Source organism: Tenacibaculum sp. (assembly GCF_048269885.1).
Taxonomy (GTDB): domain Bacteria; phylum Bacteroidota; class Bacteroidia; order Flavobacteriales; family Flavobacteriaceae; genus Polaribacter.
Genome location: NZ_JBLWTZ010000002.1, coordinates 115343 through 173013 on the forward strand (window position 1 = coordinate 115343; position 57671 = coordinate 173013).

Annotated in this window: 54 protein-coding genes and 2 tRNA genes (2 of these 56 running past the window's edge); 37 read left to right on the forward strand and 19 right to left on the reverse strand. The window is 33.4% G+C overall.

Annotated elements, in window-relative coordinates; genetic code table 11:
• The 13 genes from ACN0WY_RS01835 to ACN0WY_RS01895 all read left to right on the forward strand — a co-directional run.
• A protein-coding gene (locus tag ACN0WY_RS01835; RefSeq protein WP_330487472.1) for a zinc-dependent metalloprotease crosses the window boundary here: on the forward strand, positions 1-721 show its 3' end. 1778 nt of this gene lie to the left of the window's left edge; 721 of the gene's 2499 nt are visible here — the last part of the coding sequence; the start codon falls outside the window, past its left edge; it ends in the stop codon at positions 719-721.
• Positions 722-799: 78 nt separating this feature from the next.
• Positions 800-2722, forward strand: coding sequence for a CocE/NonD family hydrolase (locus tag ACN0WY_RS01840; RefSeq protein ID WP_417799365.1), 1923 nt, complete (start codon positions 800-802; stop codon positions 2720-2722).
• A 272-nt stretch (positions 2723-2994) separates the two neighbouring features.
• On the forward strand, positions 2995-3807 hold the full coding sequence (locus ACN0WY_RS01845; RefSeq protein ID WP_417799366.1) for an META domain-containing protein: 813 nt from the start codon (positions 2995-2997) through the stop codon (positions 3805-3807).
• Between the two features lie 212 nt (positions 3808-4019).
• Positions 4020-4679 carry an SDR family NAD(P)-dependent oxidoreductase gene (locus ACN0WY_RS01850; protein ID WP_417799367.1) on the forward strand — a complete coding sequence of 220 codons (660 nt, stop codon included), beginning with the start codon at positions 4020-4022 and terminating at the stop codon, positions 4677-4679.
• A 53-nt stretch (positions 4680-4732) separates the two neighbouring features.
• Positions 4733-5392 (forward strand): VOC family protein, encoded by a 660-nt coding sequence (locus ACN0WY_RS01855; protein ID WP_417799368.1) that lies wholly within the window; start codon positions 4733-4735, stop codon positions 5390-5392.
• Positions 5393-5658: 266 nt separating this feature from the next.
• A complete protein-coding gene (locus tag ACN0WY_RS01860; RefSeq protein ID WP_417799369.1) occupies positions 5659-7677 on the forward strand; it encodes a hypothetical protein in 2019 nt (672 codons plus the stop codon).
• Positions 7678-7859: 182 nt separating this feature from the next.
• Positions 7860-8882 (forward strand): hypothetical protein, encoded by a 1023-nt coding sequence (locus ACN0WY_RS01865; protein WP_417799370.1) that lies wholly within the window; start codon positions 7860-7862, stop codon positions 8880-8882.
• Positions 8883-9093: 211 nt separating this feature from the next.
• Positions 9094-9339 carry a DUF6364 family protein gene (locus ACN0WY_RS01870; protein ID WP_330487480.1) on the forward strand — a complete coding sequence of 82 codons (246 nt, stop codon included), beginning with the start codon at positions 9094-9096 and terminating at the stop codon, positions 9337-9339.
• On the forward strand, positions 9336-9749 hold the full coding sequence (locus tag ACN0WY_RS01875) for a type II toxin-antitoxin system VapC family toxin (protein ID WP_417799371.1): 414 nt from the start codon (positions 9336-9338) through the stop codon (positions 9747-9749). Before ACN0WY_RS01870 ends, ACN0WY_RS01875 begins: the two co-directional genes overlap by 4 nt.
• 1 nt (position 9750) lies before the next feature.
• Positions 9751-9927 (forward strand): hypothetical protein, encoded by a 177-nt coding sequence (locus ACN0WY_RS01880; protein WP_417799372.1) that lies wholly within the window; start codon positions 9751-9753, stop codon positions 9925-9927.
• A complete protein-coding gene (locus tag ACN0WY_RS01885; protein WP_417799373.1) occupies positions 9902-10258 on the forward strand; it encodes a hypothetical protein in 357 nt (118 codons plus the stop codon). The genes ACN0WY_RS01880 and ACN0WY_RS01885 overlap by 26 nt, the downstream gene beginning before the upstream one ends.
• 186 nt (positions 10259-10444) lie before the next feature.
• Complete coding sequence (locus tag ACN0WY_RS01890) at positions 10445-11542, forward strand: hypothetical protein (RefSeq protein ID WP_417799374.1); 1098 nt, start codon at positions 10445-10447, stop codon at positions 11540-11542.
• Positions 11543-11801: 259 nt separating this feature from the next.
• A complete protein-coding gene (locus ACN0WY_RS01895; RefSeq protein ID WP_417799375.1) occupies positions 11802-12413 on the forward strand; it encodes a leucine-rich repeat domain-containing protein in 612 nt (203 codons plus the stop codon).
• A gap of 45 nt (positions 12414-12458) precedes the next feature.
• On the opposite strand, the gene aat is transcribed toward ACN0WY_RS01895, so the two are convergent.
• On the reverse strand, positions 12459-13088 hold the full coding sequence (gene aat / locus ACN0WY_RS01900; RefSeq protein ID WP_417799376.1) for a leucyl/phenylalanyl-tRNA--protein transferase: 630 nt from the start codon (positions 13086-13088) through the stop codon (positions 12459-12461).
• Between the two features lie 118 nt (positions 13089-13206).
• A complete protein-coding gene (locus ACN0WY_RS01905) occupies positions 13207-14586 on the reverse strand; it encodes a short-chain fatty acid transporter (RefSeq protein WP_417799377.1) in 1380 nt (459 codons plus the stop codon).
• A gap of 179 nt (positions 14587-14765) precedes the next feature.
• Between ACN0WY_RS01905 and ACN0WY_RS01910 the strand changes: the two genes are divergently transcribed.
• The 3 genes from ACN0WY_RS01910 to ACN0WY_RS01920 all read left to right on the forward strand — a co-directional run bounded on the left by ACN0WY_RS01910 (position 14766) and on the right by ACN0WY_RS01920 (position 17299).
• Positions 14766-16322 (forward strand): NAD(P)/FAD-dependent oxidoreductase, encoded by a 1557-nt coding sequence (locus ACN0WY_RS01910; protein WP_417799378.1) that lies wholly within the window; start codon positions 14766-14768, stop codon positions 16320-16322.
• Between the two features lie 80 nt (positions 16323-16402).
• Positions 16403-17038 carry a YqaA family protein gene (locus ACN0WY_RS01915; protein ID WP_330487489.1) on the forward strand — a complete coding sequence of 212 codons (636 nt, stop codon included), beginning with the start codon at positions 16403-16405 and terminating at the stop codon, positions 17036-17038.
• Between the two features lie 12 nt (positions 17039-17050).
• Positions 17051-17299, forward strand: a complete 249-nt coding sequence (locus ACN0WY_RS01920; RefSeq protein ID WP_330487490.1) for a DUF1456 family protein — start codon at positions 17051-17053, stop codon at positions 17297-17299.
• 238 nt (positions 17300-17537) lie between these two features.
• Here the strand turns inward: ACN0WY_RS01920 and ACN0WY_RS01925 are convergent, their stop codons facing one another.
• Both ACN0WY_RS01925 and ACN0WY_RS01930 read right to left on the reverse strand, forming a co-directional pair.
• Positions 17538-17903, reverse strand: coding sequence for a DUF3127 domain-containing protein (locus tag ACN0WY_RS01925; RefSeq protein ID WP_330487491.1), 366 nt, complete (start codon positions 17901-17903; stop codon positions 17538-17540).
• 7 nt (positions 17904-17910) lie between these two features.
• Complete coding sequence (locus tag ACN0WY_RS01930) at positions 17911-18771, reverse strand: flavin reductase family protein (protein ID WP_417799379.1); 861 nt, start codon at positions 18769-18771, stop codon at positions 17911-17913.
• Between the two features lie 65 nt (positions 18772-18836).
• Here ACN0WY_RS01930 and ACN0WY_RS01935 point away from each other — a divergent pair, with 65 nt between their 5' ends.
• On the forward strand, positions 18837-19067 hold the full coding sequence (locus ACN0WY_RS01935; protein ID WP_330487493.1) for a hypothetical protein: 231 nt from the start codon (positions 18837-18839) through the stop codon (positions 19065-19067).
• Positions 19068-19141: 74 nt separating this feature from the next.
• Positions 19142-20290 carry a sensor histidine kinase gene (locus ACN0WY_RS01940; RefSeq protein ID WP_417799380.1) on the forward strand — a complete coding sequence of 383 codons (1149 nt, stop codon included), beginning with the start codon at positions 19142-19144 and terminating at the stop codon, positions 20288-20290.
• On the opposite strand, the gene ACN0WY_RS01945 is transcribed toward ACN0WY_RS01940, so the two are convergent.
• The 3 genes from ACN0WY_RS01945 to greA form a co-directional block, all read right to left on the reverse strand.
• Positions 20287-20472, reverse strand: coding sequence for a hypothetical protein (locus tag ACN0WY_RS01945; RefSeq protein ID WP_125343450.1), 186 nt, complete (start codon positions 20470-20472; stop codon positions 20287-20289). The two genes, ACN0WY_RS01940 and ACN0WY_RS01945, sit on opposite strands and share 4 nt — an antisense overlap.
• Positions 20473-20485: 13 nt before the next feature.
• Positions 20486-20878, reverse strand: a complete 393-nt coding sequence (locus tag ACN0WY_RS01950) for an HIT family protein (protein WP_417799381.1) — start codon at positions 20876-20878, stop codon at positions 20486-20488.
• A gap of 100 nt (positions 20879-20978) precedes the next feature.
• On the reverse strand, positions 20979-21452 hold the full coding sequence (gene greA / locus ACN0WY_RS01955) for a transcription elongation factor GreA (RefSeq protein ID WP_330487496.1): 474 nt from the start codon (positions 21450-21452) through the stop codon (positions 20979-20981).
• 283 nt (positions 21453-21735) lie between these two features.
• Between greA and ACN0WY_RS01960 the strand changes: the two genes are divergently transcribed.
• The 10 genes from ACN0WY_RS01960 to ACN0WY_RS02005 all read left to right on the forward strand — a co-directional run bounded on the left by ACN0WY_RS01960 (position 21736) and on the right by ACN0WY_RS02005 (position 32735).
• The gene (locus tag ACN0WY_RS01960; RefSeq protein ID WP_330487497.1) at positions 21736-22056 is read left to right on the forward strand and encodes a Rieske (2Fe-2S) protein; all 321 of its coding nucleotides are present in this window, start codon (positions 21736-21738) and stop codon (positions 22054-22056) included.
• 66 nt (positions 22057-22122) lie between these two features.
• Positions 22123-23280, forward strand: a complete 1158-nt coding sequence (locus tag ACN0WY_RS01965) for a 5-(carboxyamino)imidazole ribonucleotide synthase (protein ID WP_417799382.1) — start codon at positions 22123-22125, stop codon at positions 23278-23280.
• Between the two features lie 37 nt (positions 23281-23317).
• Entirely contained in the window at positions 23318-23797 is a 480-nt protein-coding gene (purE, locus tag ACN0WY_RS01970) for a 5-(carboxyamino)imidazole ribonucleotide mutase (RefSeq protein ID WP_073181718.1), read from the forward strand.
• A gap of 82 nt (positions 23798-23879) precedes the next feature.
• Positions 23880-25913: a M3 family metallopeptidase gene (locus tag ACN0WY_RS01975; protein ID WP_417799383.1), complete on the forward strand. Its 2034-nt coding sequence runs from the start codon at positions 23880-23882 to the stop codon at positions 25911-25913.
• A gap of 55 nt (positions 25914-25968) precedes the next feature.
• Positions 25969-27186: a carboxypeptidase-like regulatory domain-containing protein gene (locus ACN0WY_RS01980; RefSeq protein WP_417799384.1), complete on the forward strand. Its 1218-nt coding sequence runs from the start codon at positions 25969-25971 to the stop codon at positions 27184-27186.
• A gap of 108 nt (positions 27187-27294) precedes the next feature.
• Positions 27295-27633, forward strand: coding sequence for a hypothetical protein (locus tag ACN0WY_RS01985; RefSeq protein WP_417799385.1), 339 nt, complete (start codon positions 27295-27297; stop codon positions 27631-27633).
• 189 nt (positions 27634-27822) lie between these two features.
• On the forward strand, positions 27823-30183 hold the full coding sequence (locus ACN0WY_RS01990; protein WP_417799386.1) for a TonB-dependent receptor domain-containing protein: 2361 nt from the start codon (positions 27823-27825) through the stop codon (positions 30181-30183).
• Positions 30184-30202: 19 nt separating this feature from the next.
• Positions 30203-31027: a hypothetical protein gene (locus ACN0WY_RS01995; protein WP_417799387.1), complete on the forward strand. Its 825-nt coding sequence runs from the start codon at positions 30203-30205 to the stop codon at positions 31025-31027.
• Positions 31028-31084: 57 nt separating this feature from the next.
• Entirely contained in the window at positions 31085-31558 is a 474-nt protein-coding gene (locus tag ACN0WY_RS02000; protein WP_330487504.1) for a DUF4625 domain-containing protein, read from the forward strand.
• A 421-nt stretch (positions 31559-31979) separates the two neighbouring features.
• Entirely contained in the window at positions 31980-32735 is a 756-nt protein-coding gene (locus ACN0WY_RS02005) for a hypothetical protein (protein WP_417799388.1), read from the forward strand.
• 32 nt (positions 32736-32767) lie between these two features.
• Here ACN0WY_RS02005 and ACN0WY_RS02010 read toward each other — a convergent pair whose 3' ends face one another.
• Both ACN0WY_RS02010 and ACN0WY_RS02015 read right to left on the reverse strand, forming a co-directional pair.
• Positions 32768-33994 (reverse strand): glycosyltransferase, encoded by a 1227-nt coding sequence (locus ACN0WY_RS02010; RefSeq protein ID WP_417799389.1) that lies wholly within the window; start codon positions 33992-33994, stop codon positions 32768-32770.
• 4 nt (positions 33995-33998) lie between these two features.
• Positions 33999-34469, reverse strand: coding sequence for a heme-binding domain-containing protein (locus tag ACN0WY_RS02015; RefSeq protein ID WP_330487507.1), 471 nt, complete (start codon positions 34467-34469; stop codon positions 33999-34001).
• Positions 34470-34566: 97 nt separating this feature from the next.
• Between ACN0WY_RS02015 and lpdA the strand changes: the two genes are divergently transcribed.
• Together lpdA and ACN0WY_RS02025 are read left to right on the forward strand one after the other, a co-directional pair.
• Positions 34567-35967, forward strand: a complete 1401-nt coding sequence (lpdA, locus tag ACN0WY_RS02020) for a dihydrolipoyl dehydrogenase (RefSeq protein ID WP_417799390.1) — start codon at positions 34567-34569, stop codon at positions 35965-35967.
• Between the two features lie 98 nt (positions 35968-36065).
• Positions 36066-36698: a hypothetical protein gene (locus ACN0WY_RS02025; protein WP_417799391.1), complete on the forward strand. Its 633-nt coding sequence runs from the start codon at positions 36066-36068 to the stop codon at positions 36696-36698.
• Between the two features lie 55 nt (positions 36699-36753).
• On the opposite strand, the gene ACN0WY_RS02030 is transcribed toward ACN0WY_RS02025, so the two are convergent.
• The 7 genes from ACN0WY_RS02030 to ACN0WY_RS02060 form a co-directional block, all read right to left on the reverse strand.
• Positions 36754-38871: a peptidylprolyl isomerase gene (locus ACN0WY_RS02030; protein WP_417799392.1), complete on the reverse strand. Its 2118-nt coding sequence runs from the start codon at positions 38869-38871 to the stop codon at positions 36754-36756.
• Positions 38872-38976: 105 nt separating this feature from the next.
• The gene (locus ACN0WY_RS02035) at positions 38977-40269 is read right to left on the reverse strand and encodes a hemolysin family protein (protein ID WP_330487511.1); all 1293 of its coding nucleotides are present in this window, start codon (positions 40267-40269) and stop codon (positions 38977-38979) included.
• On the reverse strand, positions 40269-40466 hold the full coding sequence (locus ACN0WY_RS02040) for a hypothetical protein (protein ID WP_330487512.1): 198 nt from the start codon (positions 40464-40466) through the stop codon (positions 40269-40271). The genes ACN0WY_RS02035 and ACN0WY_RS02040 overlap by 1 nt, the downstream gene beginning before the upstream one ends.
• Positions 40466-41038 (reverse strand): LPS export ABC transporter periplasmic protein LptC, encoded by a 573-nt coding sequence (gene lptC, locus ACN0WY_RS02045; protein WP_330487513.1) that lies wholly within the window; start codon positions 41036-41038, stop codon positions 40466-40468. Before lptC ends, ACN0WY_RS02040 begins: the two co-directional genes overlap by 1 nt.
• Before the next feature lie 9 nt (positions 41039-41047).
• Entirely contained in the window at positions 41048-42358 is a 1311-nt protein-coding gene (locus ACN0WY_RS02050) for a hypothetical protein (RefSeq protein WP_330487514.1), read from the reverse strand.
• A 15-nt stretch (positions 42359-42373) separates the two neighbouring features.
• Positions 42374-43642 carry a hypothetical protein gene (locus tag ACN0WY_RS02055; RefSeq protein WP_417799393.1) on the reverse strand — a complete coding sequence of 423 codons (1269 nt, stop codon included), beginning with the start codon at positions 43640-43642 and terminating at the stop codon, positions 42374-42376.
• On the reverse strand, positions 43635-44366 hold the full coding sequence (locus ACN0WY_RS02060) for a type III pantothenate kinase (RefSeq protein WP_417799394.1): 732 nt from the start codon (positions 44364-44366) through the stop codon (positions 43635-43637). The genes ACN0WY_RS02055 and ACN0WY_RS02060 overlap by 8 nt, the downstream gene beginning before the upstream one ends.
• Positions 44367-44475: 109 nt before the next feature.
• Here ACN0WY_RS02060 and ACN0WY_RS02065 point away from each other — a divergent pair.
• The 6 genes from ACN0WY_RS02065 to ACN0WY_RS02090 all read left to right on the forward strand — a co-directional run bounded on the left by ACN0WY_RS02065 (position 44476) and on the right by ACN0WY_RS02090 (position 55273).
• A tRNA-Phe gene (locus tag ACN0WY_RS02065) sits at positions 44476-44548 on the forward strand.
• 64 nt (positions 44549-44612) lie between these two features.
• Positions 44613-44685, forward strand: a tRNA-Phe gene (locus ACN0WY_RS02070).
• Positions 44686-45290: 605 nt separating this feature from the next.
• Positions 45291-47111 (forward strand): AAA family ATPase, encoded by a 1821-nt coding sequence (locus ACN0WY_RS02075; protein ID WP_417799395.1) that lies wholly within the window; start codon positions 45291-45293, stop codon positions 47109-47111.
• A 4-nt stretch (positions 47112-47115) separates the two neighbouring features.
• Complete coding sequence (locus ACN0WY_RS02080; RefSeq protein WP_417799396.1) at positions 47116-47751, forward strand: 4Fe-4S single cluster domain-containing protein; 636 nt, start codon at positions 47116-47118, stop codon at positions 47749-47751.
• Entirely contained in the window at positions 47748-53942 is a 6195-nt protein-coding gene (locus tag ACN0WY_RS02085; protein ID WP_417799397.1) for a protein kinase domain-containing protein, read from the forward strand. Before ACN0WY_RS02080 ends, ACN0WY_RS02085 begins: the two co-directional genes overlap by 4 nt.
• Positions 53939-55273: a hypothetical protein gene (locus ACN0WY_RS02090; RefSeq protein WP_417799398.1), complete on the forward strand. Its 1335-nt coding sequence runs from the start codon at positions 53939-53941 to the stop codon at positions 55271-55273. Before ACN0WY_RS02085 ends, ACN0WY_RS02090 begins: the two co-directional genes overlap by 4 nt.
• A gap of 108 nt (positions 55274-55381) precedes the next feature.
• On the opposite strand, the gene ACN0WY_RS02095 is transcribed toward ACN0WY_RS02090, so the two are convergent.
• Positions 55382-56359 carry an endonuclease/exonuclease/phosphatase family protein gene (locus tag ACN0WY_RS02095; protein WP_417799399.1) on the reverse strand — a complete coding sequence of 326 codons (978 nt, stop codon included), beginning with the start codon at positions 56357-56359 and terminating at the stop codon, positions 55382-55384.
• 102 nt (positions 56360-56461) lie between these two features.
• Here ACN0WY_RS02095 and ACN0WY_RS02100 point away from each other — a divergent pair, with 102 nt between their 5' ends.
• Positions 56462-56926, forward strand: coding sequence for a Spy/CpxP family protein refolding chaperone (locus ACN0WY_RS02100; RefSeq protein WP_417799400.1), 465 nt, complete (start codon positions 56462-56464; stop codon positions 56924-56926).
• Positions 56927-57004: 78 nt separating this feature from the next.
• On the opposite strand, the gene ACN0WY_RS02105 is transcribed toward ACN0WY_RS02100, so the two are convergent.
• Together ACN0WY_RS02105 and ACN0WY_RS02110 are read right to left on the reverse strand one after the other, a co-directional pair.
• Positions 57005-57520, reverse strand: coding sequence for a gamma carbonic anhydrase family protein (locus ACN0WY_RS02105; RefSeq protein ID WP_330487521.1), 516 nt, complete (start codon positions 57518-57520; stop codon positions 57005-57007).
• A 4-nt stretch (positions 57521-57524) separates the two neighbouring features.
• Positions 57525-57671: the final stretch of a LytTR family DNA-binding domain-containing protein gene (locus tag ACN0WY_RS02110; protein ID WP_330487522.1), read on the reverse strand. The gene runs 588 nt beyond the window's last position; only the last 147 of its 735 coding nucleotides appear in the window; its start codon lies beyond the right edge, outside the window — the gene reads right to left on this strand; it ends in the stop codon at positions 57525-57527.

Sequence of the window (57671 nt, forward strand, 5' to 3'; positions counted from 1 at the left end):
AGATGGTGAAACTTACGAAGAGTTAAAAACTATGTACGGACAAGTAGTTGGGCAATTTAATAGGTATATGGGACATGTGAGTTCTAATATTGGTGGTGTATATGAATACTTTAAAACTGCCGATCAAGACGGTGCTGTATATATTCACGTCCCAAAAGAACACCAAAAAAGAGCGTTACAATTTGTAAATGATGAGTTATTTAAAACTCCAAATTGGTTAATTGACGAAAATATTATTAGTAAAACACAACACTCTGGAATCATTGAGCGCATTAGAGGGCTACAAGTACAAACCTTAAACAGAGTTTTAAAAACAGGAAGGTTAACACGTATGATAGAGAATGAAACTTTAAACGGAACTAAAGCATATTCTCTTATTGAAATGATGAGTGATTTACGTAAAGGTATTTGGAGCGAAGTATACGCTAACAAAACCATTGACCCGTATCGTAGAAACTTGCAACGTGCACATTTAGACAGGTTGGACTTTTTACTAAACAAAGCAAAAGACCAAAAAGCACCAAGAAGCGACAGAGGGTATTTTAAACAAACAGCCGTTACCATCAATCAATCAGACATTAAACCCGTAGTAAGAGGAGAATTAAAGCGTTTACAAAGAGATATAAAAAGAAGTATACTCTCAGCACGTAATACGATAACTCGTTACCACTTACAAGATGCAGCGGATAGAATAGACACTATTCTAAATCCAAACAACTAATTTTTCTTAAATAACAGCAATCTAATGGGTTGCTGTTATTTTTTTATACATTTACCTTCGATCCACTAAAAAACTATAATGAAAAAAAACTTACTTCTATTATTTATACTAGCAATTTCGTTTGCTAGTTGTACTAAGAAAACAACGGCAAAAAAAGCTGAAAAGACAGCAAACACTTACGTTAAAGACCACTACACAAAAAAAGAGGTAAAAATTACAATGAGAGATGGTGTAAAACTACATGCCACCATCTATTCACCAAAAGATACTAGTAAAACCTACCCTATTTTATTACAACGTACTCCGTATAGTTGTCAACCTTATGGAGAAGATAAATTCAGAAAAAAAATTGGCCCTAATCCCGTTTTAATGAAAGAAGGAAACATTATTGTATACCAAGATGTTCGCGGACGTTGGATGAGTGAAGGAGTATACGACAACATGCGTGCTTATATTCCAAATAAAATAGCAAAACAAACTGATGAAACTACCGATACCTATGATACTATCGATTGGCTGGTGAACAACGTAGCAAATAATAATGGTAAAGTAGGTACATGGGGAATTTCATATCCAGGTCACTACGCTACTGTTTCAACCATTGATGCACACCCTGCTTTAAAAGCTGCTTCACCACAAGCATGTATTGGAGATTTCTTTTTTGACGATTTCCACCATAACGGAGCTTTCTTATTGAGCTATTTTAAAGCCATTTCTTTATTTGGAACATACAAAGATCAACCTACCGATTCAGCTTGGTACTCATTTCCTGATATGAAAACTCAAGATCAATATCAGTTTTTCTTAGACAAAGGACCATTAAAAAACTTAAACGAATATTTTCAATACGATAAGTTAGACACCAAAGTTGCCGATAACAAAGAGCGTATTGATGATTTCTTTTGGAAGGAAATTGTAGAACACCCTAACTACGACTCGGTATGGCAAAGCAAAGGAATTATCCAACATTTAGATAAAGTACCATCTACTGTAGCAACGATGATTGTTGGAGGTGAATTTGATGCTGAAGACTTGTATGGCCCATTAGAAACTTACAAAAACATTGAAAAAAATCAACCAAACAACTATAATACCATTGTTTTTGGACCTTGGGATCATGGCGGATGGTCTAGAAATAAAGTAGCTAACAAAGTGGGGAACTACTACTTTGGAGATTCCATCTCTTTAAAATTCCAAAAAGAAGTAGAAACCAAATTTTTCAATCACTTCTTAAAAGGTGATGGTACTAAAAACTCAGGATTACCAGAAGCCTATGTTTTTGATACAGGTAAAAAAACGTGGAAATCTTACGATGCATGGCCACCAAAAAATGCTCAAAAACAAACATTTTTCCTTTCAGAAAACCAAGAATTAACAGCAACTCAAAAAGGAAATAACAAGGTTAGTTTTATTAGTGACCTTAAGCGACCTGTACCCTATTCAGAAGACATAAAAACGGTGTTTACTCCGCGTAAATATATGACAGACGATCAGCGTTTTGCTGCTCGTAGACCTGATGTACTCGTTTATGAAACGGAGGTATTAACCGAAGATTTTACACTTGCTGGTGATATTTTAGCAAAACTACAAGTGGCTACCACAGGGTCTGCAGCCGATTGGATTGTGAAGGTTGTTGATGTGCATCCTGCTGATTTAAAAAACGACAACAAAGAAATGCAAACCCATTTAAAACTCAGCAACTATCATTTAATGGTACGTAGCGAAGTAATGCGTGGACGTTTTAGAAACAGTTTTTCTAACCCAGAACCATTTACACCAAACCAGAAAACAGCCGTAAACATTAAACTACAAGATGTTTTCCATACGTTTAAAAAAGGACACAAAGTTCAAATACAAGTACAAAGCACGTGGTTTCCTTTAATCGATTTGAATCCGCAAACTTATGTAGACAATATTTACAAAGCAGACGAAAAAGATTTTAAAACACAAACACATTCGGTATTTACTGACTCTAGTATTGAGTTTACTGTGCTAAAATAACAACAAACTTTTTCTATTTAAAAACTCACAACACTTAGGTATTGTGAGTTTTTTTTATCAAAAAAACAGCTTATATATTACTAGATTTTCTACGCAACCTTTTCACACTTTGTACATCTATTTTAAAATATACAGACTACAAAGCAAATACCCCACCAAACCAACACATAAACAACTGAATAACAACACAAAAGAACTAAAAGCATCAATATTCACCAAGTACAAATATTAAAATAATACCCTATATTTAACATACTATAAAAAACGTACTCATGAAAAACCTTATACCAATACTACTAAGTGCTTGCTTAGTAATTTCAGCATGCTCAAATAAAAAAGAAAAGAAAACTTCTGAAGAAAAAACCGTTACTACTACCGATTCAATTCCAAAAACTTCTTCTGTTACCACTAAAAACACAATAACAGATGCTTATTTCAAAGCTCATGGAGTTGAACCTTTTTGGAGTTTGACTATTTCTGATAAGATGATTAAGCTACAAACACTTCATAATTCAGATTCTATTTTAACACCACACACAGAACCTATCTATGCGCAAGACAGCAACGTAAAACTATATACTTTACATACCGAATTAGCTGCTGTTAAAATAGAAATTAACCAAATGGAATGTATCAATGCTATGTCGGGTAAATCATTTCCTTATTCGGTAACTGTTGACTACAAAAAAGGAAAGGATACGGAGTTTACCAGCTTAGAAGGATGCGGAGAATACATCACCAATTATCGATTACACGATATTTGGGCATTAGAAGAGTTAAATGGCACAAAAGTTAGTAAAGATGATTTTGGTAAAGAATTGCCGTATATAGAAATAAATGCTACTAAAAACACCTTTATGGGAACTTCAGGATGTAACAGCATCACTGGTAAACTTTTTTCTGAAAGAGAGCGAATTCGATTTACCAACATGGCTTCAACAGAAATGCTATGTACTAAAGGAAATGAAAAAGAACAAGAGTTTACAAAAGCGTTGGCTAGCACCATATCTTACACAATTGCTAATAACCGATTAACACTTTTGAATCCTGATAAAACCTTATTGGTATTTAAAAAAGTTGATTAATAACTATAAAGACTCTCAATAGCGTATTGAGAGTCTTTTATTTTCAACGCTTAATAAAACCAATCATCAAAGTAATTATACAACTCTTTTGCAGATAGTATTCATAATTAAAAACTATGAAAAGCTATAAAATAACTATGCTATTACCTCCTTAATTGGTGTATTTTTCAATAGGTTTGATATGCTAACATTTTATTAATATCTAACCGATTATGAAAACTGGAATAATAACTGGGTGCAGTAGAGGAATTGGATTTGCTATTGCCAATCTGTTAACTGAAAACCCCAACTATAAAATTATTGGAACCTCTACTTCAGGAACTTCTCCAATTACAAAATCAAATTTTGAAATCCATCAACTAAACCTTTCTGAAAGTGATTCCATAGATGATTTTATCAAAAAGATTAAAAACACCAAGATTGACTTTCTTATTAATAATGCGGGAATCTTACTAGAAAACTGGAACGATGCATCCATAAACATCGAACAATTAAAACAAACGTTTAATGTAAATTTATTTGGAACAATTGAATTAACTGAAAAATTAATTCCTAACTTTAAAAAAGATGGACAAATAGTTAACATTACATCTGATTGGGGTTCTTTTAGCGAAAAGAATTTTGATGAATTTCAACCTCATTACAAAATGTCTAAAGCTGCTTTAAATATGTACACTAAGCTAATCGCTAAAAGACTCGAGAAACAACATGTAATTGTTTCAGCTCTTGATCCTGGATGGACTCAAACCGACATGGGAGGAAATGAAGCATCTAGAAAACCTGACGATGTTGCAAAGGATGTTAAAAACTTAATAACTAACAATTCTAAGAGTGGATATTTTTGGCATCAAGGAAACATCAGAGAATGGTAAAACACTATGCTTATACCTAATTAAAGTTAAACTCTAAGCTAAAAACTACCAAGATGACACTAAACGAGATTGAACTAAAAACGATTGATATAAAACCAATCAAGGAATTTTATGCAAATGTCTTGGAGCTTCCAACTACGCAGAGTGACAATAAATCAATTCGTATTAAAACTGGTACTTCCTACTTAAAATTCATAGAAGATTCTAAAAACCCTTCACCTGCCTACCACTTGGCTTTTAACATCCCTGAAAACAAGTTACAAGAAGCTATCAAATGGTCTGCTGACAAGTTCGAATTTGTAAAAAAAGAAAACGAGGTACTGATTACTAACTTCGAAAACTGGAACGCGAATTCAGTATATTTTTATGATGCTGACGGAAACATATTAGAGTTTATTGCTCGACACGATTTGGATAATGCTACTACAACGCAGTTCAATAGCAATCAAATTTTAAATATAAGTGAGTTTGGAATTGTGAAAGACCGTCCTGATATATACGGAAGGTATTTAATTGACACTTACGGACTCCATTTATTTGAAAAAAATCATAACAGTGAAACATTCACAGTTCTTGGTGATGATAATGGACTATTAATCATCGTTAAAACCAACCGAAATTGGTACCCAACAGAAACTCCATCTAAAGCTAGTTGGGCGACTATTAAATTAACCAACTCGGGTACTGATATTACGTTAACAATAACCCCATAAAACGGATTTGAATTTTACTTTAGAACTTCTAAAGTATCATTTATAAAAACATTATTAACTAACCTACTGCTTCTCTCATTTTTTATACTTAAAAAAAGCACTTTTATTCCTTTATATTAGGATGTAAGAACATCAATAGTACATATGTAAACTAGTTATTAGTAACTTGGAGAATGTTTTCGCTATTAAATTCACGTATTAGAAATTCACTGACAATTTAACTGCTAAAAACAAATTCTTTTTCAACATTAAAACTAACTAAAGCTATGTCTAATCAAACCACTATTAAAGGAGATGTATCGTTTAACCAATCTAATAAGGTCACTGCAATTGTAACATTGTGGGAAGCAAACAATAAAAAAGCCATTGGTGAGCATATCATTGCTCCAGAAGCAAAAGGAAGGTTCACCATAAAAGCAACTCCTAAATCAAAAGATACTGTTTTCTATATTACTGCTGAATTACAAAATTCTAAAGTAATGCTACTCTCTGTACTGTCACCTAATTTTGAAGAAGACATTGCAATAAAAGGCATTGTTGTAAATGAGTTAACTACAGTAGCCTCTGCTTTTACCTGTGCTCAGTTTTTTAACGGACTTCAATTAACAGGAAATCTACACGGAATCAAAATTGCCGCTAAAAACACTCCCAACCTTATCAACCCTGTAACAGGAAGCTATGGAGAGGTATTAACGGATCCTTTCAACATCACACAAAACGAAACACTCGCGCGATTAAATACATTAGCCGCATTAATCACAGCCTACGGAACGGTAGAGATTGAAGGATACAGCTGGAAGGAAAACTTCATGAAGTATACAACATCACTAGGAGGTAAAAGACCACAAAATACTGCCGAAGCTATAATTGGTGTCGCCCAATCACCTTGGCTGCATCCTGCGGATTTATTTCATCTTTTTGACAAAGCCTATCCATCACCAGAAGATGGTTTCCCTGCCAAACCTAACAGCAAAGTTCCTACGAGTCGACGCAATGCTCCTTTTGTGCCTTATCTAAGTTTTGCTCCAGAAGATTTCGCTATGATTTTAGCTTTTGGTCAAGGAGGAATCTGCGCTCCTGGAAAACTATCTCTTGACAAAGAAGGAAACCTATGGACAGGGTTAAACTGGATGCCAGGAGCTCAAAATGGCGTGTATCAAGGTATTGGTGGTGGACTTGTAAAGTTGGACTCTACAGGAAAATTAGTATCTCCACCAGTTACGGGTTATACCGGAATGGGTGTTGATGGTGCTGGTTGGGGTACGGCTGTTACCAAAAATGGGACTTGCTGGGTAACGAGTTTTAACGGTTCTATTGGTGTGTATAAACTAGAAGACGGTTCCCCAGTGGTTGAAAAGGTTCCAGAACATATAGCGGAAGCCCTAAATGAAATTGGAGGCTTACAAGGTATTGGAGTAGCTCCGAATGGTGATATTTGGATTGTTGGAACCTCATCCAACACCATGCTTCATTTTCCTGAGGGAGACCTTACCAGAGGTAGAGTTGTTGTAAATGAAAAGCTCAATGAATCTCTTTCTGCTCCGTTTGCTGCTTCGATAGACGCTAACAATCGTGTATGGATTAGTAATACCAACGGCGTATCGCTGGTGCGTTATGCTCCAAATGAAAAAAACAGACCGGTAGAACGTTTTATTCTTGCTGGTGGCGGACGTGGAGTTGCTTTAGATTCAAAAGGAAATTGTTGGGTAGCCTGCAATACGAGTCCAGACTTTCCTCATACCACTACCACAGATGGCGTTTCTATTATTGAAGGATTTGCCCTAGGATATCCACACCTACAACAAACAGTGGGACGTAAGCATAAAACAGGGTCCGTTTTTATGATTCCTGCGGATGCTACACCTATAGATACGATTGATAAAATTACCCATAAATCAAATTTAACACCTTACGGAGATGGTGAACTAAATGCTCCTTGGGGTGTATCTATTGATGGAAATGATGATGTTTGGGTTGCCAATTTTATGGGAAGAGGCGTATCGTTTATGGCAGGTGCATCACCAAACGGACGTACCGAAGATTTTACTACAGGAGAGGTGATTCACACCATCCATTCGGGGAGTATACAAATGTTGACTGATGTAGTAGTTGACCAAGCAGGAAACCTTTGGTGTGCCAACAACTGGAACCTACCTCAAACGGTGATGGAAGCAAAACCCGACCCTGCCTACTCTACTTGGGGTGGCGGCTCTGGAATTGTAGTGGTTTACGGAATAGCCAAACCTGCTCAAACTCCGCTTGCTGGTCCAGTGAGTGGGGTTTAAAAACTATACTACTAAATAAGCGTCTGTTATAAGGACGCTTATTTAATTAACACAGTTGTACTAACTCTTGTACTCTTTTTGTTTTTTTATATTTGGAAGATTAGGAATTAAAATAGTCTAGATATATAATATACGGACATTTTTTGTCCGTATGTTTATGTGTTAGCCACAAGCTGAAAAAAATGACAGCATCAAAATTAAAAGGTAGTTTATTAGAATACACAGTTAGAAGAATTCTTCTAAATTGTGGATTTACGAAAGTAAGACCTGATGGACTTATAATATATGACAGAAGCGGATTAACAATGATAAACGGAAAAGGAGCTGCTCACGATGCTGATGTGTTAATGAATCCACCGATTCAAATGCCTTTTTCTTATCCTTATCGCTTAAATTTTGAATGCAAAGCGTATAATAAAAAAGTGGGTTTAACAATTATTAGAAATGCACTTGGATTAAGATATGATATTAATGAATTTGAAATTGTAACTCGGACACATTTAAGAGAAAGACAAAACAATCGAAGAAGTCCATTAGCAATCGATAATAGGCAAAGGTTTAATTATCAAGTTGGAGTAGCTTCTGTTGAGGACTTTACAAAACCTGCTTTTGAATTTGCAGCAAACAATAAAATTCCATTGATATCATTGCGTTGGTTTTTACCAGCGAATATCTGTGATAGTTTTCATCAAATTACACCAGCATATTTGCAACGATTCACAGAACAACAACTTAATGATATACATCAGTTTTTAAAAGGAAATGATAACGAAAATGCAACAATATTTTTAAGTGAAACAGATTCAATATTTAGAAATATATACAACTCTATCCTTGAATTTGAAAATAGAGTTTTGATTGGATTATTAGAAAGTGGAGATTTACTTTTCTTGATTTCGGACAACAATCATAATGTAGAATACCTTGCTAATAGAAATACCATTATGTCTGCTAGATTCCATTATCGCAGAAGAGCATTAGATAATTGGACTTTAAGTGTAAATCAAGAAGCGAGATTTGAATTTTATTTGCCTGCAAGAATAATTGAAATGTGGAAAGAGCAAAGTTTTGACAGTCAAGCTGCAATAAACCTAAAAGCTGAATTATTTTCAAGAGTTTTTGTATTTGTAAGAAATGGAGAACTGCCTTTTAGAATATTACAAATTGACAGACGTTGGCTGAATGAAATAAATGGAATTGAATAAAAAGCCAGTTGCTAACATTGTGTATAAGTAATAGCGGTTTAAGTGATCAAACGAAAGTATGAACATAAAACAAAGGTTAGTACAAAACTGAAAGGTTTGTGAGTAGAAATCTGCTACTACTCATACACGAAGCCGTTAGCCACAAGCAAAACCGACAAAAACCTTGCGTTTTACGTAAAAATTTTATATTTTTACACGTAAATCAAAAGTAATGGATAAAAAATTGACATTGAGCCTGAACCAGAACATTATAGAAAACGCAAAAATCTATGCTAAATCAAATAATATCAGCTTATCAAAGTTGATTGAATCTTATTTGGCTACTTTGACAGGAAAGTCAAAAAAAACATCTGAAATAACTCCGTTGGTAAAAAGTTTAAGTGGAGTGATTGAAATTCCATCTGATTTCAATGAAAAGGAAGCCTATTCAGAGTATCTAATGGAAAAATATAAATGAAAAAGATTTTGATTGACACAAATATTGTGATTGACCTTTTGGCAAAACGAGAGAATTTTTACGATGAAGCGGCGGAACTTTTTTCACTTTCCGATAAAAAGGAAATTAAATTGACTATTTCGTCACTGACATTTGCAAATACCAATTATATCTTATCTAAGCAAAAATCAGCTAAAGAAGCGAGAGAAATTCTAAGAAAATTTAAAGTATTAGTTGAAATTCTAAACTTAGATGATAAAATAATAGAATTAGCATTGAGCGATGAAGAGTTTTTTGATTTTGAAGACGGACTTCAATATTATTCGGCAATAGAAAATGGAGTCGAAATAATCCTGACAAGAAACAAGAAAGACTTTAAAAATTCAAAAATTCCGGTATTAACGGCAAAAGAATATTTAGCAGCGGAATAAAATGCCAGTGGCTAACAATGGCTATAAACAATTGTGTCGCAAACATAAAACAGGTTCCGTTTTTATGATTCCTGCGGATGCTACACCTATAGACACGATTGATAAAATTACCCACAAATCGAATTTAACACCTTACGGAGATGGTGAACTAAATGCTCCTTGGGGAGTTATCTATTGATAGGAACGATGATGTTTGGGTTGCCAACTTTATGGGAAGAGGCGTATCGTTTATGGCAGGTGCTTCACCAACTGGACGTACCGAAGATTTTACTATAGGAGATTTAATCCACACCATTCATTCGGGGAGTATACAAATGCTGACCGATGTAGTTGTTCACCAAGCAGGAAACCTTTGGTGTGCCAACAACTGGAACCTACCTCAAACGGTGATGGAAGCAAAACCTGACCCTGCCTATTCTACTTGGGGTGGAGGCTCTGGTGTTGTAGTTGTTTACGGAATAGCCAAACCTGCTCAAACTCCGCTTACTGGACCAGTGAGTGCTGTTTAAAATCTATACTACTAAATAAGCGTCTGTTTTAAAGACGCTTATTTAACTACCCTCATTGAATAAAACTCTTAGTACTCTTTTTATTTTTTATATTTGGATAAAAAAAGTGCTATTATACCTCCATATCATTCGTATAAAAACACTAAAAGTACTTATATAAACAAGTTGCCAGTAATCTAAAACGAAATGCCCAAAAGAGACCCAGAGTTAACAGCTCGAAATAAAATAATCAACGGACTTTCCCAAGAAATTAAGGATTTATTACCTGAAGTTCTTAATGCAACTGGATTTGATAGCGTTTTTTCTTTGAATGGTAAAATTGGAGGTAAATTCGCTCAATTTATTGACATACAAAATGAAGTTATAACTTCACCCGACCATTTTATTAGTCTTTGGCTTCAAGGATATAAAGAAGATTTACAGAGTCGAGGTTCCTATGCTCAAAATTCAAATCTTTACGAAACTTATAAATTACTGCAAAAACATAGTGTTTTTAAAGACTATCTCTTTCTTTTTTTAAAGAGAGTCTATTTAAGAAATTTTGATGCTTTATCAAAGAAAAGACCAACCATCGAAAATGCAGAAATTTATATTGGACAAAATAATGCTAACTACGGAATTTTAGTTACACCTCGATTTGTGAGTGGAGATTTTTGGGAAAATGATAAAAGCGAAATAAGACATTTCAAAAAGCAGTATTGGTCTATTGGACATATTCTAAAAACAGGATTTATTATACCAAACAAAAACGACCGAATAACTTTTAGAGATATTCCTGATTACCTAAATTTCTTCGTCAATGTAATTGTCAGAAATTCGGGCTCAAAATATGAAATGGAAATTGCCGAATTATACAGGAAACATGTTTTAACACATAGCAAACCTGAGAATATTCCACTACTTATTCCTGAGTATAGATATGAGGGAATTGATGTAATCCATAAATATCGGCTTGACTTCACCATTATAGAACCAAACGATTTAAACAAGATTGGTTTTGAATTATCACCTTGGTCAACTCACGGATATTTAAAAGGAACAAAGAAAATGACTCAAAAAGCGATTAATGAAAAGGCTAGCGGGAATTTTGAGAATGAAATGAGAAAACATAAGTCTTATTTCAAAAAACACGGTATTTTCACTTTGATATATACTGACGAAGATTTAAAAGATACTTCTAAAATTTTTGAGGATATGAAATTATACTTAGAACCTAAAACATCAAGTAATCAGCTTAAGATTCACATTTTCGATGACTTTTTCACTAATGATGTTACAAAATAAAAGACTACTGGCAACACGGTGTATAAGTAATAACGATTTAAGTGATAACACGAAATTATGAACATAAAGCAAAGGTCAGTGCTAAACCGAAAGTTTCGTGAGTAGTAATCCGCTACTACTCATACACGAGACCGTTCACAACCACCTCAAAAATTCCTCTCTAGGAATTTCTCTTGCTCCTAAGCTTGTTAAGTTATCCGCCAACCACATAACTATCCATATACTAAACTGTTACTAATAGTTTAAAAATTAAACTGAAATGAAAACTGAACATGAAACGCTTCTATCTTACGAACTTGGAAACGATGAAAATTTTAAGGGGAAATCTACCAGTTTACCTAGCGACTTTCATAAATACATCAATATTACTTGCCTAGATATTAGCTATAACAAAATACACTCTCTACCTAATAACATAGGGAACTTATCAAAATTAGAAGAAATTTATATCAACAATAATAAGATAGTGGAAATTCCTAATTCTATTGGGTTACTAAGAAAGCTAGAGTACCTCACGATTAATGATAATCCTATAAAATCAATTCCAAAAGAACTAGAAAAATGTTTGAATTTAGTTGAATTCGCTGCAAATAACTGTGAAATAAACCTGATTCCTGACGAATTAGGTAATTTACCTAAATTACAAGTTCTTTTATTGAATGAAAATAATATTACATCATTACCTAAATCAATTTATTCTTTAAAAAACCTATATAGATTAGAATTGAGAAACAATAAGTTAAAAGAATTACCGAGTGGTATTTCAAAGCTTACAAGCTTAAAACAGTTAGATATATCTGGAAACTTAATTAGACCTACAGAATTAGAAAAATTGAGAAAATTTCTTCCCAATTGTCTAATTAAGGATTAAAACAATTTATTTACAAAAACAACGTAACGATTTCTTAGAGTTAACTTATTCCTTCAACCACCTCAAAAACTCCTCTCTAGGAATTTCTCTCGCTCCTAAGCTTGCTAGATGGTCGTTATATACTTGACAATCGATGAGTTTGTAGCCTCCCTTTTTAGCTAAATGGATAAACGCAACTTTGCTCATATTACTTACTTTGCTAAACATACTTTCGCCACAAAACACCCCGTTTCCTAAATCTACTCCGTACAAACCTGCAACTAATTTATCGTCCATCCATACCTCAATAGATTTTGCATAGCCTTTGTCGTGTAAGTTTATATATGCATCTTCCATTTCATCGGTAATCCAAGTACCTAATTGATCAAAACGATTGATGTGTCGACAATTAAAAATCACCTCGTCAAAAGCTTTGTTTTCTGTTATCGTGAAACCACCTTTTCGCAATACCTGTTTCATCGATTTGGAAATCTTCACTTCCTCAGGAAATAACACCATACGCTCCCATGGAGAATACCAAACAATCGGTTCCCCTTCATTAAACCATGGAAAAATTCCATGTTGGTAGGCATACACCAATCGTTCAGCCGATAAATCACCACCCAAAGCCAGTAAACCATCATCAGTAGCCAACTCATACGGAGGAAACTCTATTTTTTCAGAAAGCCAAATCATTCGTTACATTCTTTTTTGCAAAAATACTACATCCATGAATTCAACATCAACGTTTTATTAATAAAAACGTGGTATAATCGCCATCAGCGAAGCTCGCTGACGTTTCCTCAATAAATTCCTAAAACAAGGTAAGTCCTAACAAATAAATTACGCTACCTACCACCATTGCAATTAACGTGTAGGGTAAAATTTCTTTTGCTTTTAGTTTTGTAATTCCTAATAAGGGTAATGCCCAAAAAGGTTGTAACATGTTGGTTATTTGGTCTCCGTATGCTAATGCCATAATTGCCTTAGGCAACGGAACCCCTAATTTTAATGCACTTTCTACCACAATAGGACCTTGTACAACCCACTGCCCTCCTCCACTCGGCACAAAAATATTGACCAAACCAGCACTAAAAAAAGTAAATATGGGTAAGGTAGTTGCGGTTGCTATCGACACAAAGAAGTCAGAAATTAAAGTAACCATCCCCGTACTTTTCATCACCCCCATAATACCAAAATACAACGGAAACTGAATTAAAATTCCAGAAACATCACTAATTGATTCTCCCACAGCATTGGTAAACTTTTTAAAACTTCCGTGTAGTATAATTCCCAACCCTAACATAAAAAAGTTAATCAAGTTAGGCGTAATTTTTAACTGCTGAATGTCTGCCCAATAACGATAACCAAACGCTACTAAAATCAACACACCAAAAGCAATGGCTAACCATTGAGAACTATCTAGTTTTTCTGCTTGGGTACTAACCTTTTCATCGGTATGCATTTTATATTCTGGTAAATTAATTGCTGTAGGAGCTGCTTTCTTTCCTAAAAAATAAAAGGTTGCCGATACCGCCGCTACTACCACGAAAAAAATCAGCAAATTCCACCAACTAAAAATCGTTTGAGAATAATCAATCACATCAGGTATTTGAGCTAAAACCTCTTCCGAAGAAACCGATTGCATCATGCTTTTAATATGTCCGCTTTCGTTAATTTTTATGGGTGCTGACCCAGAAATTCCACCATGCCAAACCATCAATCCCATATAACCAGCCGCTCCAATAATTGGATAGTTTAATTTGATATTATGTTGTTGCGCATGTTCTGCCACTTTACGTGCCAACAAAGCACCAAAAATGAGTCCTAACCCCCAATTAAAGAAAGCCACCAACATAGTAGTACAACTTACAATAGCTGCACTGTTTGCTGTGTTGGTACAGAATTTTGTTGCTTTTAAAATTAAATTACTCACAGGCTTACTCAACACCAATACATGCCCTAACACCAAAATCAACATCATTTGGTAAGCAAAAACGAGTAATCCGTTAGACCAAATTCCGTTTTCCCAAAATTGTAACACCTCTAAAGAATAGGTAACTACAGAGCTTTCTGCTGGTTTTGTAAAAAGCAGTGCTAATAAAAGAGTTACTAGTGTTAATAATATGGCGATAGTAAAAGGTGAGGGTACATATTTTTTAAAAACATTTTCTATAACCTGCGTAATTTTCATAGTGTAGGGTTTGATTTGCTAAAATAATTAAATAGCAATAGACTTTAGACTTTAGACTTTAGACTTTAGACTTTAGACTTTAGACTTTAGACTTTAGACAAAAGTAGAAAATACTAAATTCAACCAACGGATTACTTAAATTGATATGAGCAGATTGTTTTTTTAACTAGTTTTGCAGTATGGTAAAAGAACTTCAATTACGTGTTAATCTAGTAGAAGAACGCAAAGACAATATATTACAGCTAAAAGCTGCTAAGAAGCTAGGTATTCCTATTGCTGATATTACGAGCGTAAAGGTGTTACGTAAATCGATTGATGCACGTAAAAAAGAAGTTGTTTTTAACTATAAGGTAGCGGTATACGTTAACGAACCGCAACCTGATACTCCTGATTATATTTTTGAATATCAAGACGTATCGAATGCGAAAGAGATTCATATTGTAGGTTTTGGTCCTGCGGGAATGTATGCAGCGCTTCGTTGTATTGAGTTAGGATACAAACCTATTGTGTTAGAACGTGGTAAAAATGTACAAGACCGTCGTAGAGATTTACGTGCTATTAACCAATTTCATGAGGTAAATCCAGATTCTAACTATTGTTTTGGTGAAGGTGGTGCAGGAACCTATTCGGATGGAAAGTTATACACCCGTAGTTTAAAGCGTGGTGATGTTCGTAAAATATTTGAAAACTTAGTATATCACGGTGCTACCGATCAAATTTTAGTCGATGCACATCCGCACATAGGAACGAACAAACTTCCGAAGATTATTCAAAATATTCGCGAAACGATTTTAAAACACGGTGGAGAAGTACATTTTGAAACCCGTGTGACCGATTTTATCGTTAAAAACAATAAACTACAAGCTATACAACTCCAAAACGGGACTGAAATGGCTGTAAATGCTGTTGTTTTGGCTACTGGACATTCTGCAAGAGATATATACGAACTATTGCATAAAAAAGACATTTTGCTAAAAGCGAAGTCGTTTGCGATGGGAGTTCGTGTAGAACATCCGCAAGAAATCATTGATCAAATTCAGTATAGTTGTTCAGGTCAACGTGATGAGTTATTGCCTGCTGCTGCGTATAGTTTAGTACATCAAGTTGGAAACAGAGGAGTGTATTCATTCTGTATGTGTCCTGGTGGATTCATTGTTCCTGCGGCAACTGCCAATGGTGAAGTAGTGGTAAACGGAATGTCGCCTTCGCGTCGTAATAACAAGTTTGCAAATTCGGGAATCGTAGTTGAAATTAATGTAGATAAAGATTTACCGAAGTATGAAAAATACGGAGTTTTAAAAGGCTTACAATATCAAAAAGATTTAGAAAAGTTAGCCTTTAACGCAGGCGGAAAAAGTCAAGTTGCCCCAGCACAACGTTTAACTGATTTTGTGGAAGGTAGATTATCTTCTTCTTTAAATGATTGTTCGTATCAACCCGGATTGAACTCTTCTCCGCTACACTCATTACTTCCTAAATTGATTGGAAGCAGATTACGTAAGGGTTTTGCGGCTTTCGGACAAAAAATGCACGGCTATTATACTGCGGAAGCAAACATTGTTGGAGTGGAGTCTAGAACCTCATCACCCGTAAATATTCCCAGAAAAGAAAACCTTGAACATCCGCAAATTGAAGGACTCTTTCCTTGTGGTGAAGGGGGTGGTTATGCGGGTGGTATTATTTCGGCCGCAATGGACGGTGAACGTTGTGCTGAGGCTGCCATTGCAAACCTGTAATAATTAACAAATATTTGTTGGTGTAATTTCCAATTACCTCGTACTTTTGCTATTCCTAAAAATTAGAGGCTTTTTTAGCGATGAGTAAAAAGAATAAAAAAAATAACAAAAAGAAAATAGATAAGCCGCATTATAAACGTTTGCACAACTATTATAATCGCACTGGTTTTTACATGTTCATTTGGATTAGCTTGAAGAAAGCTTTTTGGCCAATTGTTGGAGCTGTTGTAGGGATATTATTATTTAACAAGTATGTTTATAATATTAACGATGGTTTACAACATATGACCGAAACTTTTTCTAGAACAGGAGTTTTAGTTACTTTTTTTATTTCGGAAACAATTTTAGGATTAATTCCGCCAGAGATTTTCATCGCATGGTCTAAGAAAACAGCCGACCCTATTGTAAATATTTCTTTGTTAGCTACCTTATCTTATGTAGGAGGTTTGTGTGCTTATTTTATAGGTAGAGCTTCTTTAAAGATAGATTCTGTAAAAAATTACTTAGAAGTTAAAATGGCTAAAAACCTTAAAAACACTAGTAAATGGGGTGGATTTTTAATTTTAGTAGGTGCACTATTACCACTACCTTTTGCCATTAGCTGTTTAACTGCTGGTATGATTAAATACCCTTTTAAGAATGTAGTTTTTGTAGGCTTATTTCGTTTTGCTCGTTTTGCTATTTATGCATGGGCTATTTTTTCGGTAGTAAATTAACTTAAAACAATTATGGGACTAACTAATAATGACATTTTTAAAAAGCTACGAGTAGCACATAAATTAAGAGATACTGATATTATTGACATCTGCGCTTTGGTAGATTTTAAAGTTTCTAAATCGGAAATCAACGCAATCTTTAGAAAAGAAGACCATCCTAAGTATGTGGAGTGCGGCGATCAGTTTTTACGTAACTTTTTAAACGGATTAGTTATTCATTTAAGAGGTCCGATGCCAGAGAAAAAGCCAAACAAAAAGTAACCACACCACTAACACTTATATAAGTAAAAAACCTTCTGATTTAAATCAGAAGGTTTTTATTTTCCCCTTAAATTTCTCAATCAATAATTATTTATTGAATGATTATGATACAAATATATAACCGTCTTTTGATACATTAAAAGGGATATCCGTAAGGATATATGTAGTTTTCCGCAAAACAAAAAAAAGAGCGCTAAATTAGCGCTCTTTTTGTATTCATAGTCTTCTAAATATTCTTTTAGAAAGGTAAATCATCTGGTTCGTTTGCAGATAAATCTGGAGCTGGCTCAAATTGGTCAGCTGGTGGAATGTTTTGAGAAGCAGCTTGTGCTAAGTTTTCAATTCTCCATCCTTGAACAGAGTTGAAGTATTTTGCTTCTCCTTGTGGATTGATCCACTCTCTACCTCTTAAATTAATAGAAACTTTTACGTCTTGCCCTACTTGATAAGTATTTAATAAATCACATTTATCTTGAATAAATTCAATCATTATCATTTGTGGGTACTGCTCATCAGTAGTTACGACCATTTCACGCTTTCTAAATCCGTTAGATCCGAATGTTTGCGTTTCGTTAATTAATTTGATTTTCCCTATTACTTCCATTTCTAATCTATTTAATTAAAAGTACCTTCCAAGCACTTTCTACATCATTATTTTGTAAATACTCTTGTGCAAAAGTATGTTTTTTTTCAGTTGAAACCCCCACAAATTGTAAATGTTCTTTCGCAAAGTTATTAACAGCTTCCTCCGTAGGTAGCTGTTCTACATTACCTAACATCCCTAAATTATTTCCTGTTAACACGCTACTATTTCTTATTTCTGTAGGTATTTGGTCTACTCCAATTCCTAAGGTAGTTAATGGTTTGGGTATTTCAAAAAAGCCATCTCTAGCCCTACTGTAATAATTTCCTCCTGCTCTGGCTACTAAATCTATTTTATGTTGATCTATGCTACCATCTTCTGCTAACACATCTTCATTTACATGTAGTTTTACTACCTCACACACAATTAAGTTTCCTGCTCCACCTTCTTCACCCGTATAAATGATGTCTTTTACTTTACATTCAAATTGTACAGGAGACTCCGCTACTCTAAACGGTTTTACCTCATCTGATGGTAACATTGTAAAACCAGCTTTTACAAACTCATTTACTCCTTTAGGGTACATGGTACTACTCAACGACATTTGTTGAACAATATCGTAATTTACAATATTAATAACCACTTCTTTGGTTGCTTCAGCATTGTCTAATGTATGTTTGGTTTTATTTCCTCGTACACTACGTGCTGGAGAAAAAATCATAATTGGTGGGTTTGCCCCAAATACATTAAAAAAACTAAATGGTGATAAATTTGGGTTTCCATCTGCATCTATAGTACTTGCAAAAGCAATAGGTCTTGGAGCTACAGCTCCTAATAAATATCCATGCAGTTTAGAAGTTGGTATATCTTTAGGATTTATTGATAACATTCTGTATAATTTTAGTGTAAATATACTACAGTTTTACTTAATTCTATTTTTACTATTTTTACTTTATGAAAAACAGATATGATCAACTTAATATTGAATATGTAGAAACAAAAAGTGTTTCTCCTTTTATTAAATATACATGTATTCTTTTTATTCTGATTTTTGCTTTTATTCCTTTAGCAGAATTAATTGATGTATTAGATTATAATTACGCAGCACCAAATAAAGTAAACACCTGTATCATTGGATGTTCATATGAACCTTTACAGTTTAAACCTCTTCCGCAACCAAATTAACTATATAGTTTTATTTTAATTGAACTAAAATTTCAATTATCAAGTTATTCTAGAGAATAGTTTATATTTGATAAATGGCTTTTTTTACAAATACTTATTGGATTAAGCGAATAGCGATTAGTATTTCTTTACTTATCGTTTTATTTATTTTATGGAATACCTATGTGTTTTTTCAAAAATTTAAAAAGGATGAACGCGCTAAAATGGAGATTTATGCTACTGCAATTAAGGAAGTAGCTTCAAACCCTGACTCTAATGGTAATTTTAATTTAGTAAACAAAGTTTACGAAACCATAGAGAATATTCCGTCTATTTTAGTTGGTAAAGATGGACAGATAAAGCAGTTCCACAACTTAGATTCTATAAAATCTACAGACCCAAAGTATCTTCAACAGCAATTGAACATTATGAAACACCAAAATGAACCAATTGCGATAGAATACCTAGGTATTAAAGAACATATCTACTATAGAAATTCTGATCTTTTATACAAACTCAAATACTACCCGCTTGCCTTAGTACTAATGTTAGGTTTGTTTCTCACCATTATTTACATGGTATACAAATCTAACAAAGTAGCCGAACAAAATAAGCTGTGGACAGGTATGGCCAAAGAAACTGCGCATCAAATAGGAACCCCACTTTCTTCCTTATTGGGTTGGATTGCTATTTTACGTACTGAAAATGTTAGCAGTGATTATGTTGATGAAATTGAAAAAGATGTGCGACGCTTAAACACCATCGCAAATCGTTTTTCTAAAATTGGATCTCTTCCTGAGTTAAAACCTTTCAACATTGTATCGATTACTAAAGCTGCTTATGACTACTTAGAAAATAGAAGTTCTAAACAAATTTCTTTTTCTTTTACTACCGAAGCAGAAGAAATTCGTGCCAACCTAAATACCGAGTTATATGGTTGGGTAATAGAAAACTTAATTAAAAATGCTATTGATGCTATGCAAGGAAAAGGAAGTTTATCTGTTAGCATTAGTAAAAACGCTAAAAATGTAAAAATTCTAATTACTGATACTGGTAAAGGAATTCCTAAAACACAGTTTTCACAAATATTCAACCCAGGGTTTACCACAAAAAAACGTGGTTGGGGTCTGGGTTTATCACTCTCTAAACGTATTATTGAAGATTACCACAACGGAAGAATACACGTATTAAAATCTGAACTAGGCAAAGGAACTACTTTTGAAATCTTATTGAATAAGGTTTAACTATCTGCCTTTACTTTACTCATTAAAAAACCGTAAAACAATCCTCCAGCTCCCCATATAAGCGCCCCTACAAGCATTCTTTTTAAAGTTATTTCTTCTCCTTCAATCCAAGGGAAAATAATCATCATCATTATAAACATAATTACTCCCCAAACTATCCCCTCTTTTATCCACTTTTTCATAGCTTTTTTTTATTTACTCAAAATTCTTAGCAATACCTTCAGCAAGTGCTACAAACTCTTCATTTGTTAATTTTTCTTTCTTTACAAATCGGATGTCCTCCATGGTTTGTAATGGAATTAAATGCACATGCACATGAGGTACTTCTAGGCCAATTACACTCATTCCCACACGTTCACATGGAATAGTTTTCTCAATCGCTTTGGCTACTCTGTAAGAAAAAGACATTAATCCATCGTACTCTTCTTTCGATAAGTCAAATAATTTATTTTCCTCTCGTTTAGGAATTACCAACGTATGTCCTTTTGCATTTGGATTGATATCTAAAAAAGCAAAATAGTTATCGTCTTCTGCTATTTTGTATGATGGAATTTCTCCGTTTATAATCTTTGTAAAAATACTTGCCATTTTTTTAAATTTAATTTTACAGTAAAAATAAAAAAGAAATCGGGTTCTAGCGAAGCTAAAACCCGAATAAATCTTTACTCTTTTGTATTTGTTTTTTCTCTTATCGAGAAATCTCCATTACTTCAAACTTCATAATTCCGTTAGGTACTTGTATTTCGGCAACATCCCCTACTTTTTTACCTAACAATCCTTTACCAATTGGTGAATTAACAGATAACTTTCCATTTCTAACATCACTTTCGCTATCTGCTACCAGCGTATACGTAAACTCCATTCCGTTAACTGAATTTTTAATCTTCACTATTGAGTGGATTAAAATTTTAGACATGTCTAACTGACTTTCATCAATAATACGAGCGTTTGCTACTACGTTTTTTAATTTTGCAATTTTTGTTTCTAACAACGATTGCTCTTCTTTTGCAGCGTGGTATTCTGCATTCTCACTCAAATCTCCTTTATCACGAGCATCTGCAATTTCTTGAGAAACACGTGGTCTTTCTACTTGCTCTAAATGCGCTAATTCTTCTTTAAGTTTCTTTAATCCTTCTTCCGTATAATATGATACATTACTCATCTCTTCTCTCTTTTTAAAATCAACAAACTTTTATACGCTTTGCTTAACGTTTATATAAAGCGTATAACTTTTCTTCCTAGAACCCTGTGGGTTAAATTTAAAAATCTCACGCCGTTAGGAATGAGATTGTCTTACAAATGTACAAAATATTTGTAACTTCGTTGCGTTACAATAACAACTTCTATACTAAAAAATGAAAAAAATATTTTATTTATTTCTCGTGATAATTTGTTTTAACTGTAGTGATAACACTCCTATTAATAATTGTTTTTCGGGAATAAAAATGAATGCCATTATTGATTTATCGCTTCCAGAATTTAGTGGTTTATTAGTTCCTGGAGGAGAATCACAAAATGTGATACAGGGAAGAAATGTTTTTATTTTTAGAACAGGAACTTCTGGTTACAGAGCTTTTGACCAACAATGCCCAGAGCAAAACTGTAACTCTTTAATGACTTTCAACGGAGTAGAAATTACCTGTCCTTGCGATGATAAAAAATACAACTACCTTTCTGGTGGTGCTCCTTTAGACGGTGAAGGCTGCAGTGCTTTAATGTATTTTGTGACTCCTATTAGTAGCAATCAGTTAAGAATATCTCGTTAATACTATTTGTACTAACAATTAGATTCTTATTTTTGCAGCAACAACAACACAATTAACACATTTATCGTGAAAAACTACTTTTCTTCAAACTTTAAATTGGGTGTTCTAGGAGGCGGCCAATTAGGAAGAATGTTACTTACCGAAACGCAAAAATTCGATATCTATACTGTTATTTTAGACGGAAATGCTGACGCTCCTTGCGCCCAGCTATGTAACGAATTCCATCAAGGAGATTTATTAGACTATGATACTGTTTACAATTTTGGAAAACAAGTAGATTTGTTAACCATAGAAATTGAAAACGTAAATATTGAGGCCTTAGATGCTTTAGAAGCTGAAGGATTAACCATTTTTCCGAAGCCTAAAAACTTAAGAACTATTCAAAATAAAGCACATCAAAAGGTGTTTTATCACGATAATAACGTCCCTACTGCTGATTTTTCTAGATTTACTTCTTTAGAAGAGTTGAAACACGCCATAAGTAACGAAGCAGTTACGTATCCTTTTGTATGGAAATCAGCTCGATTTGGATACGATGGTAACGGAGTAAAAATAGTTCGTACTTTTAACGATTTAGCAAACCTTCCTACTGGGGAATGTATTTCTGAAAAACTAGTTCCTTTTAAAAATGAATTAGCTGTTATTGTTGCTAGAAATGCCAATGGAGAAACCAAGACCTACCCTGTAGTTGAAATGGAGTTTCACCCAGAAGCAAATCAGGTAGAATATGTAATTTGTCCTGCAAGAATTGAAGAAGCAGTTGCCAAAAAAGCACGCGAAGTTGCTTTAAAAGTTGCGGATGCTTTTGATTTTGTTGGATTGTTAGCTGTAGAAATGTTTCAAACTGAAAATGACGAAATTTTAGTCAATGAAGCTGCCCCAAGAACTCATAATTCAGGACATTATTCTATTGAAGCAAGTTATACTAGTCAATTTGAACAGCATTTACGCAGTATCTTAAACCTTCCGTTAGGAAATACCGATAGTAAAGTAGCCGGTATTATGGTAAACTTAGTGGGTGCTGAAGGCTATACTGGAGATGTCGTATACGAAAACATTGAGGAGATTTTAAAAATTGACGGAGTTACTCCTCATATCTACGGAAAAAAGACAACCAAGCCTTTCCGTAAAATGGGACACGTAACTATTGTGAACGAAGATATAAATGAGGCGAGAAAAGTCGCTCAACAAGTAAAAGAAACTATTAAGGTAATAGCAAAATAACCTCTCGATACGCTCGAGATGACAAAAACATAAATTTATGGTAGGAATTATCATGGGAAGCGATTCAGATCTTCCAATTATGCAAGAAGCAATTGATATTTTAGAGAGTTTTGATATTCAAGTTGAAGTAGATATCGTATCTGCGCATAGAACTCCTGAAAAATTATTCGATTATGCTAATAATGCACACAAGCGTGGCGTACAAGTTATTGTTGCTGGTGCTGGAGGGGCTGCTCATTTACCTGGAATGGTAGCCAGTATGAGTCCGCTACCTGTAATTGGAGTTCCTGTAAAAAGTAGAAACTCTATTGACGGTTGGGATTCTGTTTTGTCTATTCTTCAAATGCCAGGGGGGGTTCCTGTGGCTACTGTAGCTTTAGATGGAGCTAAAAATGCAGGAATCTTAGCTGCACAAATTATTGGAGCTTCAGACAAATGTGTATTAGATAAAATAATCGCTTATAAAGAAGGCCTCAAACTGAAAGTTGAAAAAGCTTCTGAAAGCGTAAAAAAATAAGTACCTTAGTACTCTATTTAACTTGAAGACCTCATAAATTTTTTATTTGTGAGGTTTCTTCAATTATTAAAACGAATTTTTCATGACTAAAAACCCACTTTTACAAGACTTTAATACTCCTCTTTTTTCTCAAATTAAAGAAGAACACTACATCCCTGCTATAAAAGAAGCCATACGCATAGCCAAAGACGAAATTAATGCAATTGTAGAGAACCCTGAAACTCCAACGTTTGAAAATACTACAGTTGCTTTAGACAATACAGGTAATACGCTTGATAGAGCTGCTGCTATCTTTTTCAATTTAAATTCTGCGGAAACTAACACTAAAATCCAAAAAATAGCAAAAGATATTTCGCCTTGGTTGAGTGAATTTGAAAATGATAAAATTCTGAATGAAAAGCTATTTAAACGTGTAAAATCCGTGTACGATCAATTGGCAGATTTAAACCTGACTCCTGAACAAGAAATGTTGTTAGATAAGCAATACAAAAGCTTTGCACGTAACGGAGCGAATTTAAAGGAAACTGACAAAATTGAGCTTCGCAAAATTGATACTGAGTTAGCAAAATTATCGTTACAGTTTGGAGAGCATGTATTGGCTGAAACCAATGCTTTTGAATTATTAATTACCAATGAAGATGATTTAGCTGGCTTACCAGAAAGCACTAAAGAAGCTGCTAAAGAACTAGCGAACTCAAAAGGTAAAGAGGGTTGGATGATTACCTTAGCTTATCCAAGTTATATTCCTTTTATGACCTATGCTGATAATAGAGAATTGAGAAAAAAATTAGCAATCGCTTTTGGTAAAAAAGGATTTCAGCAAAATGAATACAACAACGAGCAAATTGTAAAAGACATAGTAACCTTGCGCCACAAACGAGCAAATCTTTTAGGATATAAAACCCATGCTCATTTTGTATTAGAAGAGCGTATGGCTGAAACTCCTGAAAAAGTGATGGCGTTTTTACATGAACTCTTAGCAAAAGCAAAACCTGCTGCACAACGTGAATTTACTAATTTAGAAGCCTATGCTAAAAAACTCGACGGAATAGACCAGTTGCAAAAATGGGATGGTGCTTACTATTCAGAAAAGCTAAAAAAAGAATTATTTAACTTAGATCAAGAGTTATTGAAACCTTACTTTAAGTTAGAAAATGTAATTGACGGGGTGTTTACTGTTGCTAACAAATTGTATAGTTTACAGTTTGAAGAAATTGACACTATTGACAAGTATCATGAAGATGTTAAAACCTATGCTGTAACAGATACAGAGGGTACTTTTGTTTCCTATTTCTATGCAGATTTTCATCCAAGACCAGGAAAACGTAATGGTGCATGGATGACTTCTTATAAATCACAATACATGAGTAACGATACTAACGAAAGACCTCAAGTATCTATCGTTTGTAACTTTACCAAACCAACACAAACTAAACCTTCTTTATTAACTTTTAACGAGGTTACTACCTTATTCCACGAATTTGGTCACGCCTTACACGGAATGCTTGCTAATACGACTTACAAAAGCTTATCAGGGACTTCTGTTTCTTGGGATTTTGTAGAGTTGCCAAGTCAAGTTTTAGAAAACTGGTGTTACGAAAAAGAAGCATTAGAACTGTTTGCTAAACATTTTGAGACTGGTGAGGTTATTCCTATGGAATATGTTGAAAAAATTAAAGAATCTGCGAGTTTTCACGAAGGAATGCAAACCTTGCGTCAATTAAGTTTTGGATTATTAGATATGTCTTGGCACTCTGGAGATGCTCCTGAAACGATTACTAATGTTAAAGAATTTGAAGCCAATGCTTTTGCTGAAACTAAATTATACCCTGATGTAGCAGAAAACTGTATGAGTACTTCTTTTTCTCATATTTTTCAAGGCGGATACTCCGCTGGATATTACTCTTACAAATGGGCAGAAGTGTTAGATGCTGATGCTTTTGAATATTTTAAAGAGGAAGGTATTTTTAACAAAGAGGTTGCCGATAAATTTAAAAACAACGTATTATCTAAAGGAGGAACAGAAGAGCCTATGGAATTATACAAGCGTTTTAGAGGAAGAGCGCCCAAACCAGATGCTTTATTAAGGCGTGCTGGATTGATTGATGAGAATTAATACATAAAATTTTATCACTTTAAATAAGTCCCTATTTTTATGGAAAATAATTTTCATGAAAAAGGGACTTTTTCTTTTCTTACTCTTCGTAAACGCAATTTCATTTTCTCAAATCTTAATTAAAGGAAATGTTTTCTCAAAAACCAATGAACCTCTAGAAGGAGCTTCTGTTTACTTTAACAACACTACTACTGGTACAATAACAAATTCTCAAGGAGAATTTGAGTTAAAAATCAAAGAAGGAAACTATACATTAGTTATTTCTTTTTTAGGCTATAAAACAAAACAGCTTTTAATTACTCCTCAAAAAAAAGATGTAAATATTAACATTAAACTTGAAGAAGACAGTAGTATTTTAAACGAAGTTGTAATCAAGAAAACTGTTTACGATAAAAACTGGGAATATAATTTAGCTCGTTTTAAACAAGCCTTTTTAGGAAGAACAAAACTCGCAGAAACGTGTAAAATTATAAATGAAAAAGACATCTATTTTGAATATAGCCCCAAAAAAAACACACTTACAGCCTTTGCTAAAAAACCTCTTAGAATTAAACATCAAGGCTTGGGTTATATAATTACTTATGATTTAGTTGATTTTACCCTAAAAGGACAACAGTTATTTTTTAGTGGATTGGCTCGCTACAAAAACCTTAAAAAAAAGGTAACAAGGAGATGGAAACAAAACAGGCTTGAAGCATACAACGGCTCTCAAATGCATTTTTTAAGAAGTCTAACTTCAAAGAACCTAGAAGAAACTGGTTTTGTGGTCAATCAGTTTAAAAGAGTTCTTAATCCCGATAGACCCTCCGAAGAGAAAATTAACTTTGCCAGAGAATTTATTAAGCTTTATAACAAACCCATTCATTTATCTAGAAACATATCCTATCCAAAAACTACCTTAGATAGTATGATTGTGACTCTTCAAAAAGCAAAACTTCCTAAATATCAAGATTATCTTTACAAAACAAATCTTTCTTATCACAATATGATTACGTACAATAACAATATCCCCTATTTAAATTTTAAAAATTACTTAATGGTTATTTACACTAAAGAACCTGAAGAAGAAAATTATTTAATCGGTATGTTTGGAAAGCGAAAAAAAGCGAGTGGTGTACAAACCTCAAATATTGTGTTATTAGAAGGAAATGCTCAAATAGATAAATCGGGAATTCTTATAAATCCTAATGCGGTGTTTAACGAAGGCTACTGGGGCTTTGAAGCTTTTGCTAATATGCTGCCTTTGGATTACAAAATTTCAGGAAAAGAATAACTTTTTAATCAACCAATACCCTCCTTCTTTTTTAGAAAAAATTAACACATTTTCACACATAAAAAGTTTGTCAAGCCCTTATTTTTGCTTCCCTACAGTTACAAAAAAATGAGCTTAAAGAAACATAGCATATTTAGTAAAATCGCCTCTATCTCTTTGGTGATTCTCCTTATGCTTCCTATTCTTATCAAAGCTACGCATCATCATGAAAATGAAGCACACCATCATAACTGTAAAGAAAAATCTACTCACTTACACGAATCGGTAAACGACCATTGTGACATTTGTTATTTTTCTTTTGCTTCTTTCGATGTACCTATACAAAATTCATCGCAAGTTGTTACTATTCTTCCTGGTAAGACAATAGTAGATAATTACAAATCGGTTCTCTTACCTTCTTGCTATTCACTGAATAGAAAACTTAGGGGGCCTCCTACAAATTCCTAACATATTAATTTCAGAACATTTTCACCCTTTGTCGGAGTGTAAGATATGTATTTATGCAAACTTAATATTAGGTTTCACATCGTAATTACATTCATTTACTCCTACTATTCTGGGGGTTCTAAATTATATAATCAACGGTCGATTTTTTCATATCGGCTATCACAATTCGTTTTTTAAATACCGTTTACAATGACAAAACAAAGCTTAGGTGCTTTATTTTGTGCATTGTTTCATACCATTCTTTTTAGTCAGAACACTCATTCTGTTACTATTAAGGTAATTGATGGAACAACACAAAATGCGTTACCCAATGCTCACGTAAGTATTGGTGCAAAGCACGCGTACACAAACACGAAAGGCAATCGTACTTTTCACAAACTTTTAAACAAAGAGTACCTCTTAACTATTACTCATGTTGGATATGTTACTTATAAAGCAAGTATTTCTCCAACTAATTCTGTAATGGTCATCCCTATACTCCAAGACAACTCAGTTTTAAATGAGGTGATAATTACGCAAAACCCTAAAAAAACACTAACAAAGTTCTCTAGTAATACACAAAAGATTGATGGTAACTTCTTGGAAAAAAACAGAGATAATAGTTTAATGCAAACTCTTAAAGATATTCCCGGAGTTAGCACAATAACTATTGGTTCTGGTCAGTCCAAACCTACCATTAGAGGTTTGGGGTTTAATAGGGTTGTAGTGGTTGAAAACGGTATCAAACACGAAGCGCAACAATGGGGAGCCGACCATGGTTTGGAAATAGATCAATATAATATTGACAATATAGAGGTTACCAAAGGAGCTGCTTCTCTACGCTACGGTTCTGATGCAATTTCAGGTGTAATTAGTCTGAAAAACAACCTTCTGCCTGATGCGAATTCTTTTTCGGGAGAGCTCAACCTCACCAATAGAAGTAATAACGATTTTTATGGAATTTCTTTAGGTGTTAAACAACGTTACAATCACTGGTATTACAAAGCTAGAATTACTCATGAAGAGTATGGAGACTATAAAGTTCCTACCAAAAAAATCACATACGATAATTACATTTTTGACTTGCATAAAAACTACTTGCGTAACACAGCGGGGTACAATCATAATGTTGGAATCTCAGTTGGCTATGTATCGGACAATTTTAGTTCAACAACTTCATTTAGCAATGTAAATTCTAAAAATGGTTTTTTTGCTAATGCTCACGGATTAGAAGTGAGAACTTCTAAAATAGTGTACGATGCTGACCATAGAGATATTGATTTACCCCATCATAAAGTCAATCATTTTAAAATAACGAATAATACCAGTTTTCTATTCCCTAATTATACGTTAGATGTTGAGCTTGGGCTTCAAAATAATCATCGCGAAGAACACTCAGAACCTGTTCCGCATGGCTACATGCCCAAGCCACCATCTACAATGGAACGTTTATTTAAAAAGAACACCTATAGTCTTAATCTAAAAAATCAATTGCATCATTTTGAAAAGCATAAAGTTACCACAGGTATAAACTTAGAATACCAAGACAATGCGATTGATGGTTGGGGATTTCTTATTCCTGAATATACTCGTTTTACCGTTGGAGCATTTGTATACGATCAAATAAAACTCAATAGCAATTTATATTTAGATGGTGGTGTACGTTACGATTATGGTATCGTAAAAACACAACCCTATTACGAATGGTTTTTATCTCCAGTTACCGACGAAAACGGAAATATTACTCAACAACAACTTCAGCGTTCGGAAAGAAAGGACTTGACTTTTGGAAGTTTCAGTGCTTCTGCTGGATTGAGTTATGGACTTAAAAACACATCGTATAAAATAAATATAGGTAAGAGTTTTAGAATTCCGTTAGCAAACGAATTGGCTTCAGATGGGGTAAACTATCACATGTATCGTTATGAAGAAGGAAACCTTGATTTAGAACCCGAAAGTTCTTATCAAATAGATGGAGAATTTAAAGCCAACGTTAACAATGCTTCTATTCAAATTACACCTTTTGTTAATTATTTTGATAATTATATTTACTTAAGTCCAACTTCAGAGTATTACGAAACACTTCAAAAGTATCAATACAGTCAGAGCCGTGTTTTTAGATATGGTGGGGAAGTAATGGCTCAATATGAACCTATTGATAAATTATCAATTACAGGCTCTTTAGAGTATGTAAACGCAAGGCAATTGAGCGGGAAAAAGAAAAACTTCACCCTTCCTTTTGCCCCTCCATTGACAGGAGTTGTCTCACTTGAATACACATTGAATCCTTGGTTGACTTTCGGAGACACTAAACTATTCTCAAGTGTACGATTGGTTTCAGATCAAAACAATATTGTTCCTCCAGAAAAAACTACCCAAGGATATTCTTTAATAAATGTTGGCTTGCATACGAGTGTAGCTCTTTTCTCTAAAAAACAACCGCTAAAAATTCAAGGAAAAATAAATAACCTTTTAAACAACAAAGTATTCGACCATACGAGCTTTTATAGACTTATAGAAGTTCCTGAACCTGGAAGAAACTTTTCAATAACCATTATACAAACATTTTAATCATTTAATTTTTTTAATCATGAAAAACACATTTAAATCCGCAATCTTATTCTTTGTAAGTCTTTTAATCATTTCTTGTAGTGATGAAGACAACATCCCGGAAACTTTTGATGAAAATATCAATGCAGAACGCTTTAAAGGTATAGAATTAGGCAATTCTGATTTTGTTTTACCCCAATCAAACGTAGATGTTCATATTGAATTTGATTATGAAGGAACTAGTAAAGTTTCTAAAATTTATTTTGACGTTGAAGCTTTCGATGTTCCAAAAGTCAAGACAGGTGAGCTAATTTGGGAATTAAATAAGCATTTAGTTCCTGTTGATCGTTATGAAGGTCAATTAAATCCTCACATACATTACCATGTATATTTTGATGAAGAGAACAAGTACACTCCTTCTTTTACACCTGCTGAAGGAATTTATAAGTTCAAAATTACAGTTGAGCATGAAGACGGAACTAAAAGTGCCATCACTAAAAAGTTACATATCATTCAAAAATTTAAAGACTTAGAAATTGGTGATAATAACGCTATTGCCTTTGGAAAAGATGAGTTACACACAGAATTTGAATACGTTTCTGGTAATAATACTGTTACTGAAATTAAATATGAGTTTTGGTTCGAAGAATGGAGAGAAGGACAAAGTGTTGAAGTCGGAAAGTGGGACAAAGTAATTACTGTTTTACCAAAAGAATTGTATGAAGGAGTTAAAAATCCACACATACATTATCACTACGATTTAATTCCTGGAGCTCCTGTAGGAAGCTACTGGTTAAACATCTACGCTAAAGAAAGCGGTGAAAGTGAAACGGTAAAATTATCTATTCCAATCGAAATAAAGTAATCATACTCCAAAAGACTACTTGAAAAATCAAGTAGTCTTTTGTAACAACAAACTATTATGAAATTATTAAAAATTACAAGTGCTTTTTTACTATTAATCTTATTAAATACAAGTTGTAGTAGTGAGTCAGAAGAGCCAGACACTGAAAAACCAACCATTACCATAAATTACAACGAAGGTTTTCCCAAGTCGTGTACTGTATTAGAAAAAGGGAAAGAATACACGATACGCGTAAAAGTATCTGACAACATTGCATTGGCTACTTATGCTATCGATATCCATCATAATTTTGACCATCATACACACGATGATCAGGGTTCAAGCTGTGAATTATCTCCTGTAAAAGATCCTATTTCTCCTTTAATTTTTATGGAAAACTATGCTATTGATAACAATCCTAAAGCATATGAAATAGTGCGTAATATTACAATTCCAACGAATATTGATTCGGGTGATTATCATTGTCAGATCTCTGTAATTGACGTTACAGGGTGGCAAAATAGAACCTCGGTAGATATTAAAATTGAATAAACATTATTTTTTATTCTTTTCTTCAATCCACTTACTCATAAGTTTTGTAGACAGTAAAATTTGATGCTGTGACAAACTTCCAAGAAAATTTTGTGTACGATGTGCATCAGGGTTTTCTTGGATTTCTTTTAATTGTTTACAAAAAAAAATTACAAACTGTACACTCTTTTCTATTTTAGAGTAGCAAATGTAACCTTCATTTTCTAAAGCTACTTTTACTATAAAAGTTGTCGAGAGCACTCAACTCCATCTTGATGCAACTCAAATAGACTGCTTTCTCTTATACTCTTTAAGGGTTTGTTGAGAACCTATAAAACCCCACATTTTTTTTAGTGATAGAGTACCTAAAACTGTAGTTTTATTGAAGCATGCTAATTGATCTAATTTATTTACTTTAGCTTTTTTAAAAAAAATAAATCACATGAAAAAATTTATGTATACCTTAATTGGTTTGTTCATTATTGGCTGTAGTAGTGACTCTATTAGCGAATACTACATCAACATTCAGTTACCTGCAATACCGCAGGAATATACTGATCAATATAGTTTTGCTGATTTTAACATCGCTATTTATGCTAGCAAGGAAGACTATTTCAACGAAACTAACCCAATACATGTTGGTAATTTTGATAGTTCAGGAAAATTCTCAATATCGAAAAATATCCAGCCAAACAGCTATTATATAGATATTTTTACTCCTGATTTTGTGCTCAGTAATTGGCAGCCTAGTGATTTAAATGTTGACTCTTCTAACATTATTGTATTCTTAGGGAATGATGTTAAAGATTTTTATGCACCAGTAGGTATAAACAATCAAAGAGCTTTAGTTGGTGAATGGAATTTTATGAAGTACGATGGTCATTATAATCATGGTAGCCATGATAGAACTGAAAGAAGTAAGTTAATCATCAGTAAAGATTTTTCTATAACTTCGTATGAAAAATACAATGGTATAGATTTTACAGTAGCCTACCAATATGCGAATGGTATAAAACACATTTCAACTACTCCAGAACCCTATGAAAACAACTATCCTTATTGGGGAGTAGACAAGACTACAGGAAACGGCGGACTTCACAACTATGATAATATTATGTTATACTTTACCCCTAATACCAATAACACAACTATAACATTTATTGATGTTGCAGATGAATGGGCTATGTATTATAAATAAAAAAAGAGCTTTCAAATTTGAAAGCTCTTTTTTTATTTATTCTTTTCCTCAATCCACTTACTCATGAATTTTGTAGCCTGTAAGGTTTGATGTTGTAACAAACTTCCCAAAAAATTTTGTGTTCGATGTGTTTCAAGATTTTCTTGGGTTTTTCTAACTCTCTTCATAAAAGATACCTCTAACACTTCTTTATCATACAGTGAATTTATAATCACTACACCTTTTTGTTGAGCCTTTTTCCAAAGAATATCATAAGTATACAGTTCTATAGCTTTGTTGGCCAGCTTCTCAAAATCATCTTCTATAAATCCGTTCCAAGGCAAATTCCCATGCATCCCTTCTGCGCCTATTGAAGTAGTAACACTTGGTGTTCCACATTCCATTGCTTCAGTTAACTTTCCTTTAATTCCCGCCCCAAAACGAATGGGAGCCAACACGACCCTAGCATTTTTAACTACTTCGAGCGCATCTTCTGCAAAACCTTTAATGATAAACCCTTCTTTTGGTTTATGCAATTGTTGAATTTGTTGCGTAATATAGGCTCCGTAAATATGTACTTCTACTTTGGGTAGTTGTTTTCTGATCTGCTTCCATATTATTTTTAATTGTAAAACAGCATCGACATTTGGAGCATGGAAAAAATTCCCTACAAATACAAAATGTTCTCGTTCTTCAAAAGATTTCCAACTCTGAATAGTTTTAGCAGTTATTGTATCTAACAAAAAAGGTAAATGGTACAACAAAATTTCATCTATCTTAAAAACGTCTTTCAACAACTGGATTTCATAAGCTGAAATAATCAGACTCATATCACAACGTAAAATAGCAGCAATTTCTCTCTTTGCTTCCTCCGACTTCAATAAAACTTCTGTTGAAAATTGCTCTCCTTTCTTTAATTGTTGATGACGTGTTTTGCGTAAAAAATGTAAATCTTCTGTATCTAAGACTCGTAAAGCTTTCGGGCAATGTTCTGCTACACGCCAACCAAATTGTTCTTCCATCATAAAACGATCGAACAACACAACATCAGGTTGCAATTCTTTGATAAAATCATCAAAAGAACTTGAATTTAATTCAATCGATTGCTCTTGAACTCCTAACTCTATTAAGTTTAAAGAATTTTCAGTTTTTTGAGCAGGAGTTGCAAAAGTGATGGTATAGTTTTGATTTTTAAAAACATTCACCAACTGTAACATTCGGTTACCAGCTCCTGTAGTTTTTTCTATCCAAACATACCCAATTATTAAAAGTTGTTGCATTAATTTAGTTCGCTAACTGCATTTTGTAATCACTTTGTACACCTTTAGCCCAGTTAATTACTTGCTCTACTTCTTCTTTAGTTAAACGAGCATCGGCATGGGTCCAAGTATATGAATCTAACGGCATTTTCCCTTTTTCTACTTCCTCCCAAACTTCTTCCATCTTATGTTCTTTTCTTTTTAAAGAATAAGTAGCCCACTCAGAAAAATTCAATTCTTCTTTTCCGTGGTTTACATGGTCAGCTAACCAATAATTTACTGGTGTAATGCTACTATACCAAGGGTAACGTGTTGAATTACTATGGCAATCAAAACATGCTGTTTTTAATATTTTGTGCACCTGATCATTTGGCTTGGTTTCTTTTATAAAAGCTTCAACTGTAGTTATTTCTCCTTGATTTTTTTCTGGTTGAAAAAACTGCGCTATTACCAATAGTATCAGTAATAATCCTATAATTTTTTTGAAAATTTTCATACAATAGATTTAAGTTTTAAAGATATGAAAACTAATTTTATCGACAAATAATTGTATTTTTGTGCTTCATTATTTATGAAAAAATAAAACACAACTCATGAAATACGATTTAATCGTTATTGGTTCTGGTCCAGGAGGGTACATTGCTGCTATCAGAGCCGCTCAATTAGGTTCTAAAGTTGCTATCATTGAAAAATACTCAACTTTAGGTGGAACTTGTTTAAATGTTGGATGTATTCCTTCAAAAGCTTTATTAGATTCTTCTCATCATTACTATGATGCAGTAAATCATTTCGAAGAGCATGGTATCTCTGTTGAGAAACCTTCTTTTGACTTCGGAAAAATGGTAGCTCGTAAAGCAAATGTAGTAGAAACTACTACAGGAGGTATCAAATATTTAATGGATAAAAATAATATTGAAGTTTACGAAGGTTTAGGATCTTTTGAAGATGCTACTCACGTAAAAATCACTAAAAATGATGGTACTGAAGAAGTAATTGAAGGTACCAACATTATAATAGCTACGGGTTCTAAACCATCTTCTTTACCTTTTATTACGATTGATAAAGAGCGTGTAATAACTTCTACTGAAGCGTTAAAACTTCCTGAAGTTCCTAAGCACTTATTAGTTATTGGTGGTGGTGTTATTGGTTTAGAGTTAGGTTCAGTTTATAAGCGTTTAGGTGCTGATGTAACTGTTATCGAGTATGCTCCAACAATTACTCCAACGATGGATAAAGATGTTTCTAAAGAATTGACTAAAGTTTTAAAGAAACAAGGAATGAAAATTAATGCTAGCCACGGTGTGACTTCTGTTGAAAGAAATGGTGACGAAGTTGTGGTAAAAGCTACTAATAAAAAAGGTGAAGAGGTTACTTTTACTGGTGATTACTGTTTAGTTTCAGTGGGTCGTCGTCCGTATACTGAAGGATTAGCTTTAGAAAAAGCGGGTGTTAAAGTTACGGAAAGAGGCATGGTTGAAGTAAATGATCATTTACAAACCAACGTTTCTAACATTTATGCCATTGGTGATGTAGTTCGTGGCGCTATGTTAGCACATAAAGCAGAAGAAGAAGGTGTTGTGGTTGCTGAATATTTAGCAGGACAAAAACCTCATATTGACTATAACTTAATTCCTGGAATTGTTTATACATGGCCAGAAGTAGCGGCTGTAGGTAAAACAGAAGATGAATTAAAAGAAGCTAAAGTTGATTACAAAGTTGGAAAATTCTCTATGCGTGCATTAGGACGTTCTCGTGCAAGTGGAGATTTAGATGGATTTGTAAAAGTATTGGCTGATAAAAATACTGATGAAGTATTAGGAGTTCACATGGTAGGTGCTCGTGTAGCTGACTTAATTATGGAAGCAGCCGTAGCAATGGAATACAGAGCTTCTGCGGAAGATTTAGCTCGTATTTGTCATGGACACCCAACGTATTCTGAAGCTGTAAAAGAAGCAGCGAAAGCAGCTTGGGATGGACAACCTTTAAACGCTTAATAAAAAGCTTTAAAACATATTTTAAAAGGCAATCTCGTTTGAGGTTGCTTTTTTGTTTTAATTAAGTTAGTTTAGTTATCGATAAATACAACCCTTAAATGAAAAAAAGAATAAACCTTTTATTTTCTGTATTTCTCTTATTTAATCTAGCTTCTTGTAAAACTGATAGAAAAGATTTCGAAAAAGAATTTTATTATCCCAATTCCTCTGATTTTTCATTAAGTAAAAATTATCAATATATAGAACTGAATGGATTTAATGACTTTAACCAATTAGTCGATAGCCTTGAAAACTTCAACTATGACGAAAAAAGAGCTTATTTAAAAATTGATAGTAATAAAAGAAGATATAACGTTCTAGTATCAACAACTTTTGGCAAATGTTATCCTGTATTCATAAAGCTTAAAAACATCTTAAGTATTTCAAGAGATAGCCTAAGAAAAGGAAAAAACTATCCCATCCAAAATTTAAAAAATGTTCTTAAAAAGGACTTTTCAAATTTCGGAAAAGATTATAACTATTCAGACTCTCCAGAGAAACTTATTATTTCTTTGACCTGTGAAATAGATGAATTAGAAAACTTAATTATAAAAGTATGTGAAGTTTTTAACGAAATTCAACAAGAATCATCTGACTCTCTTAAGTTAAATATATTTGTAAACAGAAGAATAGAAATACTTCCTCCACCACCAATAATTAAGGACTTAGAAATATTTATAGACAACAACTAAATAAAAAATCCCAAACTAAATGGTTCGGGATTTTTTATTGGTATGACGTTATTTCTTATTGAATTCCGTAGAAAGAACTCATGTTATCTTCAATATCAGACGCTTTTTTAACCGCCTCATACATCTGGAACGTTTTGTTCTGTCTTTCGTTAGCAATACGCTTTCTGTACGTGTCGTAATTAGGTAATGCTGTTGGTAATTCTTTCTTTTCTACAACAAAAGCAAACACCCCTTTATCTCCTACTACATTTTTAACTACTTCGTTCTCTTTTGCATTGATCATTGCTCCTACTACTTTTGGTTCGAAACCTACACCTGAAATAGTTGGTGATTGTAAGTTTACATCGGTAGCAACTCTTACTGTTTGACTTACAGACTTAGCGATTTCATCTAATGTTGAACCACTAATTTTATCTTCAATCATTTTTGCTTTGCGCTCGTTTGTTAAGATAGGACGTACACTTGCAGTTGCTTTATTAACTGGCATTAATCCTTTTTCTGTTTTTGCAGTTAATACAGCTACTACATAACCACCTTCTACATCAAAACGTTTAAAGTCTCCTTCGTTTACTTCTTTTTCAAATGCCCAAGTAATAATTTGTCTTTCGTTACCAATACCCGGTACATTTTCATCTAACGACTTTAATCCTACTGCTGGCAATGATGTTAAATCTTTTTCTTTTACAGCTTCTTCAAAAGCTTTTCCATTGGCTAATTCTAATGCTAATGTTTCAGCATTTTGGAATACTGTATTTTCTGTTTCTTCTGAAGCCTCTATCTTACGTCCGAAAGTAGCTAGTTTAACTACCGGTTGGAAATTCTTTTGCCCATCAATTTTAATTACGTGGAATCCGAATTGAGATTTTACAACTCCCATATCTCCTTCTTTCCCTTCAAAAACAAAGTCTCTGAATGATGGTACCATTCTGTTATAAGCAAACCAATCATAGAATCCTCCTTTTTCAGCAGAACCTTGATCTGATGACATTTCTTTTGCTAAATCTGCAAACTTAGATTTATCTCCTTTTACAACTGCTAATAAACTATCTGCTGTTTTCTTAGCTTCCTCTTCATTTTGAACCACAGTAGCATCAGCACTAGCAGAACCAACAAAAGGAATTAAAATATGACTTGCTTGTGCAGAGTCTGGTAATTGCTTTACTTCAGTAATTTTAGATAGTTTAAAGAATCCAGCATCTTTGTATGGACCGAAAACATCTCCTTCTTTACCGTTGAAAACCTCTTCAGCAATTACTTGAGGAACTTGCACCTTAAACTTATAGTTGCTATCTAATCTTAAATCAGAATCGTTTTCTTCTAAAAACTCACTATAGTTTGTAGTGTTTTTCAATCCTTTTACCGGTGTATTGTTTACTTCAGAATCTTCAATTAATTTAGCTATGTTAGCTTTAATTGCTTCTTCATCTCCTTCAGTAGGCTCTATATTAAACTTTACAAAGTTAATATCTCTTGAAGCTTCAACCTGAAAAGCATCTTGATGTTGGTTAATGTAATTTTGAACGTCGCTTTTCTTTAACGTTACTAAGCTATCTGCAATTGTTGTATAAGGTACATATACATACTTCCCAGATACTTTTGTGTTTTCAGTTAAGTATTTAGATTCTCCCTCTTTTAAAGAAGCTCCCAAACCTGCGGCTACTAAGTTATCGTATGTTGTTTTTTCGATATTGCTTTTTATAGAAGCCATATAGTTTTGCCAAGCACTCCACTCTTGCCCTTTTTCTTCCTTAATGGTAGCCAAATGCTCTTTTAACTTGTTTTTATCGAAAATTCCTGAAGTTTGGAATCTAGCATCGTTTTGAATTACTGGAGTTTCATATAAAGCGTTTAAGATATCTGCATCTCCAACAGTAATTCCAGCTTCTTCTAATTGCTTTTTATATATTTTTTGACGGATTAAATTATTCCATACTGCTTTTGCAGCTTGCATCTCAGACATGTTATTTCCTGTTTGTGCTTTGTAAGCTTCTAGCGCTTCAGCAAACTCTTGACGAGAAATGGCTTCGCCATTAACTTCACCTATTTCGTTTACTTTACTTGCGCTGAAAAAGTCTGATATTGTAGAAGGGTCTAATACAAAAGCAAAAAGTGCTAAACCAATTACAAGAATTAAGAACATTGAACGTTCTCTAATTTTCGATAAAATTGCCATACGTCATTTATTTTATTAACAGTGTGCGAAAATACAATTTCACATTAAATAATGCAATGTTTTTTTACGCTGTTTTTGAGGGAGTTCTAAGCAAAAGAGGGAAACTTAATCTTCTTTACCAATTACTTTAAAATAAATTTCATCAATCTTAGTGGCGCTTACTTTTAAGATTTTAATTTGGAAGTTTTCGATATCTAATACCTCATCTTGTAGTGGTATTGTTTCAGTGTGGTTTAAAATAAAGCCTCCTATGGTTTCATAAGCCTCTTCTTTGGGGATTCCTAAACCGTATTCTTCATTTAAATAATCTACCTCTAAACGCGCTGAGAAATTAAACTCGTACTCACTAATTCGTTCTTCTAGTAATAGCTGCGTATCGTGTTCATCTTCTATTTCTCCGAACAATTCTTCTACAATATCTTCAACTGTAATAATCCCTGAAGTTCCTCCATATTCATCAACAACAACTGCTATGCTCTTTCGTTTTTTAATTAAATTATTAAGCACATCATTGATAATCATAGATTCAGGCACAAACTCTACAGGTAATAAAATTGCCTTAATAGTTCGTGGTTTTTTAAAAAGCTCAAAGGCATTTACATAGCCTAAAATATCATCCAATGAATTTTTATAAACCAAGATTTTTGACAATCCTGTTGTGATGAACATCTTTTTGAGGTTGCTTACCGTTTCGTGTAAATCAACCGCAACAATTTCTGTTCTAGGTACCATAATTTCACGAGATTTTACCTTGTGAAACTCTAATGCATTTTGAAATATTTGAATTTCAGAATCAACTTCTTCTTCATCATTTCCTGCATCTAATTGTTCTAAAATATAATTTCCTAATTCTTCTTTACTAAATTCGGTTTGAATTTCATCTTCTTTTGTACTGAAAAATACCTGTAGGAAAAAATCTGAAATTTTAGTAATTACCCATGTAACCCCATAAAAAATAACGTAAAAAATATAAGCAGGTATTGCAAAGAACTTTAACATTTCGTTTGCATAAATTCTAAAGATAGCTTTGGGTAAAAACTCTGCTGTTACCAGAATAATTACTGTCGAAATAAGTGTTTGCGTTAATAAACTTACATCTGATAATACATAGTTTACAACCGTATAATCTGATGGTATAAAAGATTGAAACCAGTTCATTAACAACTCTCCCATAAAGTAACTATAAACTACTAAAGCCACATTATTACCTACAAGCATAGTGGTAATAAACTTAGAAGATTTCTCTGTTAATCTAGTTAGTATTTTAGAAAGTATTCCTTCCCCTTTTTTCTCAAGCTCTATATGAAGTTTATTTGCCGAAATAAAGGCTATTTCCATCCCAGAGAAAAAGGCTGAAAATAAAATAGAAGTAAGAATAATTAAGAGTTCGGGTTGCATTAACGTTCTTTGTTTCTTTTTTCTACTTTTCTTCTAAAGTGTCGTTTGAAGAAGAAAATTAATATGATAAAGATAGCAAATCCAAACATAATAAATGCTTCTTGTCTATCGGAATTCCATTTCAAGATTCCCTCAACAAAAAAGATTACTCCTATAATCAAGTATCCGTATTGTAAATATTTCCAAAGTGCATTCATTATATATCTTTTTGTGTGGTTTCTATATCTCCTGTAATATCTTTAGCTATCCATTTAGACAAGTCTTCACTCGATTCGAATCCAAAGCCATTGATTTCTGATTCAGGAGTTGAAAATCGGAAACCATCCTCAGTAAAAAAATAATGTTCATTTTGATCCCAAAACAACTGATTGGTTTCTAATATTGTTTGATTGGTATGATTCGTAATCACCACATTTCCTCTAATTTCAGATATTTTTGTCTTATTATAAGTTAGTGCATAATTACCTGAGATTGTGGTAGAGTCTATTCCGTTTTTATCAATAGTTACAATTTCGATTCCTTTAGGAAACTCACTATATGGGTGATCTTTTCTGTTTGAATAGTCATAAAAAACAGGGGCTTTTGTTTTTGAACTTATTCTTCCAGAATCTTTATGAACATGATAAATATTTACTGCCGAACCTACTGGTAAATTTTTATCTGCCAAAAAATCTCGCACCTCTTTCTTTGAATTGGTACAAGAAAAAAACATTGCCACCAAACAAATGGTAGCAATGCTATTGTATATATGTTTTGCTCTTTTAAGCATTAACTTCTATTAAGGTACACGAACAGTTTCACCAATCCAACACCCTACTCTATAACTTGCTCCTGAAGACATTCCTTTTTGGAAAATTAACTTTTTAGATGGTACATTCTTTTTATAACTAGAAATATATCTTCCTGCTCCACATCCTGGGTCTACTTTATTCGCTTTTAAAGCTTTGTTTAAGGCTGCTACATATACCATTCTTTTTTCAAACTCATCGCTACCACAAGAGTTTGCACTTCTTTGGTATAAACTTGCAATGAATAAGTAAGCTTTCCCCATATTAGGGTTATACTTTAAAGCTTCATAAGCCAAAGCTCTTGCTCTACTTCCTCCTGCACTTTGAGCTTCTCTTAACTTATATTTCGCCTTTTTAAATGGATCCGTTTCTAAATCGAATGCTTTTTTTCTCATTTCAGCAGCTCCGCTGTTGTCTCCATTCTTAGCTAAAACCCCTGCTAAGAAGTTATAAGCATCAGCTGATTGCGTTACTTTAGCGTATTCATTTGCTAATTTCTCAAACAAAGGATCTGTTTGACACTCTTTATTATACATTCTTGATACCGCTCTTTTTAACCAAACTCCGTTTGTTTTATTTTCTTCGAAATCTCTAGAGTAAATCGGTATTAATCTTTCACAAGTTGCTATCTTAGAAATTTTAGCATCTAAACCACCCTCTACTTGACCTAATGAAGAAGAGTTGATTGTGTATGCTCTTAAAAGGCTCTTTTCTCTAGAAGTAATCGTTCCTACAGAATCTTTTTCTTGTAATTGTGCTATTTTCTTGCTGTAATCTTCTAATTTTTCACCTACAGACTCCATTACATCATCGTATGTATCAAATACTTTTTGAGGATTGGCATCTTGGTATTTATCAGCAATCATTTGGAAATATCTAAAGATATTTTTAACCCCCATATCCTTAGGAGAAATATTGTAAGACTTCTTTAAGATTTCAAAAACCTCTGCATCTGATGCTAATTTATTGTCTATTAAAAACTCTGCATAATCACTATGCGCTTTAGCTGTACCATTGTCTGGAAAGTTAGCTAATCTCGTTTCATATACTTTCTTAGCTAAAACCGGATCTTTTAAGCTTTCAGCAACTTTAGCTCCATACTTATAAATGTTAATAGATAATGTAGCACAGTTATCTAATAAATATTCTAAATTAGGTTTTGCTTGAGCATATTTCTTCGTAGTAGCATCTCCTTTAAAAAGATTATACTTGATATGACACTCTTGGCTTGCTTGCGCTTTCGCTCCATTTACGGCTACAAACAAAAATAATCCTGTTAGTAAATACGTAATTTTTTTCATCGTTCTCAGTTTTTGTTAATCTATTCGTCTTTTTTCGAACCAGTTAATACTGTTCAAAGATAAACTTAATCTTAGGTTAAAATAGTTTTCTTTTATTAAGTTATTGTTAGTCGTTCCTCGTTGTCCGTACTCAAATCCTACATTTACGTTTGATAATTGTCTCGGTAATGGCAATCCTAATCCAACATTTATGCCAAAGTCTTTTACTGCAGTAAAATTATCCGTTGTCTTTACTAACAATCCAGTATCTTCAAAACGCAATCCTGCTCTGTAGGTTACTCTATCCCAATAACTTGAAATAGAATTAATTTTAGGAATATAATATCCTCCTATGGCAAACTTACTTGAATCATCATACTTATGTGATGAACCATCAGCTATAAAAACACTGTTACTTCCAAGTGCACTTTGGAATTCTTGATTCACTTCTACATACCATTTATTTTCTTTTCCTAAACCAAAACCATAAGTACTTTTTAAAGGTACATTTATGTTTCCATCAAGTGTTCTGTTAAATAACTCATCTCTTGGAACCTCTTGTCCAGAGCCATTAAACGATAATGAGTACATTTTTTCAGACCCTTTAGCAGACAAATCGGTAGACATCGTAAATGAGGCACCAGTAGATAGTTGTAATTTATTTTTCAGCTCGGTTTTATACTGTAAACCTAATTTAAACTGTCCGCCTCTAACATTGAATGATTCTTCGTGTTTAGTTGCCAACGTTACATCCGATCTTTTATTTAAAATACTGTTGTCAACATTTCCAAAAATAAAGCCCGCTTCTGCACCTACCGACAATCCTTTGTATACATACATACCAAAGCTTGCGTAGATTTTATTAGCTCCTCCTTCTCCTGTGAACAAAGTAATATCATCAGTATTTTCTCCATCTAATAAAGAATACCCTACAGAAGAGAATGGTTGTAACCCTAGAGATAACCCGGCTTTTTTTCCTATTGGAAAACCTAATGAAATATACCTTAAACTTGTTGAGTTTGCTGTTTGAGAAGCGTCTTGTTCTTTTATTGTTAAAAAGGTTAAACTACCTCCTAAAACATAAGTTGCCGCTCTTAAGTCAGCGTTTGACGCTGGGTTTGTAAAATTTAGGTGGTGATAATCTTTCATTGCAACACCAATACCTCCCATAGAAGCTTGTTCTACTGTTACTGCCTCAAAATTTTCACCTATTCCAAAATAAGAATACGGTGAAGCACTATTTCTTTGTGCTAATATTGCTGACGTAGTTAGTACAAAAACTCCTAATATAAATCTCTTAATCATTCGCTAAATTGTGTATCAAAATAGTATGTAACCCCTCCAAAACAAAATTTGGATGGGCAAATATGACACTTTTTAATTGTTTTGACAAAAAATATGTATCTCCACCTGTTAAAACTACTGTTAAATCTGGATATTTTTTTTGATATTGTGCTATAATTCCGTCTATTTCATTACAAATTCCATTGATTACTCCAGAATGCATTGAACTTTGAGTATCTACACCAATAAAATTTTCTACTTCATTAGCTTCTAGTAACGGTAATTTAGAGGTAAAAGTATGTAATGCCTTATACCTCATAGCAATCCCTGGTGAAATTGCTCCTCCTAAATACTCCCCTTTTTCATTAATAAAGTCATAGGTTATACAAGTACCAGCATCTAATACCAGTACATTTCGGTTGGGGTATTTTTTTATTGCTGCCGACGCTAATGCGATTCTATCGACTCCTAATGTTTTTGGGGTCTTGTATAAGTTTTTAAATGGAACCTTTGTATTTGAATCTAAAAAAAAGGGATGTAAGAATTTTTCCATTTCTTGCATCTCTTTCTCTGAAAAATTGGCTACAGATGACACAATACTCTTCGAAATTGGAAAACTTGAAATTATTTTTTTTAGCGCAGAAATTATATTTTCTTTTTCAAAAACAACGACTTCTTTAACAGTATCTATTTCAAAAACAGCGACTTTAACTCTTGTATTGCCTACGTCTATAATTAGGTACATATTTCTTTTTTTTGAACGTGTAAATTTACGTCACATTTTTTTAAAGTTTTTACTTTGTATAATTAAAAAACGATTGTATATTTGCATCCGCTTAACGAAAGTAGCAACTGGTGCCTTAGCTCAGTTGGTAGAGCAAAGGACTGAAAATCCTTGTGTCCCTGGTTCGATTCCTGGAGGCACCACAATAAAACTCGTAGCGCTTGTTACGAGTTTTATTTTAAAGATGTTACTTTTTAAGCTATGACTGGTGCCTTAGCTCAGTTGGTAGAGCAAAGGACTGAAAATCCTTGTGTCCCTGGTTCGATTCCTGGAGGCACCACGATAAAAACCCGAACAAATTTGTTCGGGTTTTTTAGTTAAAAAAAGTAAAACATCCATAGCTACAACACTTATCACTACAATTATTTTAAACATCAATTCTTGCTCCTATCATCAAAGGAGTGTAAACTTTTATTTCAATTTTAGCAGTTTCAGTACACATAAAACTAAAGGATTCTTGTTAAAACCTTTATTAAATATAGCTTATAAGTACTTGCTTTTTTAAAAGCTTATATATAATCAAATTTTCTTTAATCATTTTTGTAGTTATATATTTGTTTATTTTTAAATTGGTCATGTTAAAACAAGACCTATTAACACTTTTGTAAGGCCTTATCATATCTTAAAGATAACAATGAAACACGCTATTTATGTATCTCTCAACATTGTTGAGTATTGATGCTTCTCTTATGAGTAAGGTTGAAAGAAAAAAAATTGCAAAACATGAAAATATTAATCAACTCATTAAGTTTTTTGCGCTACATGCAGTAAACGTTATAACGCTTTGGTTAACAGATCAAATCTATACTCTTGCTGTTAATGTTAATCAGAGTTAAGCATTAAGCGTTTTAAAAGTTGTGATAAATGAGTTAAAATAAAACAAGAATGAATAACACCAAATCTCGCTGGTTACAAGATTTCAGAAGGTTTGTCCCCTTAAAAAGTCAATTTTTCCTTTCAGGTAATATTAAGGATTTTCAGTTACTGAAAAACGATTTTGGCACCTACAGTTGGCATCGATTAGAAAATGTAATAGACTCGGAATTAAAAAGCATGGGCTATGCACATGTGATTTACTACAATCCATTGACTGGTTTTGATATTCCTTTTTTTACAGAAACCCCAGAAGACAAAAAAGCTCTTTTTCAAAAACTTCAAATCCCACTTCAACAAGAAGGTGTCTATAACGACTTACAAACCTTTAATACCGTATTACAAAGGATTATTCACTATCCTGATGAACCCATTGGCTTGATTGTCGATTTCGCCTCTCAGTTTTTAATGAACCCTGAAAATCTGGTAAAAGCAGAGCACGATTCATTTAGTATGGCTCATATTTTATCTCAAACTACAGAAACCAGACCTTACGGCAACCCTCCAAATCCTTATTATAATATCGTAATTTGGATAGTAGATAAAGAAGGTGATTTGCCCGATTGGATGGTAGTTAACAACCCAAAAATAAGACATATACCTATTGGAAAACCCAATCATATTGCTCGTAGAAGATTAGTGCATCCAATTATAGAGAGCTTAAGTAAAGACAAAAACAATGTAGATGCTATAGTTACTGAATTTGTAGACGAAACCGAAGGCTTATTACTGTTAGACTTAGTAGCAATTATAGAGTTAGCTAGGTCAGAAACTATACCAATTTCCATGATTGCAGATGCAGTACGACGATACAAAGTGGGTGTAACTGAAGACCCTTGGATGAAAATTGAACGTAGCAAAATTGAAAACAGTGAAGCTTATATCAAAGAACGTGTAAAGGGGCAAAACCATTCCGTACAACATATTATGGATATTGTAAAACGGGCCATCACTGGAGTGGGGAATTCTAAAAGAAATAACCGCCCAAGAGGTGTAGTTTTCTTAGCAGGACCTACTGGTGTTGGGAAAACCGAATTGGCTAAGACCTTGACCAGTTTATTGTTTGGTGATGAAAGTGCTTATATTCGGTTTGATATGTCTGAGTTTAGCGCTGAACATTCTGATCAACGGTTAATTGGTGCTCCTCCAGGATATGTTGGTTATAATGTTGGTGGTGAACTCACCAATGCTATCAGAGAAAAACCATTTAGTGTAGTCTTATTTGACGAAATTGAAAAAGCACACCCTAGAATATTAGATAAATTTCTTCAAATTCTAGACGACGGAGTACTTACGAGTGGACGAGGTGACACCGTTTATTTTTCTGAAGCACTGATTATTTTCACTTCAAACCTAGGGATTTATAAAAATTCGACTACAGGTGAACGATTACCAAATGTAACTTATGAAGATAGTTTTGAAACAGTTGAAAAAAAAGTACGACATGAAATCGAAAGCTATTTTAAGTTTGAACTCAATCGACCTGAACTACTCAATAGAATTGGAGACAACATTATTATTTTTGATTATATACGTAAAGATGTTGGTGAAATGATTTTTGATATGATGATGAAAAATAATATTAAAGGGATTCAAAAACAATTGGGTATTATACTACATATTCATCCCGAAGTAATGCAAACGCTAAAAGAATTATCTGTTGCTGATTTGAATAATGGCGGTAGGGGTATTAGAAATAAAATTGAATATCATTTTATCTCACCTTTTTCCAGAGCTTTATTCACATTAAATCCAATTAAAGGAGAAACGATAGAAGCAACTTCTATTTCTTTTGAAAACCGAAGCACTACCATTCATCTAAATAAAAAATAATCGAATGGATATAGGAATCTCACGTTTACATTTTCCAGTAACTACACTTGGCCCAGGACAAAGAATTGGCATCTGGTTCCAAGGGTGTTCTATACATTGTGAAGGCTGTATTTCAGCAGATACCTGGCAGTTCAACAGCAATTCAATAAATATAAAAGAAGTGACAAATCTACTAAAAAAGTGGCTTCCAAAATGTGATGGCATTACTATTTCTGGCGGCGAACCTTTTGATCAAGAGCCTGCTTTAGAAGAGTTACTAAAATTTCTTAAGTCTTATAAGCTTTCCGTTCTAGTATATAGCGGATATTCTTTTCAGAAGTTAAAAAATAAAAAAGTTATACAAGAAGAATTGATTGATGTGTTGATTTCTGAACCTTATGACTATACAAAAACTCAAACCCAAGCCTTATTAGGAAGTGATAATCAACAAATTCATTTTCTTACTGATTTAGGAGAACAAAGCTTTACTAAATACTTGGGCAAAAAACCCGATAAGAAATTGGACATACAGTTTGATGATCAGACACTTTGGATGGCGGGTATACCTATTAATGGAATGAATAAAATAACGGAAAGCTTTCGGAAAAATGAAGTTGAAATAACTAACACACAATCGGTAATAAAGCAAAACAAGAAATGAAATACGTACGACTTTGCCCTGCATGTAATAGTGAACGACCAGTAACTGAAATGTATTGTCAAAATTTAATCGGTAATTCACCTTGTAGTTGGTTATTGATGAATGTGCCCCAAACTCCAGTTGGCGGCCGAGTCGAAATTCAACATGAAGCTGAAGAATCAATCAAACGATTTTGTAAAAACGAGCATGAAGTTGGAGAAGACGATTTTATGTGCATGGAATGTGGTGCTGATATTCAAGAGTTAACAGTTCAGGAAGAAGAAACTATTAAACAAATAGATTCATATACCATTATTGAATCTGTCGAGATTTCAGGAGCTACTAAAGAATGTTTTTTAGTTAAGGATACTGATGGTAAACGCTTTTTTTTAACTTATTATCATGAAAATTCTGAACCTGATAAAGCAATTTATGATGTACTACACCGAGCAGATGTGGATCATATTGCACAATTGGTTAAAACAGGCTATTGTAACAATCGCTTTTTTGAAGTTTCAGAACATATCCAAGGAGGATCTCTCAATGATTTAGGATATATCAAAGAAAATAGAATTGAAACTCTGGTAAATGAAATTAGTCGAGCACTTCGAGATTTCTCAGAAGCGGGCTTTAGGCATCGTAATCTATGTCCTAAAAACATTCTCATCCGTGACAATGAAACCTTTGATTTGGTGATTATCGATTACAGTTCTGCAAGATTATCAGATTATGACCTCGATACCGATACACCTTTACAATTAACCAGATATACAGCTCCGGAAGCTATAATTGGTGGAGTAAGTCCTGCTTCGGATTGGTGGAGTTTAGGAATGATAGTTTTAGAGCAAACTACCAAAGGAACATTCTTTCAAGGTATCAACGACAAAGCATTTATGATCCATTTGGTAACCAGAGGTGTTCAAATTCCAGAAGGCATTGATGAACGTATACTTTTATTACTAAAAGGTTTGTTGTGTAGAGACCCTCTAAAACGATGGCGTTGGGAACAAGTGGAAAAATGGTTGAATAAAGAATACGTTGCACCTCCTATAGAAGTTACTCTTGAGGTTGATCATAAAAACGAAAAAACTATACAACTCGGAGATACATTCTATACCAATGTAAGCTATTTTGCACTTGCAGCAGCTGAGGAGAATAATTGGGAAGAAGGTTTGGCTTTATTTACTTCGGGTGAAATTTCAAATTGGATAAAAGAAACCCTTGGCGAAGGTAAAATAACTGCTACTATCAGAAATTTGCGTTCTAAAGAGAATATTGATTTAGAATGGCGATTTTCATTAGCTTTAATGCACCTCAATGAAGCTTTACCGCTTACTTGGCGAGGACAAATTATTATTCCTGCTTGGTTGCTTAGCAACCCTACACTCGCTTCAGAACTTATAGCAGGAGACATTCCTGATTATTTGGATACTCTTTCACGCGAAAAATGGTTGGTCAACCTTAAAAGTAGAAAGCAAAATGTATTACATAAAGCAAAGAGTTTGGATATTGAATTAGATTGTGATAAGTTCAAGATCAATTCTCTAAGCACTTCTAGGGTGCGATTAAAATCTGAATTAAATCTTTTACGTCAAATTTATCCTGATGCCAAAAACATCAGTCTATCGGATTTAATGGGAGACATCCGACTCAGTGAAGAAGATTTAATACTAGTTTTAAGCGCCCAACAGGATCAATTTATCCCCTTAGAGCAATTGATTAAAGATGCCTCTAATTTGGCGATAAAAATAAAAATTGAGTCTAATGAAAGCTTCTTCCGAGAGGTTCTAATAAAACCCAGATTAGAGATTTACGAATCACTACATGAACATTTAGAGGGCTTTTCGCAGAGTAATAACGACCACTTAAATCGTTGGGCAGATCGTTTCAGAATAGAAAGGCGACTACCAATATTGCAATCGATTTTGTGTTTATCAATTCCCAAAGAAGAATGGGTCATCCCACCTAAGCATGAATACGCGTCTAGCTTATTGAATTTTTTTGAAAGAAAGATTATTCATACTGCCTCCAGAGGACCTTTGGTAAGGTTAATTATTTCTAAACATTCCCCTCGTTTAGATTTAAAAGCATTAGGTACACCCTTAAAACCTTCTGAAAAACTACTCAATAGTATTATTAATCGCTCATCAAGTACGGAAAAAATAGACCCACTAAGTTTCAGTCAAGACCCATTACTTAGTTACCGAACAAGAAGATTAGCTTTACGAACAGCAAACTTTAAGCGCGATACAGGTTTGGATTCTTTGTATTTAGGATTTCCTTTTTTAATTAATCAGTTCAAAAAAAACAATCGCCCCCGAATCTTGCCTATTATCCTATGGCCAATTACACTGGATTTTAAAAACCGTTCAAATCCTACATTAGAAATTGGTTTTGACAAGGTTCGTGAAGAAATCCGACTGAATCCAGCACTTTCAAGTTCCTTAGAGGCTGAGGAATACAAAAGAATAACACAAATTTATCAAGAGATTTTAAGTAGACAATCTTTAAATATTTCAGAGGTTATAGATGCTTTCGGTTCATTTGTCAAATCTAAGGCTTCAAAGCTTGTTACTCATCCAGAAATCACTTATATGATGGAAAATACAGGTTTGGAACTACATGGCTCTGGAGTGATTTTTAATGCTAATTTTACAGGTCAATCAATTAGTGAAGATTTGCGTTTGCTTCAAAAACTACCACATTCGGGAACGGCTATGGAACCAATTTTAAGAATCCACACACCACAAATACCCGAATATGAGCCTATACAATCAGAAAACAATCGCTTTACTGTAGTAAATGTAGACCCTTCACAAGAACGCGCAGTAATACATAGTCGGTTAAAACCTGGTATTGTGATTGAAGGTCCTCCAGGTACAGGGAAAAGTCAGACAATTGTCAATATTATTTCCGATTGTATTGGAAGGAAAGAAAAAGTATTAGTAGTCTCTCAAAAAAGAGCAGCAATTCAGGTAATTATGAAGCGCTTGGAAGCCGTAGGCCTAGACAAAAGAGCACTCTCTATCACTGATATTACCAAAGACAGGCAAGAAATTATTCGGAGTATTCGCGAACAGGTTTCTTTAGATTTAAACGAATCCGAACAACAAAATATACTTAAAAAAATTACATTTAAACGAAATGATCTAACCAAACAAATAGACAGACTGGAATCGGAATTAAATACAATCTCTAAGGAGATTCATGTACTTGATGAGCAAGCAGGCGCAAGTTATCGAAACATTTTATCTGAACTCATTGAAATTCAAGACAATGATTATATTGATATTCCTGAAGCACGGAATTTTTTAGAAAACATTTCAGCAGATGAATTGAATATTCTTGAAACAGAAATCAGCACGTTAATACATGATTGGCTACCTTCGAAATATGAAGATAATGCACTCTCTAATTTAAAAATTACACAATATGATGACCCTACAAAAAAAGTAATTAAACAAAATATAGAACGATTTAATGAGGTTGAAACAAAAAGAGTAGACTGTATAAAACAAACCACAGGTGTCTATGATAATGAACACGCTCAATTCTATAGAACATGGTTGTATAAAAACGAACAAAAACTCCTAAATATTACTGATAAAGAAGCCAAAAATGCTAAAATTTGGTTTGATTTGATTTGGGATGAATTCAATGAAAAATCCATTGGCGATGATATTCTTAATGATTTGAAAAAATTATTGGAAGATCTCAAAAATTTGATTTTCAACTATAAAAAAGTCAATTTTTCTATTTTTTTAATACAATCTGAAGATGAAACTCTAGAAAAAATAATTCAAGCTTGTGATAATCACCTAAACAAATCCATTTTTAAGTTTCTTAACCCTTTAACATGGAAACATCAGTTTCGATTGAAAAAAATTCTCAAAAAATTTAAACTTCATACTAATAAAGAAAGTATAAACCGACTAAAAACAAATTCGGAATACGAAATTACTTTTAGAGCATATCGAAATCACTTTAATAATGTATTAAGAAAGTTAAACAACACAGTAGAGCCTAATACCGAACCCAAGTTTCTTGCTGTAAAAATTAGTGGTAAAATTAACGAACTATTGGAAACGATTGTTTTAGCAAAAGCACTAAAACAATGCCCTCTAAAAGACGAAGCTAAAAAAGTTTTGAAATCTGGTAAGAAAGTCGAGTTTCAAAACTTTATAAGAGAGTTGAACAATGCCAATAAACGTTTTGAAAAAAGACAAGAATCATACGAAAAACTGACTGACCTAAAACAATGGTTAGAAGATTCTAGTTTTAAAACTTTCCTTTCAAACATAAAAAATAACGATGTAGATTTGTCGGTTATTCAGATGATGTCTCAGGACATTAACCACTTTATTCCATATCAAAAATTCAGGATAAGACTAGGAGGTAAACCTCAACAAGACATCACTTTACACCTTTTAACTATTCTTAGAAATTACGAAGAGCAAATTGCTCAATATGCTTCAGAACGTTGGTCTAAAATTATCCGAAAAACAATACGACGAGAAGGTTTGTTGGGTTGGAAACAACGTATTGAAAAGCAAACACCAGCCTTACTAATGGCTGATAGTGATATTGACCAAAATGTACAATTACTGGAAAATAATTTGGCTGAAATAAAAGCATTAAACAAAGAATTACTTACCCTAAACTATGATTTTGAAAAAATTGGCTCAAAATCACGATGGCACAGCATTACGCGACTACGAGGACAGAACTATAAAAAACTTCGAGAATTTATTCATTTAGGTGACGATTTAGGTTTAATGGATATTCGTCCAATTTGGTTGATGAGTCCAGAGGTTGTTTCGCAAGCCTTACCATTACAAGCGGGGTTGTTTGATGTGGTAATTTTTGATGAAGCTTCTCAAATGTTAATCGATCATTCTATTCCCTCACTTTATCGTGCAAAACGTGTAATTATAAGTGGTGATGAAAAGCAAATGCCTCCGGCAAATTTCTTTGGTCATAAAATGGATGATGACGAAGGTGTAGGTTTAAATATCGAACTCAGTGAGGATAATTCTGAAGAAGAGTTAACACTATACGAAGAGGCTTGGAATAAAAAAGAAGTCAAAGATTGTCCAGATTTATTGACATTAGCCAAAACGGTTCTTCCCACCACAACACTTCAAATTCATTACCGTTCTCAATACAAGGCGCTTATCAACTTTTCTAATCATGCCTTTTATTCTAGTCAATTACACATTCCTGCTTATCATCCCAAAAACGTAATTGAAAAAACAAAACCACTAGAAGTCATTCGAGTAAATGGTATTTATAATGAACAAACCAACGAAACTGAAGCTGAAGTACTAATTGAATACTTATATAACCATTGGCAGTTGCCCGAAAATGAAATTTTAAGCACAGGTATTGTAACCTTCAATAAAAAGCAGGCAGATCTTATAGAAGATAAAATTGAAGAAAAAGCACTTTCAGATGAAGTCTTTATGGAAGCTTTAAATCGTGAACGTAACAAACAACAAGAAGGAGAAGCCATGGGCTTTTTTGTTAAGAACGTAGAAAATGTTCAAGGAGATGAACGTGATATGATTTTGTTTAGCACTACATTTGGTTTTAATAAACAAGGAGTTTTCCGCCGCAATTTTGGAGCCCTCGGTCATCGTGGAGGAGAAAGGAGACTCAATGTAGCTATTACAAGGGCAAGACATAAAGTTGTTATTGCCACTTCAATGCCCATTAAAGATATTTCTGACATGCTTTCCACTGGACGATCTCCATCAAAACCAAGAGATTATATTCAGGGTTATTTGAAATATACTGAAACACATTTTGATAATCAGATAGAAGTTGCTAATCAATCATTAAAAAGACTTTCATTAAGAAAAACCAAAGAAAGCAAAGCTCTAAAAAATGATGGTTTTAAAAATACTGTTAAAAACTACATTCACAGTTTGGGCTATGAAACCGTAGAAAATAATGATAACAATGTTTTTTATTTGGATTTAGCCATTGAAGACAAAAAAACAGGAAGGTTTGTAATTGGTGTTGAATGTGATGTACCTCACAATCCATTACTTAAAAATGCAAGACATCGTGAAATATGGCGTCCATTGATTTTGAAGAAATCGATTCCTCATATACATAGAACTACCTCTTATAAGTGGTTACAAGATACAGAGAATGAAAAATTAAGGCTGAAACACGCCATAGAAAATGCTTTAAACATAACACCATGAGCGGACCAAAAGTTATACGAATCGTTACCCCAGCAGAGCGAAAATTGATAAAGCAAAGGTGGTTAACTCGATTAAAAAACAAAATAGAACAAGTGAAGGCTTATGCCATCAAACACAATATGTTTACAGAAGAACTTCAAACTGCTTTGAATGAAACATTGGAATATTACCAAAATATTTCAGAAGATGATTATAGGAAAATAGAGCGAGAAGTTTCTGGACAAATTGAGTTTCTAGATAAGGAAAAGAAGAATTTGGTAAAAAAAGTAGTTAAAATTAGAACTTCTAAATGGGAATCATTTAAGAACCTAAAGAGTACACATAACGAATTACGTTTCTTACTTAAAAAGAAAAGTATTGATTTTCAAGATTTCGACACTCCATCAAATATAAATGAAATAGAAGAATACCGTGAAAAAGTAGATTATTTGTACAGCCTTTTAAAAGAAGCTTATTTTGACTCTCAAACATTAACAGATGAACAAAAAGCTATTCAAGAACGATTATCTTCTGGTGAAAGCTTGCTATCTGTGCAAAAATGGCGTTCCGATCGTCCTAAAGTGGTTTCCAGACTAAAAAAGTTGGAAAACGCATTGAAGAAAATGTATATTTCTGAAATTTCTCAGAACAAAATACAGGAGTTTATGGATCGTTGTACCGAATTAGATGAAGAAGCCCCTAATTACGATTTGTTATTGAATTCATTAACTATCCAGGTAGCCGAATTCAGTAAAAATCAATTAGCATTACGAGAAGCTAAAGAAAAACTTAAAACAGCCGTTGACCAATTGGAATCTTTAGAATTGAACCTGAATTTTATTGATAAATGGATGGTATTACTTAATTCAAATAATCTAGATGATATAAAAAACACCTCAGAAAAAGCTAAATATTTATATGCTGAAATTTCGGAGAAAATCATTATTGAAACCAGACGAAAGGCTATTAAAAAGGCATTGCAAAATGCAGGTTATGAAGTTAATGACACAATGGAAACTGCATGGGTTGAAAATGGAAGTTTAGTAGTAAAGAAAGCAAAAAGTTCGTTATATGGCGTAGAGTTTATGAGCCCCAAAAACCTAAGTCGTATCCAAGCACGAGTTGTTGCCGATAAAAACAGAAGTCACGAACGTAGCCCAAACCTCGATAAAAACCAAGAGGAAGTTTGGTGTGATGAATTTCATGATATCAAAGCTATTTTAGAAAGTCAGAATTTGTCTATTGTTATAGATAAGGCTGAAGAAACAGGCTTAGTAAAATTAAAAGAAGTTACTCTAGGTGATAGTTATGTAAAAAGAGAAGTTAAAACAAAGAAAAGAAAAAAGCTTTAAATTTAATAAATCGATACTCAAACCTTTATACAGCATTGTGACACATATTACTATTTTAGAGAAAAATAGTACGATAATGAAACTCGGTAAATTACCGAGTTTCATTATTTATTTTAACTTAAATTTCATTTCAACAGGCAAATGGTCTGATGCTTTCCCGAACTCTTTTAACACAGCACCCCCTACATATTCTATAGAATCTTCCGTGTAAAAAATATAATCAATACGCTCTACTGGTTTTTTTGTGTCAAATGTATTTTCAGGATTTTCACTTAAGAAAGCAGCATTGCCTACTCCATCCATTGCAAACATTTTTTGAATAACAGCTTCACTATCTCTTGCTTTTGAATTAAAATCTCCTAATAAAATTGTAGCAGATGTCTTTCTATACTTGTTAAAAAGATTCAATACGTACTCAAACTGCCTTGCTCTGGTTGTTTTATCAAATGCTTCTAAATGCAAATTTATTACTACTACCTCTTTTCCTTCTATCATAATTTTTACCACTTGTACCAGTCTGTCTAAATACAACGCATCTCTATAAAAAGGATTATCCGCTACTCGCTCTAAAACTATACGTTCATAATCTTTTAGCTCGTACTTACTTAAAATTGATTGCCCTGAAACTATTTTACCAAAATGCATGCTTGGTGGCCAATATGGAAAAGGCACGTAATGCTCATCCCAATTTACACCTCTAGCCACATAATTGTAACCTAATTCTGCTAATTTTTCTTCTTGGTTCACCTCATATGATCTCGCCGCATTATAATCAACTTCTTGAAGCGCTATTATGTCTGGATTCACTTTTTTAACCTCTGTAAGCACTTTTTTTAAGTTTGATTCAAATAGTTCTTTAGGTTTAGCTATTGCTCGATTATTTGTCATCCCGCTCAAATATCCAATATTGTATGTTACAATACTATATATGGAATCATTATCTACTGTACTTGTGTAGTTGTGCGTAATGATTTTTGCGTATTCTGCTTCATTCATTGTTGGAGACGATGCCCAGAAAAAAAATACCGCAAATCCCCCAACAACTAATAATAAAAACCTTAATGCAATTCTAAAAATAGACTTCATAAAAAATTAAAAAAATGTTAAAAAATGCTTTCAAATTTAAACTTTTTTAAGCTCCTGTGGTCTTAGAGATGTAAAATAATTAAAACCTTAAAATTTAATAACATGAAGAAATTACTAACACTCTTGATTTTAGCAGTTGGTTTTACTGCTACCACTCAAGCACAAAAAAGAAATAAAGCTGAGCATGAAAAATTAACCGTAGCACAAAAAACGGAACTAGCGGTAAAAAAAATGACCTTACAACTCGATTTAACTGAGGCTCAACAAAAACAAATTACTCCTTTAATAGCTAAACAGGTTGCTGAGAGACAGAAAATGTGGGCTAAGAAAAAAGCAATGAAAGAAAGCGGTAAAAAAGCTACAGCAGACGAACGTTATGCTATGAAAACTAAAATGCTTGATAAACAAATTGCATACAAATCTGAAATGAAGCGCATTTTGAATGAACAGCAATATGAGCGTTATGAAAAAATGACTGCAAGAAAAATGAAAAGGCATAAAAAGAAAGCAGCTCACAAAAAATCAAAAAAAGGTAAGCCTACAAAAACACATCAGGAAGAAAAATAAATTTAACTTATTAGTAGATTAGTTTTTGATTGAAAAAAGCTCGGTTTTGGAAACAGAACCGGGCTTTTTACTATTCAATTACTCTTTAAACCAGCTTGAGTATTTTACATAATTATTGGCAATCCTGTCAATTTCTCCTGAAATAAGCTCTTTAGAAATATCTTTTACTTTTTTTGCAGGTACTCCTGCATAAATACTTCCGCTTTCAATATGCGTATTTTTAGTTACAACTGCTCCTGCTGCTATTATAGAATTTGACTCTACTATACAATCATCCATAATAATACTTCCCATACCTATCAATACATTATCGTGAATAGTACATCCATGCACTAACGCATTATGACCTATCGATACATTATTTCCTATAGTAGTTGGCGATTGTTGATACGTTGCATGTATAACTGCGCCATCTTGCACATTTACTTTGTTGCCCATTTTTATATAATGTACATCTCCGCGAATAACTGCATTGAACCATATACTACATTCTTTTCCCATTACTACATCTCCTACAATAGTTGCATTTTCAGCAATGTAACAATCCTTTGGAATTTGAGGCTGTTTCCCTCTTACTGCTTTTATAATTGGCATAATTTTATTTAAAATATGATAATAAATTTGCTTTTTTAGATGCTGAGACCATAATTTCTTTTCCGTTTGACAGCACAACACTTCCTCCTTTTCCTTTTTTATACTTTGTTATTTCATTAACATTGACTAAAAACGATTTGTGTACTCTAAC

Excerpts from the sequence above, each read along its gene's own strand:
- ACN0WY_RS01880 (WP_417799372.1), top strand. The coding sequence starts at position 9,751 with ATGCCAGTGGCTAACAATGGCTATAAACAATTGTGTCGCAAACATAAA.
- ACN0WY_RS01975 (WP_417799383.1), top strand. The coding sequence starts at position 23,880 with ATGACTAAAAACCCACTTTTACAAGACTTTAATACTCCTCTTTTTTCT.
- ACN0WY_RS02025 (WP_417799391.1), top strand. The coding sequence starts at position 36,066 with ATGAAAAAAAGAATAAACCTTTTATTTTCTGTATTTCTCTTATTTAAT.
- ACN0WY_RS01930 (WP_417799379.1), bottom strand. The coding sequence starts at position 18,771 with ATGTTATCAATAAATCCTAAAGATATACCAACTTCTAAACTGCATGGA.
- ACN0WY_RS02100 (WP_417799400.1), top strand. The coding sequence starts at position 56,462 with ATGAAGAAATTACTAACACTCTTGATTTTAGCAGTTGGTTTTACTGCT.
- ACN0WY_RS01885 (WP_417799373.1), top strand. The coding sequence starts at position 9,902 with ATGCTCCTTGGGGAGTTATCTATTGATAGGAACGATGATGTTTGGGTT.
- ACN0WY_RS01865 (WP_417799370.1), top strand. The coding sequence starts at position 7,860 with ATGACAGCATCAAAATTAAAAGGTAGTTTATTAGAATACACAGTTAGA.
- ACN0WY_RS02005 (WP_417799388.1), top strand. The coding sequence starts at position 31,980 with ATGAAAAAATTTATGTATACCTTAATTGGTTTGTTCATTATTGGCTGT.
- ACN0WY_RS01990 (WP_417799386.1), top strand. The coding sequence starts at position 27,823 with ATGACAAAACAAAGCTTAGGTGCTTTATTTTGTGCATTGTTTCATACC.
- ACN0WY_RS02040 (WP_330487512.1), bottom strand. The coding sequence starts at position 40,466 with ATGAATGCACTTTGGAAATATTTACAATACGGATACTTGATTATAGGA.
- ACN0WY_RS01870 (WP_330487480.1), top strand. The coding sequence starts at position 9,094 with ATGGATAAAAAATTGACATTGAGCCTGAACCAGAACATTATAGAAAAC.
- ACN0WY_RS01905 (WP_417799377.1), bottom strand. The coding sequence starts at position 14,586 with ATGAAAATTACGCAGGTTATAGAAAATGTTTTTAAAAAATATGTACCC.
- lpdA (WP_417799390.1), top strand. The coding sequence starts at position 34,567 with ATGAAATACGATTTAATCGTTATTGGTTCTGGTCCAGGAGGGTACATT.
- ACN0WY_RS01840 (WP_417799365.1), top strand. The coding sequence starts at position 800 with ATGAAAAAAAACTTACTTCTATTATTTATACTAGCAATTTCGTTTGCT.
- ACN0WY_RS01935 (WP_330487493.1), top strand. The coding sequence starts at position 18,837 with ATGAAAAACAGATATGATCAACTTAATATTGAATATGTAGAAACAAAA.
- ACN0WY_RS02090 (WP_417799398.1), top strand. The coding sequence starts at position 53,939 with ATGAGCGGACCAAAAGTTATACGAATCGTTACCCCAGCAGAGCGAAAA.
- ACN0WY_RS01845 (WP_417799366.1), top strand. The coding sequence starts at position 2,995 with ATGAAAAACCTTATACCAATACTACTAAGTGCTTGCTTAGTAATTTCA.
- ACN0WY_RS01850 (WP_417799367.1), top strand. The coding sequence starts at position 4,020 with ATGAAAACTGGAATAATAACTGGGTGCAGTAGAGGAATTGGATTTGCT.
- ACN0WY_RS01875 (WP_417799371.1), top strand. The coding sequence starts at position 9,336 with ATGAAAAAGATTTTGATTGACACAAATATTGTGATTGACCTTTTGGCA.
- ACN0WY_RS01925 (WP_330487491.1), bottom strand. The coding sequence starts at position 17,903 with ATGGAAGTAATAGGGAAAATCAAATTAATTAACGAAACGCAAACATTC.
- ACN0WY_RS02055 (WP_417799393.1), bottom strand. The coding sequence starts at position 43,642 with ATGATTAAGAGATTTATATTAGGAGTTTTTGTACTAACTACGTCAGCA.
- ACN0WY_RS01910 (WP_417799378.1), top strand. The coding sequence starts at position 14,766 with ATGGTAAAAGAACTTCAATTACGTGTTAATCTAGTAGAAGAACGCAAA.
- ACN0WY_RS02010 (WP_417799389.1), bottom strand. The coding sequence starts at position 33,994 with ATGCAACAACTTTTAATAATTGGGTATGTTTGGATAGAAAAAACTACA.
- ACN0WY_RS02035 (WP_330487511.1), bottom strand. The coding sequence starts at position 40,269 with ATGCAACCCGAACTCTTAATTATTCTTACTTCTATTTTATTTTCAGCC.
- ACN0WY_RS02105 (WP_330487521.1), bottom strand. The coding sequence starts at position 57,520 with ATGCCAATTATAAAAGCAGTAAGAGGGAAACAGCCTCAAATTCCAAAG.
- ACN0WY_RS01940 (WP_417799380.1), top strand. The coding sequence starts at position 19,142 with ATGGCTTTTTTTACAAATACTTATTGGATTAAGCGAATAGCGATTAGT.
- ACN0WY_RS01995 (WP_417799387.1), top strand. The coding sequence starts at position 30,203 with ATGAAAAACACATTTAAATCCGCAATCTTATTCTTTGTAAGTCTTTTA.
- ACN0WY_RS01855 (WP_417799368.1), top strand. The coding sequence starts at position 4,733 with ATGACACTAAACGAGATTGAACTAAAAACGATTGATATAAAACCAATC.
- ACN0WY_RS02030 (WP_417799392.1), bottom strand. The coding sequence starts at position 38,871 with ATGGCAATTTTATCGAAAATTAGAGAACGTTCAATGTTCTTAATTCTT.
- purE (WP_073181718.1), top strand. The coding sequence starts at position 23,318 with ATGGTAGGAATTATCATGGGAAGCGATTCAGATCTTCCAATTATGCAA.
- ACN0WY_RS02060 (WP_417799394.1), bottom strand. The coding sequence starts at position 44,366 with ATGTACCTAATTATAGACGTAGGCAATACAAGAGTTAAAGTCGCTGTT.
- ACN0WY_RS02050 (WP_330487514.1), bottom strand. The coding sequence starts at position 42,358 with ATGAAAAAAATTACGTATTTACTAACAGGATTATTTTTGTTTGTAGCC.
- ACN0WY_RS01950 (WP_417799381.1), bottom strand. The coding sequence starts at position 20,878 with ATGGCAAGTATTTTTACAAAGATTATAAACGGAGAAATTCCATCATAC.
- ACN0WY_RS02000 (WP_330487504.1), top strand. The coding sequence starts at position 31,085 with ATGAAATTATTAAAAATTACAAGTGCTTTTTTACTATTAATCTTATTA.
- ACN0WY_RS01960 (WP_330487497.1), top strand. The coding sequence starts at position 21,736 with ATGAATGCCATTATTGATTTATCGCTTCCAGAATTTAGTGGTTTATTA.
- ACN0WY_RS02075 (WP_417799395.1), top strand. The coding sequence starts at position 45,291 with ATGAATAACACCAAATCTCGCTGGTTACAAGATTTCAGAAGGTTTGTC.
- ACN0WY_RS01945 (WP_125343450.1), bottom strand. The coding sequence starts at position 20,472 with ATGAAAAAGTGGATAAAAGAGGGGATAGTTTGGGGAGTAATTATGTTT.
- aat (WP_417799376.1), bottom strand. The coding sequence starts at position 13,088 with ATGATTTGGCTTTCTGAAAAAATAGAGTTTCCTCCGTATGAGTTGGCT.
- ACN0WY_RS01860 (WP_417799369.1), top strand. The coding sequence starts at position 5,659 with ATGTCTAATCAAACCACTATTAAAGGAGATGTATCGTTTAACCAATCT.
- greA (WP_330487496.1), bottom strand. The coding sequence starts at position 21,452 with ATGAGTAATGTATCATATTATACGGAAGAAGGATTAAAGAAACTTAAA.
- ACN0WY_RS01985 (WP_417799385.1), top strand. The coding sequence starts at position 27,295 with ATGAGCTTAAAGAAACATAGCATATTTAGTAAAATCGCCTCTATCTCT.
- ACN0WY_RS01980 (WP_417799384.1), top strand. The coding sequence starts at position 25,969 with ATGAAAAAGGGACTTTTTCTTTTCTTACTCTTCGTAAACGCAATTTCA.
- ACN0WY_RS01920 (WP_330487490.1), top strand. The coding sequence starts at position 17,051 with ATGGGACTAACTAATAATGACATTTTTAAAAAGCTACGAGTAGCACAT.
- lptC (WP_330487513.1), bottom strand. The coding sequence starts at position 41,038 with ATGCTTAAAAGAGCAAAACATATATACAATAGCATTGCTACCATTTGT.
- ACN0WY_RS01915 (WP_330487489.1), top strand. The coding sequence starts at position 16,403 with ATGAGTAAAAAGAATAAAAAAAATAACAAAAAGAAAATAGATAAGCCG.
- ACN0WY_RS02095 (WP_417799399.1), bottom strand. The coding sequence starts at position 56,359 with ATGAAGTCTATTTTTAGAATTGCATTAAGGTTTTTATTATTAGTTGTT.
- ACN0WY_RS02085 (WP_417799397.1), top strand. The coding sequence starts at position 47,748 with ATGAAATACGTACGACTTTGCCCTGCATGTAATAGTGAACGACCAGTA.
- ACN0WY_RS01890 (WP_417799374.1), top strand. The coding sequence starts at position 10,445 with ATGCCCAAAAGAGACCCAGAGTTAACAGCTCGAAATAAAATAATCAAC.
- ACN0WY_RS01895 (WP_417799375.1), top strand. The coding sequence starts at position 11,802 with ATGAAAACTGAACATGAAACGCTTCTATCTTACGAACTTGGAAACGAT.
- ACN0WY_RS02015 (WP_330487507.1), bottom strand. The coding sequence starts at position 34,469 with ATGAAAATTTTCAAAAAAATTATAGGATTATTACTGATACTATTGGTA.
- ACN0WY_RS02080 (WP_417799396.1), top strand. The coding sequence starts at position 47,116 with ATGGATATAGGAATCTCACGTTTACATTTTCCAGTAACTACACTTGGC.